This window comes from Labrys sp. LIt4, assembly GCF_017813775.1.
In the GTDB taxonomy this organism is placed as follows: Bacteria; Pseudomonadota; Alphaproteobacteria; order Rhizobiales; family Labraceae; genus Labrys; species Labrys okinawensis_A.
On the sequence record NZ_JAGIPY010000001.1, the window covers coordinates 57,061 to 113,722 of the forward strand.

At 66.6% G+C, this 56,662-nt stretch carries 52 protein-coding genes and 1 riboswitch (2 of these 53 running past the window's edge); of the genes, 34 read left to right on the plus strand and 18 right to left on the minus strand.

Annotated elements, in window-relative coordinates; genetic code table 11:
- From J8I29_RS00245 to mprF, 4 genes are all read left to right on the plus strand, one after another.
- Window positions 1-291: the end of an MltA domain-containing protein gene (locus tag J8I29_RS00245; RefSeq protein WP_209430220.1), read on the plus strand. Its footprint begins 945 nt before the window's first position; only the last 291 of its 1,236 coding nucleotides appear in the window; its start codon lies off the left edge, out of view; the stop codon is at window positions 289-291.
- On the plus strand, window positions 288-887 hold the full coding sequence (locus J8I29_RS00250; protein ID WP_209430221.1) for a Smr/MutS family protein: 600 nt from the start codon (window positions 288-290) through the stop codon (window positions 885-887). Before J8I29_RS00245 ends, J8I29_RS00250 begins: the two co-directional genes overlap by 4 nt.
- On the plus strand, window positions 884-1,246 hold the full coding sequence (locus tag J8I29_RS00255; RefSeq protein ID WP_105864290.1) for a helix-turn-helix domain-containing protein: 363 nt from the start codon (window positions 884-886) through the stop codon (window positions 1,244-1,246). The genes J8I29_RS00250 and J8I29_RS00255 overlap by 4 nt, the downstream gene beginning before the upstream one ends.
- 103 nt (window positions 1,247-1,349) lie before the next feature.
- Window positions 1,350-4,007: a bifunctional lysylphosphatidylglycerol flippase/synthetase MprF gene (mprF, locus tag J8I29_RS00260; protein ID WP_209430222.1), complete on the plus strand. Its 2,658-nt coding sequence runs from the start codon at window positions 1,350-1,352 to the stop codon at window positions 4,005-4,007.
- An 11-nt stretch (window positions 4,008-4,018) separates the two neighbouring features.
- Here the strand turns inward: mprF and J8I29_RS00265 are convergent, their stop codons facing one another.
- The 3 genes from J8I29_RS00265 to J8I29_RS00275 form a co-directional block, all read right to left on the minus strand.
- Window positions 4,019-5,152: an FAD-binding oxidoreductase gene (locus J8I29_RS00265; protein WP_209430223.1), complete on the minus strand. Its 1,134-nt coding sequence runs from the start codon at window positions 5,150-5,152 to the stop codon at window positions 4,019-4,021.
- Between the two features lie 48 nt (window positions 5,153-5,200).
- On the minus strand, window positions 5,201-6,736 hold the full coding sequence (locus J8I29_RS30235; RefSeq protein ID WP_209430224.1) for an amino acid ABC transporter permease/ATP-binding protein: 1,536 nt from the start codon (window positions 6,734-6,736) through the stop codon (window positions 5,201-5,203).
- Between the two features lie 117 nt (window positions 6,737-6,853).
- Window positions 6,854-7,645: an ABC transporter substrate-binding protein gene (locus tag J8I29_RS00275; protein WP_245196568.1), complete on the minus strand. Its 792-nt coding sequence runs from the start codon at window positions 7,643-7,645 to the stop codon at window positions 6,854-6,856.
- Between the two features lie 137 nt (window positions 7,646-7,782).
- Here J8I29_RS00275 and J8I29_RS00280 point away from each other — a divergent pair, with 137 nt between their 5' ends.
- The 13 genes from J8I29_RS00280 (at window position 7,783) to J8I29_RS00340 (ending at window position 23,341) form a co-directional block, all read left to right on the plus strand.
- Window positions 7,783-8,853 (plus strand): LacI family DNA-binding transcriptional regulator, encoded by a 1,071-nt coding sequence (locus J8I29_RS00280; protein ID WP_209430226.1) that lies wholly within the window; start codon window positions 7,783-7,785, stop codon window positions 8,851-8,853.
- Window positions 8,854-8,923: 70 nt separating this feature from the next.
- The gene (locus tag J8I29_RS00285) at window positions 8,924-10,438 is read left to right on the plus strand and encodes a 6-hydroxynicotinate reductase (protein WP_209430227.1); all 1,515 of its coding nucleotides are present in this window, start codon (window positions 8,924-8,926) and stop codon (window positions 10,436-10,438) included.
- The gene (locus J8I29_RS00290; protein ID WP_209430228.1) at window positions 10,435-11,307 is read left to right on the plus strand and encodes a UPF0280 family protein; all 873 of its coding nucleotides are present in this window, start codon (window positions 10,435-10,437) and stop codon (window positions 11,305-11,307) included. Before J8I29_RS00285 ends, J8I29_RS00290 begins: the two co-directional genes overlap by 4 nt.
- 1 nt (window position 11,308) lies before the next feature.
- On the plus strand, window positions 11,309-11,893 hold the full coding sequence (locus J8I29_RS00295; protein WP_209430229.1) for an amino acid synthesis family protein: 585 nt from the start codon (window positions 11,309-11,311) through the stop codon (window positions 11,891-11,893).
- A 44-nt stretch (window positions 11,894-11,937) separates the two neighbouring features.
- A complete protein-coding gene (locus J8I29_RS00300; protein ID WP_209430230.1) occupies window positions 11,938-12,522 on the plus strand; it encodes an amino acid synthesis family protein in 585 nt (194 codons plus the stop codon).
- Between the two features lie 357 nt (window positions 12,523-12,879).
- The gene (locus tag J8I29_RS00305; RefSeq protein ID WP_209430231.1) at window positions 12,880-14,814 is read left to right on the plus strand and encodes a caspase family protein; all 1,935 of its coding nucleotides are present in this window, start codon (window positions 12,880-12,882) and stop codon (window positions 14,812-14,814) included.
- 100 nt (window positions 14,815-14,914) lie between these two features.
- Window positions 14,915-15,589 (plus strand): outer membrane protein, encoded by a 675-nt coding sequence (locus J8I29_RS00310; RefSeq protein WP_209430232.1) that lies wholly within the window; start codon window positions 14,915-14,917, stop codon window positions 15,587-15,589.
- A gap of 48 nt (window positions 15,590-15,637) precedes the next feature.
- Window positions 15,638-16,537, plus strand: coding sequence for a hypothetical protein (locus tag J8I29_RS00315; RefSeq protein WP_209430233.1), 900 nt, complete (start codon window positions 15,638-15,640; stop codon window positions 16,535-16,537).
- A 183-nt stretch (window positions 16,538-16,720) separates the two neighbouring features.
- Window positions 16,721-17,272 (plus strand): GNAT family N-acetyltransferase, encoded by a 552-nt coding sequence (locus tag J8I29_RS00320; RefSeq protein ID WP_209430234.1) that lies wholly within the window; start codon window positions 16,721-16,723, stop codon window positions 17,270-17,272.
- Window positions 17,273-17,391: 119 nt separating this feature from the next.
- Window positions 17,392-17,832 (plus strand): MerR family DNA-binding transcriptional regulator, encoded by a 441-nt coding sequence (locus J8I29_RS00325; protein ID WP_105864303.1) that lies wholly within the window; start codon window positions 17,392-17,394, stop codon window positions 17,830-17,832.
- 18 nt (window positions 17,833-17,850) lie between these two features.
- Window positions 17,851-19,629: an acyl-CoA dehydrogenase C-terminal domain-containing protein gene (locus J8I29_RS00330; protein WP_209430235.1), complete on the plus strand. Its 1,779-nt coding sequence runs from the start codon at window positions 17,851-17,853 to the stop codon at window positions 19,627-19,629.
- A gap of 112 nt (window positions 19,630-19,741) precedes the next feature.
- Window positions 19,742-20,950, plus strand: coding sequence for an acetyl-CoA C-acetyltransferase (locus J8I29_RS00335; protein ID WP_105864305.1), 1,209 nt, complete (start codon window positions 19,742-19,744; stop codon window positions 20,948-20,950).
- A gap of 183 nt (window positions 20,951-21,133) precedes the next feature.
- On the plus strand, window positions 21,134-23,341 hold the full coding sequence (locus J8I29_RS00340; RefSeq protein ID WP_209430236.1) for an FAD-dependent oxidoreductase: 2,208 nt from the start codon (window positions 21,134-21,136) through the stop codon (window positions 23,339-23,341).
- A gap of 78 nt (window positions 23,342-23,419) precedes the next feature.
- Here J8I29_RS00340 and J8I29_RS00345 read toward each other — a convergent pair whose 3' ends face one another.
- Complete coding sequence (locus tag J8I29_RS00345; RefSeq protein ID WP_209430237.1) at window positions 23,420-24,424, minus strand: quinone-dependent dihydroorotate dehydrogenase; 1,005 nt, start codon at window positions 24,422-24,424, stop codon at window positions 23,420-23,422.
- The gene (locus tag J8I29_RS00350; protein ID WP_105864308.1) at window positions 24,421-24,780 is read right to left on the minus strand and encodes a DUF952 domain-containing protein; all 360 of its coding nucleotides are present in this window, start codon (window positions 24,778-24,780) and stop codon (window positions 24,421-24,423) included. Before J8I29_RS00350 ends, J8I29_RS00345 begins: the two co-directional genes overlap by 4 nt.
- A gap of 253 nt (window positions 24,781-25,033) precedes the next feature.
- Here J8I29_RS00350 and J8I29_RS00355 point away from each other — a divergent pair, with 253 nt between their 5' ends.
- A complete protein-coding gene (locus tag J8I29_RS00355) occupies window positions 25,034-27,268 on the plus strand; it encodes a transglycosylase domain-containing protein (protein ID WP_245196518.1) in 2,235 nt (744 codons plus the stop codon).
- A gap of 84 nt (window positions 27,269-27,352) precedes the next feature.
- Here J8I29_RS00355 and J8I29_RS00360 read toward each other — a convergent pair whose 3' ends face one another.
- Both J8I29_RS00360 and rsmI read right to left on the minus strand, forming a co-directional pair.
- Window positions 27,353-27,724: a YraN family protein gene (locus J8I29_RS00360; protein WP_209430238.1), complete on the minus strand. Its 372-nt coding sequence runs from the start codon at window positions 27,722-27,724 to the stop codon at window positions 27,353-27,355.
- Window positions 27,721-28,647 (minus strand): 16S rRNA (cytidine(1402)-2'-O)-methyltransferase, encoded by a 927-nt coding sequence (rsmI, locus tag J8I29_RS00365; protein ID WP_105864310.1) that lies wholly within the window; start codon window positions 28,645-28,647, stop codon window positions 27,721-27,723. Before rsmI ends, J8I29_RS00360 begins: the two co-directional genes overlap by 4 nt.
- 232 nt (window positions 28,648-28,879) lie before the next feature.
- Between rsmI and pncA the strand changes: the two genes are divergently transcribed.
- The 4 genes from pncA (at window position 28,880) to J8I29_RS00385 (ending at window position 31,999) form a co-directional block, all read left to right on the plus strand.
- The gene (pncA, locus tag J8I29_RS00370) at window positions 28,880-29,497 is read left to right on the plus strand and encodes a bifunctional nicotinamidase/pyrazinamidase (protein ID WP_105864311.1); all 618 of its coding nucleotides are present in this window, start codon (window positions 28,880-28,882) and stop codon (window positions 29,495-29,497) included.
- Window positions 29,498-29,614: 117 nt separating this feature from the next.
- On the plus strand, window positions 29,615-30,646 hold the full coding sequence (locus J8I29_RS00375) for a histone deacetylase family protein (protein ID WP_209430239.1): 1,032 nt from the start codon (window positions 29,615-29,617) through the stop codon (window positions 30,644-30,646).
- A complete protein-coding gene (gene aguB / locus J8I29_RS00380; RefSeq protein ID WP_209430240.1) occupies window positions 30,646-31,524 on the plus strand; it encodes an N-carbamoylputrescine amidase in 879 nt (292 codons plus the stop codon). Before J8I29_RS00375 ends, aguB begins: the two co-directional genes overlap by 1 nt.
- A gap of 88 nt (window positions 31,525-31,612) precedes the next feature.
- Window positions 31,613-31,999 (plus strand): DUF2794 domain-containing protein, encoded by a 387-nt coding sequence (locus tag J8I29_RS00385; protein WP_105864314.1) that lies wholly within the window; start codon window positions 31,613-31,615, stop codon window positions 31,997-31,999.
- A 74-nt stretch (window positions 32,000-32,073) separates the two neighbouring features.
- Here J8I29_RS00385 and speB read toward each other — a convergent pair whose 3' ends face one another.
- The 4 genes from speB to J8I29_RS00405 all read right to left on the minus strand — a co-directional run bounded on the left by speB (window position 32,074) and on the right by J8I29_RS00405 (window position 36,673).
- The gene (gene speB, locus J8I29_RS00390; RefSeq protein WP_348535961.1) at window positions 32,074-33,009 is read right to left on the minus strand and encodes an agmatinase; all 936 of its coding nucleotides are present in this window, start codon (window positions 33,007-33,009) and stop codon (window positions 32,074-32,076) included.
- A 165-nt stretch (window positions 33,010-33,174) separates the two neighbouring features.
- Entirely contained in the window at window positions 33,175-33,813 is a 639-nt protein-coding gene (locus tag J8I29_RS00395) for an urea carboxylase-associated family protein (protein WP_348535962.1), read from the minus strand.
- Between the two features lie 106 nt (window positions 33,814-33,919).
- The gene (locus J8I29_RS00400; protein WP_209430241.1) at window positions 33,920-35,959 is read right to left on the minus strand and encodes a tetratricopeptide repeat protein; all 2,040 of its coding nucleotides are present in this window, start codon (window positions 35,957-35,959) and stop codon (window positions 33,920-33,922) included.
- A 123-nt stretch (window positions 35,960-36,082) separates the two neighbouring features.
- Window positions 36,083-36,673: an arylesterase gene (locus J8I29_RS00405; RefSeq protein ID WP_209430242.1), complete on the minus strand. Its 591-nt coding sequence runs from the start codon at window positions 36,671-36,673 to the stop codon at window positions 36,083-36,085.
- Between the two features lie 72 nt (window positions 36,674-36,745).
- Here J8I29_RS00405 and J8I29_RS00410 point away from each other — a divergent pair, with 72 nt between their 5' ends.
- Together J8I29_RS00410 and J8I29_RS00415 are read left to right on the plus strand one after the other, a co-directional pair.
- Complete coding sequence (locus tag J8I29_RS00410) at window positions 36,746-37,450, plus strand: ABC transporter ATP-binding protein (protein ID WP_105864317.1); 705 nt, start codon at window positions 36,746-36,748, stop codon at window positions 37,448-37,450.
- A 230-nt stretch (window positions 37,451-37,680) separates the two neighbouring features.
- Window positions 37,681-38,583 (plus strand): lipid kinase, encoded by a 903-nt coding sequence (locus tag J8I29_RS00415; RefSeq protein WP_209430243.1) that lies wholly within the window; start codon window positions 37,681-37,683, stop codon window positions 38,581-38,583.
- Between the two features lie 34 nt (window positions 38,584-38,617).
- Here the strand turns inward: J8I29_RS00415 and J8I29_RS00420 are convergent, their stop codons facing one another.
- From J8I29_RS00420 to J8I29_RS00445, 6 genes are all read right to left on the minus strand, one after another.
- Window positions 38,618-39,280: a phosphatase PAP2 family protein gene (locus J8I29_RS00420; protein WP_105864319.1), complete on the minus strand. Its 663-nt coding sequence runs from the start codon at window positions 39,278-39,280 to the stop codon at window positions 38,618-38,620.
- 103 nt (window positions 39,281-39,383) lie between these two features.
- Window positions 39,384-39,989 carry a cob(I)yrinic acid a,c-diamide adenosyltransferase gene (cobO, locus tag J8I29_RS00425; RefSeq protein WP_209430244.1) on the minus strand — a complete coding sequence of 202 codons (606 nt, stop codon included), beginning with the start codon at window positions 39,987-39,989 and terminating at the stop codon, window positions 39,384-39,386.
- Between the two features lie 12 nt (window positions 39,990-40,001).
- Entirely contained in the window at window positions 40,002-40,508 is a 507-nt protein-coding gene (gene cobU / locus J8I29_RS00430; RefSeq protein WP_105864321.1) for a bifunctional adenosylcobinamide kinase/adenosylcobinamide-phosphate guanylyltransferase, read from the minus strand.
- Between the two features lie 222 nt (window positions 40,509-40,730).
- Window positions 40,731-42,920, minus strand: coding sequence for a xanthine dehydrogenase family protein molybdopterin-binding subunit (locus J8I29_RS00435; RefSeq protein WP_209430245.1), 2,190 nt, complete (start codon window positions 42,918-42,920; stop codon window positions 40,731-40,733).
- A 4-nt stretch (window positions 42,921-42,924) separates the two neighbouring features.
- A complete protein-coding gene (locus J8I29_RS00440; RefSeq protein WP_105864323.1) occupies window positions 42,925-43,380 on the minus strand; it encodes a (2Fe-2S)-binding protein in 456 nt (151 codons plus the stop codon).
- A gap of 393 nt (window positions 43,381-43,773) precedes the next feature.
- Window positions 43,774-44,139 carry a hypothetical protein gene (locus J8I29_RS00445; RefSeq protein WP_105864324.1) on the minus strand — a complete coding sequence of 122 codons (366 nt, stop codon included), beginning with the start codon at window positions 44,137-44,139 and terminating at the stop codon, window positions 43,774-43,776.
- Between the two features lie 95 nt (window positions 44,140-44,234).
- Window positions 44,235-44,451, plus strand: a riboswitch (cobalamin riboswitch).
- 107 nt (window positions 44,452-44,558) lie between these two features.
- On the opposite strand from J8I29_RS00445, the gene J8I29_RS00450 reads away from it, so the two are divergent.
- The 7 genes from J8I29_RS00450 (at window position 44,559) to cobJ (ending at window position 53,244) form a co-directional block, all read left to right on the plus strand.
- Window positions 44,559-44,939 (plus strand): DUF1636 domain-containing protein, encoded by a 381-nt coding sequence (locus J8I29_RS00450; RefSeq protein WP_209430246.1) that lies wholly within the window; start codon window positions 44,559-44,561, stop codon window positions 44,937-44,939.
- A complete protein-coding gene (gene cobW / locus J8I29_RS00455; RefSeq protein ID WP_209430247.1) occupies window positions 44,936-45,970 on the plus strand; it encodes a cobalamin biosynthesis protein CobW in 1,035 nt (344 codons plus the stop codon). The genes J8I29_RS00450 and cobW overlap by 4 nt, the downstream gene beginning before the upstream one ends.
- A 147-nt stretch (window positions 45,971-46,117) precedes the next feature.
- Complete coding sequence (gene cobN / locus J8I29_RS00460) at window positions 46,118-49,759, plus strand: cobaltochelatase subunit CobN (RefSeq protein WP_209430248.1); 3,642 nt, start codon at window positions 46,118-46,120, stop codon at window positions 49,757-49,759.
- Window positions 49,756-51,075 carry a precorrin-3B synthase gene (cobG, locus tag J8I29_RS00465; RefSeq protein WP_209430249.1) on the plus strand — a complete coding sequence of 440 codons (1,320 nt, stop codon included), beginning with the start codon at window positions 49,756-49,758 and terminating at the stop codon, window positions 51,073-51,075. The genes cobN and cobG overlap by 4 nt, the downstream gene beginning before the upstream one ends.
- The gene (locus J8I29_RS00470; RefSeq protein ID WP_105864328.1) at window positions 51,068-51,697 is read left to right on the plus strand and encodes a precorrin-8X methylmutase; all 630 of its coding nucleotides are present in this window, start codon (window positions 51,068-51,070) and stop codon (window positions 51,695-51,697) included. The genes cobG and J8I29_RS00470 overlap by 8 nt, the downstream gene beginning before the upstream one ends.
- Window positions 51,694-52,422, plus strand: coding sequence for a precorrin-2 C(20)-methyltransferase (locus tag J8I29_RS00475; RefSeq protein ID WP_209430250.1), 729 nt, complete (start codon window positions 51,694-51,696; stop codon window positions 52,420-52,422). The genes J8I29_RS00470 and J8I29_RS00475 overlap by 4 nt, the downstream gene beginning before the upstream one ends.
- A 72-nt stretch (window positions 52,423-52,494) precedes the next feature.
- Window positions 52,495-53,244 (plus strand): precorrin-3B C(17)-methyltransferase, encoded by a 750-nt coding sequence (cobJ, locus tag J8I29_RS00480; protein WP_209430251.1) that lies wholly within the window; start codon window positions 52,495-52,497, stop codon window positions 53,242-53,244.
- 104 nt (window positions 53,245-53,348) lie between these two features.
- On the opposite strand, the gene J8I29_RS00485 is transcribed toward cobJ, so the two are convergent.
- A complete protein-coding gene (locus tag J8I29_RS00485; RefSeq protein WP_209430252.1) occupies window positions 53,349-54,101 on the minus strand; it encodes a cobalt-precorrin-6A reductase in 753 nt (250 codons plus the stop codon).
- A 219-nt stretch (window positions 54,102-54,320) separates the two neighbouring features.
- Here J8I29_RS00485 and cbiE point away from each other — a divergent pair, with 219 nt between their 5' ends.
- The 3 genes in view from cbiE to cobM are tightly spaced (at most 1 nt apart) and all read left to right on the plus strand, a layout consistent with a single transcriptional unit that may run on beyond the window.
- A complete protein-coding gene (gene cbiE, locus J8I29_RS00490; RefSeq protein WP_209430253.1) occupies window positions 54,321-55,559 on the plus strand; it encodes a precorrin-6y C5,15-methyltransferase (decarboxylating) subunit CbiE in 1,239 nt (412 codons plus the stop codon).
- Window positions 55,556-55,945 carry a cobalamin biosynthesis protein gene (locus tag J8I29_RS00495; protein WP_105864333.1) on the plus strand — a complete coding sequence of 130 codons (390 nt, stop codon included), beginning with the start codon at window positions 55,556-55,558 and terminating at the stop codon, window positions 55,943-55,945. Before cbiE ends, J8I29_RS00495 begins: the two co-directional genes overlap by 4 nt.
- Window position 55,946: 1 nt before the next feature.
- Window positions 55,947-56,662, plus strand: the 5' portion of a protein-coding gene (cobM, locus tag J8I29_RS00500; protein ID WP_209430254.1) for a precorrin-4 C(11)-methyltransferase. Its footprint extends 46 nt past the window's final position; only the first 716 of its 762 coding nucleotides appear in the window; the start codon lies at window positions 55,947-55,949; its stop codon lies beyond the right edge, outside the window.

A 56,662-nucleotide genomic window follows, 5' to 3' on the forward strand; every position in this document is an offset into this window, starting at 1 on the left:
CTGCGTTCCATCGCCATCGATCGCAAGATCTGGCCCTATGGCCTGCCTGTTTTCGTCGAGACCGCGATTCCCGATGTCGGCGGCGGGGTGAAGCCCGAACCCATCCGCAAGCTGATGATCGCCCAGGACACGGGATCGGCCATCATCGGCCCGGCGCGGGCCGATATCTTCTTCGGATCGGGCGCCAAGGCGGGGGCGGTTGCCGGCGCGGTCCGCCACGGCGGCGGCTTCTACGTGTTATGGCCCAAGCCGCAGCCTGATACGAATGTCGCCTCCGAGGGGCGCCCATGACCCGCCGCAAGGGATTGAGCGCCGAGGACAGCGAGCTCTGGGCCTTCGTCACCCGGGAAATCACCCCGTTGAAACGCCGGCGCCGCAAGCCCGCCGTGGCCAAGGCCGCGACGAAGGCGGCGGAAACGCTGCCCGAGCCGACGGCGGCGCCCGCCAAGCCGCCGGTGAAGCCGAAATCCGCGGCCGGCCGTCCCGCCAAGCCGCCAGCCGCGCCGCCAATGCCGCCGATAGCACCCATCGACAAACGCGAGCGACGCCAGGTCGTGCGCGGCACGCGCGCCATCGACGCCAGGATCGATCTGCACGGCATGCGCCAGGCCGAGGCCCACGGGGCCTTGCGCGGCTTCCTCGCCATTGCCCAGATGCGCGGCTATTCGATGGTGCTGGTCATCACCGGCAAGGGCGGCGGCGGTGGCGGCGATATGGCGTTTTCGGGCGATGAGCGCGGGGTGTTGCGCCGCGTGGTGCCGCAATGGCTGCGCATGCCCGATCTCAGGCCGCTGATTCTCGGCTTCGAGGAGGCGCATCATGGGCATGGCGGCAGCGGCGCCCTCTATGTCCGGCTCCGCCGTATCCGGAGAATCGGCGAACGATGACCCCTTTCGGCGCCCGATTACGTGCCCTGCGCGCGGCCCGCGGCCAGAGCCTCAAGGAGATGGCGGCGGCGCTCGGCGTTTCGGCGGCCTATCTGTCGGCTCTGGAGCATGGCAAGCGCGGACAGCCGACCTGGATCCTGCTGCAGCGGATCATCAGCCATTTCAACATCATCTGGGATGAGGCCGAGGATCTGCAGCGCCTGGCCGCGTTGTCCGATCCTCGCGTCGTGGTCGACACCGCCGGCCTGTCGCCCCAGGCCACCGAACTCGCCAACCGGCTGGCCCAGGACATCGCAAAACTGCCCGAGGCGGAGGTCGAGGCGATGCTGTCGCGGTTGAAGGCGATCGATGGCGCATGAAGGCTGGATATCCAAGCGTGCCAAATCACACGCCGTGCCTCTTCACAATTCGGTCTTCCTGCGCGCATAAGGCAAGCCGTTCGAGTGGTTCGGGAGTTGGTGTGTGACGGCGAACAGGGACGAGAACAAGCCGGCCGCGAGATTGCTCGTCCTGCCGCCCGGGAACGAGAGGCTCTCCACCGTGCGGCGCCTGCTGCGGCGCGTGCCCTGGCGCTATGTCGGGCCGATCCTGTCGATCGGGCTTTTCGTCGGCGCGCTCATCGTGCTGGCCTCGATCCTGCGCGGCGTCGAGCCCGAAAAGGTGGTGGCCGCCTTCACCGCCACGCCGACATGGGCGATCGCCCTTTCGATCCTGTTCACCGCGCTCTCCTATCTCGCCCTGACCGGCTATGACGGACTGGCACTCCGCCAGATCGGCGCCAAGGACATTCCCTATTCCACCGCCGCCATCGGCTCCTTCACCTCCTATGCGATCAGCTACACGCTCGGCGTACCGCTGCTGACGGCCGGCGCCGTGCGCTACCGGGTCTATGGCGGTGCCGGCCTCTCCGCCCCCCAGATCGCCGCCCTGACGCTGGTATGCACGCTCACCTTCTGGCTCGGCATGGGCGCGGTGCTGGCGCTCGGCCTGGTGCTGGTGCCGGGATCGGTGGCGGGCGTCGACCATTTGCCGGTGTCCCTCAACATGTCGATCGGCGTCGCCATCATCGCGGTGATCCTGGGGTATGTCGGCTATGTCTCGACCGGCCGGCGCGTGGTCGCGGTCGAGGGCTGGTCGATGCCGCTGCCCGGCGGGAAAGTCACCGTCGCGCAGATCGTGCTCGGCGTGTTCGATGTCTGCGCCGGCGCCGGCGCGCTCTACATCCTGCTGCCGGACCAGGCGGCGAACGTACCCTTCTTCACCTTCATGGTGATCTATGTGCTGGCCGCTTTCCTCGGCGTGCTCAGCCATGCGCCGGGCGGCATCGGCGTATTCGAGACCACGATGCTGATCGCGCTGCCGACGATCGCCAAGGACGATCTGCTCGGCCGCATCATCCTTTATCGCGTCATCTATTATTTCGTGCCCTTCGCCCTCGCCCTGGCCATCCTGGGAGCCTATGAACTGGCGCGCCGGCGCCATGTCGTCGGCAAAATGGTCGACCAGGTCGCCGGCATCATGAAGCCGCTCGCCCCGATCCTGGTGGCGGGCGCCATGTTCCTGGCGGGCGGCGCCCTGCTGATCACCGGAGCCGTACCCGCCACCGAAGCCCGCCGCATCCTGCTTACCAATCTGGTGCCGCTGCCGGTGGTGGAGATCGCCCATATCGTCGTGTCGCTGTCGGGCGTCGCGCTGCTGTTCCTGGCGCGCGGCCTGATCCGGCGCATGGAGGCGGCCTGGCGGGCGGCGATGATCGTCCTGGTGGTCGCCACCGTCGCCACCTTGCTGCGCAGCGCCGATTGGCGCTTCATGCTGACGCTGTGCTGCGCCCTCATGGTGCTCGCCCTCAGCCGTCCGGCCTTTCCCCGCGGTGCCTGGCTATTCGGCATCGACTATTCGCCGCTCCTGCTCGGCGCCATCGCGGCCATGCTGGCGGTGACGGTGTGGATCGGTTTCTTCGCCTTCCGTTTCGTCCATTATTCGCCGGAGCTGTGGCTCACTTTCGGCTATGGCGACGAGATGTCGCGCTTCCTGCGCTCGACCAGCCTGGCGGTGGCAGCCGCCATCGTCATCGGTATCCTCAGTGCCTATTGGAAGGGCGGCATCGGCCTGGTGCCGGCCGCTTCGATCGATATTTCCGGCCTGGTCGCGCGGGTGCCTTCGGCGGAGGCCCGCCTTGCATTGCTGCCCGGGCAGATGCTGCTCGCCAACGATCAGGGCAACGCCGCCATGGTGGTCGCCCGCGCCGGGGCATCCTCGATCGCGCTCGGCGATCCGATGGGCAATCCCGCCTTGGTGCAGGACCTGCTCTGGGTCTTCGGTGAGAGGGCCGAGCAGCAAAGGCTTTGGCCGGTGATCCTCTCCGCCTCGCCGCGGATGCGGGCCGACTATCTGGAGGCCGGCCTGACGCTGACGCCGATCGGCGATCATGCCAGCCTCGATCTGGCCGGCCTGCCGGACGAGCCCTATGTCGGCGCCAACGCGATTTTCTCCTGGGCCGATATCCATGCGCTCAGCCTGGATCTGGTGCCGGCCGGCGCCACGGCCACCATCATGCCGACGCTGGAGGCCGTTTCCCGCTCCTGGCTTGCCGGCACCGGGCGAAGCGAAGGCCATTTCGTCGTCGGACGTTTTTCGCCCGGCTGGATCCGGACCAATGACTGCGCCATCCTGCGCAGGGCCGGCGAGATCGTGGGCTTTGCCGTGGTGATGCGCAGCGCCGACAATGAGGAATGGGCCGTGGATATCCTGCGCTATTTGCCGGAACTCGGCATCTCGGCACTGGATTTCATGCTGCTGCGCCTCATCCGCCTGGCAAAGGCCCGGGGGGCGAAGCGCTTCGATCTCGGCCTCACGCCCAATCCGGCGCAGGCCGGCGAAAACCTTGGCCCGGCCTGGCGTCGCGTCACGCCGCTGCTGTTCCGCTTCGGCGACCATATCCCCAATTTCGACGCGCTGCGCGGCTTCAAGGCCCGCTTCAATCCCCGCTTCGAGCCGCGCTATCTTGCCTGTACGGCTGGCTTTGCCCTGCCGCACATCCTGCAGGACGTCACCACCCTGATCGAGAAGGGCGGCCATGGCGAGGTCCGAGCCGGCAAGGCATCGCCGGCCCGCAGCTGACGCGATGCGCGTCAGGCCGCCTTGGCGAAGCGCTGGGCGCGGAAGGGGGCGAGCAGGGGGTGAGGGGAGCCATCGGCGATCTCGCCGGCCAGGAGCTCTCCCGCGATGAGCCCGAGCGTCGCGCCGCTGTGGCTGAAGGCGACGTGGTAGCCGGGAATGCCCTCGATGGCCCCGAAGACCGGATCGCCGTCGCCCGGAATGGGCTTGGGACCGGCGCCGTAGCCGTCGAGTTCCAGCGTCGGGTTGCCCTCCAGCACTCGGGAGGCTTCTTCCAGAAGGCCGCGAATGGTGGATTGCCGGATTTCGAAACTGCCGTCGTCGCCTATCAGGATTTCTTCCTCCGACCAGGCGGAGTCGAGCACGAGCGCGCCGCCCGGCGTGGGGCGAACCGCGACGCGCGGTGTGTTCAGCACGGCGCGCAGCCTGGTTGCGACCGGCTTGGTGCGGACGAGGAGTGCGATCGGGGTGGCGTCGGCGATGAACCGCCCTTCTCTGGCGACGAGGGCGGGAACGTCGGCGCCGGTCGCGACCAGCACCGCATCGGCCTCGAACAGGCGCCCGTCGGCGGTCGACACACCGCTGGCGCGTCCGGCCGTGAGCCTTACGCTGGCCTTGCCCGCATCGGTGACCAGGGTGCCGCCTTTTTCGATGAATTCAGCCAGCATCACCTCGATCACCGACGGCAGGTCGACCCAGCCTTCGCCCGGATTGAAGATCGCACCCTGGGGCGTGATCGCCCGCTGATCGACGCCGGGTGTCACCTCGGCAACCTCTTCGGGGGAAAGGAGGAGGGCGTCATATCCCAGGGCCCGCTCGTGTAAGAAGACGGAGCGGATCTCGTTGGTCGCATCGTCGGCATCCCAGGTCAGGCCGCCGTCGAAACGCAGCCAGGCCGCCTCGGGATGGCGTGCCGCCAGGGTGCGGTAGCGATCGATGCCGATCATGCGCAATTGGTGATAGGCCGCCGAGCGTCGCCGTGACGAATTGAGCCAGGCCAGAGACCGCCCCGAGGCGCCGCTGGCCGGCCGGCTCTCGGTCACCAGGGTTGTGGCGATGCCGAGGCGGACGAGATGGGTGGCGGTCGAGACGCCGAAGATGCCGCCGCCGACGACGATGGCGCGGGATGTGGACGATACTGCTGTCATGGCTCGGGCTTTCAGGGCAGGAATGGATTGGGGCGAGGGTCGTGGCCGTCACAGCATTTCCGACAGGAAGCGCTGCAGGCGGGGGCTTTGGGGATTGTCGAAGATGGCATCCGGGGGACCGGCCTCGACGACCCGCCCCTCGTCCATGAACACCACCTGGTCGGCGACCCGGCGGGCGAAATTCATCTCATGCGTGACCACGACCATGGTCATGCCGCTCTTGCCGAGCCGCGCCATGAGATTGAGTACGCCTTTCACCAGCTCCGGGTCGAGGGCACTGGTGACTTCGTCGAACAGCATCAGTTCAGGCTTGAGGGCCAGCGCCCTGGCGATCGCCACGCGCTGCTGCTGTCCGCCCGACAGGTCGATCGGCCGATGGTTCATCCGGGTTGCCAGGCCCACTTCGGCGAGGCGTTCCTCGGCGATACGGCGGGATTCGGCCGTCGACAGCCCCTGAACCTCGCGCAGGGCGAGTTCGACATTGCCGATCGCCGTATGGTCGGGAAACAGATTGAACTGCTGGAATACCATGCCGACACGGCGACGGAGCAGGTCCGGCTTCATGCCCAGCACGCTCTGCCCGTCCAGGCGAATATCGCCCGAGACGGGCTCGGCCAGGCGGTTGAGGCAGCGCAGCAACGTCGACTTGCCGGACCCCGAGGGACCGATAACGCAGGTGATCGTGCCGGCTTCGGCCTGCAGGCTCACTCCTCTCAGGACCTTGAAATCGCCATAAGCCATGTCGAGGCCGACGATGTCGAGGCGAGCGCCCCGGATCGCCATCGGCAGACCGGCTTCCTTCCCCTCGTCCGAAGGGTTGCCGGCGGCCGTTTCGTCAAGCTCGCGCACCTCCTCCAGCCCGCTGGTGACCGTACTGACCCTGCGACCGGTACGCAGGCGCCCGTCGATCGCGTTGACGACATGCGTCAGCGGCACGGTGATGACGAGGTAGAAGATACCGGCCAGCATCAGGGGCGAGAGATTGCCCGACACCACCGCCTGGTCCTGGCCCACGCGGAACAGTTCCCGCTCCGATGCCAGCAATCCGAGAAAGTAGACCAGGCTCGAATCCTTGATGTTGCCGATGAACTGGTTGACCAGAGCCGGCAGCACGCGGCGTACGCCCTGGGGAATCACGATGAGGCGCATGCCTTTGGGATAGGTCATGCCGAGGGCGCGGCAGGCTTCGAGCTGGCCGCGCTCAACGCTCTGGATGCCCGCCCGGAAGATTTCACCGATATAGGCGCCGGCGATCAGGCTCAGCGCCAGGATGCCGAGCGGATAGGGCGAGGGACCGAAGATCTGGCGGCCTATGCCGGCAAAGCCCTGGCCGATCAGCAGGATGGTGACGATGGCCGGCAGGCCGCGGAAGACATCGGTGTAGATGCGGGCGGGCAGGCGGATCCAGGCAGCGCGGGAGATGCCCATCACGGCCAGCACCATGCCGATCACGATGCCCAGCAATGTCGAGGCGACGGCCAGGATCAGGGTGTTCTTCAAGCCCACCATCAGCATGTTGGGCAGTACTTCCGCCATGGAGTCCCAATCGAAGAAACTCCGCTGGAGGATATCGAACCAGCTCATTGGATGGTCTTTCGTGGCAAACTGAAGCCTTTTGCGATCGGGGCGAGCGCAGGCTCGACGCGGCCTCTCCCCGACGGGGACGACCGCGCCACATGCCGCGTCTCACTCGAGCTGACGTTACTTGGGCAGATATTGCTCGGGCATCGGCGATCCCGGGAACCATTTGGCGTAGAGCGTTTTCCAGGTGCCATCCTGCATGGCCTCATGCAGTGCCTTGTTGAGGGCCTGGCGAAGGGCGTCGTTTCCCTTCTTGACGACGAAACCGGCCGGAGCATCGAAGGAGGGGATGTTGATCGCCAGCTTCAGGTCCTTGAAGCGCTCTCCATATTGCTTGGCCGCTTCGTAATCGAGGAAATGGGCATCGACCGTGCCGCTGTTGAGGGCGGAGATGGCCGAGTTGTTGTCCGGAAAGTTGACGATGTCCGATTTGGTGAAGTGGGTCTTCGCGTAGGTTTCCTGCAGCGTGCCCTGCACGGCGCCCACGCGCTTGCCGGCGAGATCGTCGGCGCTCTTGATTCCCGCCTGCGAGGTCAGCACCGTCAGGTAGCCGGCCAGGTAGCCATCGGAAAAGTCGACGGTTTTCTTGCGCGCCTCGGTGGTGCCGATCGCTGCGACGGCCACGTCGAAGCGGCCATTGGCGACCGAGGGCAGGAGGGCCGAGAAATCCTGCCCGGTGAATGTCACATGGTCCTTGTCGAAGCCCAGCCTGCGCGCGACGTCACGGAACAGTTCGATGTCGAAGCCGCTGAATTCGCCATTGGCATCCGTGAAGGTATAGGGCTTGGCATCCCCCATGCTGCCGACGCTGATCATACCGGCATCGATGAGATTGTAGGGATTGCTGCTTGCCGCGGCGGGTCCGCTGCCGCCCGTCAGCCATGCCAGTGCGCCGAGCGCGGTGGCGGCCATCACGTCACGCCGATTGGGATTCTTCATTTCTTTCCCCTGAATTTTTTATTGAGACCGGTCTCTTAGCACCAGAGACCGGTCTCTTCAAATCAAAACTTCGCATTGACGCGGCTTCGGCAAAAGCGATAGTGGCGGGCATGGACAAGCAAAATCCCACCCGCCGACCCGTGACCGTTGCCGATGTGGCGCGATCAGCCCAGGTATCGAAGGCAACGGCGGCCCGGGCTTTGGGTGGCTACGGCGCTGTGCGCCCGGATCTGAAGGAACGGATCCTGGAGGCCGCGCGGCGGCTCGACTATCGGCCGAACGAACTCGCACGCACCATGGCGACCGGTCGTTCGGGCACGATCGGGGTGATCGTCGGCGATATCGAGAACCCCTTTTTCGGGCTGGCCGTGCGCGGAATCAGTGATGTTGCGGCCCAGGCGGGCTTCGATGTCATCCTCTCCAATTCCGGTGAGACGCTCGCCGCGGAAAAAGCCTCCACCGAAGTCTTTCTCTCCAAGCGGGTCGATGGGCTGATCGTTGCGCCAGCCACCCGCCATGACGGCAGCCATCTGCAGGATGTCCTCGCCCGCGGTTGTCCCCTGGTGCTGCTCGACCGGGACGTGCCGGGGCTGCCGGTGGACGTGGCGCTCGTCGACGACCACAAGGCGGCGCGGGAGGCGACGCAATTGCTGCTCGCAGCGGGGCATCGCCGGCTCGCCTACATCAGCGCCACGGCTGCAGCCGATGCGCATTATAGCGGCCCCGACCAGATTCCTCTGACGACCGTGCTCAACCGCATCGCCGGCTTCCTGGAAGCATCGGATAGCGCGGGCCTAGCCGCGACGGAGCGGCAGATACGCCTGGACGCGGCCACCACGGTCCGCTCGCAGGCGATACTTCTGGACCTGTTGCGGGCTCCCGGCCGTCCCACCGCCCTGCTGGCATCCGACAGCAAGATCGCACTCGAAGTGTTCAGGGCCGCCCGCACCCTGGGGCTTCACATCCCCGGCGACCTGTCGTTGGTGAGCTTCGACGATGCCGATTGGACGAGCGCGGTCTCCCCGCTGGTGAGCGTAGTGTCCCAGCCCTCCTACGAACTTGGGGCCGCCGCGGCCCGGATGCTGGCGGCGCGCATCATGGGCGATAAAGCGCCACCACGCAGGCAACTCCTCGACACGATCCTGATCCGGCGTGAATCGGTGGCGCCGCCCCGGCCTTGACAAAAGGGAACGCCAGGCCGAATATCGTTAGTATACAAACGATTTTGACCCGCCTTCGGGGGCTCGCTTCATGCCGTCCTACAGTGAGTTTTCTGCCCATAGCGAGTTCGAGGCGCCGGCTCCTGTGGTTTCGGCTGACGGCAAGATCCGCTGCGATGCCTGCCCCGTAATGTGCTACATCAAGCCGGGCATGGCGGGAGCCTGCGATCGCTATGCCAACGACAACGGCACGCTGGTCAGGGTCGATCCGCATATCCTCCTGGAGCGTACGGTGTCCGAGGGCGGCGACCTCGTGCCCTTTGGCGGGCCCAAGGGGTGGGATGGTTCCCTGGTGCCGAATCCGGAGAAATTCGTCACCGCCATCGGCGCGGGCACCACCTATCCCGACTACAAGCCGGCCCCCTTCATCGTCTCGTCCGAGGTCGACGGCGTCGACATGGTCACAGTGGTGACCGAGGGCATCTTCTCCTATTGCGGCGTCAAGGTGAAGATCGACACCGATCGCTTCGTCGGCCCCGAGCAGAGCACGGTGCGGGTGAACGGGGAGGCGGTCGGCCACGTCACCACCGGTGAATATGGCTCGCAGATGCTGTCGCTGGGCGGCGTCCACCACCTCACCGGCGGCTCGAAGAAGGAGGGCCGCGTCACCTGTGACGCCTTGCTCGATCTGTGCAACCGCAAGCCGGTCGAGATGACCGTGGATGGCGGCGCCACACTGGTGATCGAAGCCGGCAAGGCGCCGGTCGTCAACGGGCAGCTCGAACAGCGCATGCGGGTGGGCTGCGGCTCGGCCACCATCGGCATCTTCGCGCGGCAATGGCTCGGCAAGGCCGACGAGGTGGTGGTGGTGGACGACCACATCACCGGCGTGCTGTCCGAGCACCAGGCCGGCAAGCTGCTCGACATCCCCGATACCGGTATCAAGCTCAAGGGGCGGCGCTCCACCCCCGGGCGCTATTTCCAGGTAGCCGAGCCGGGCACTGGCTGGGGCGGCACCAATATCGACGATCCGCTCTCCATTCTCGGCCCGTTCGACCCCAAGACGGCCTGGCCGGGCCTGCGCCTGTTGATGGTGAGCACCACCGGCGAGCACCACGGCTATTACGAGCTCGACGAGGCGCTGCAGCCGGTGCAGCGGGATCTGCCTGCGTCTTTGGTCGAGTCTGTGGAGCGCATCGCCGAGAACTGCGAGCCGGCGCTCGCCACCGTGCTGTTCATCGGCGGCGCCGGCGGGTCGCTGCGGGCCGGTGTCACCGAAAATCCGGTGCGGCTGACGCGCTCGGTCAAGGATGCCCTGACCTATGTCACCTGCGGCGGCGCGCCGGTCTATGTCTGGCCCGGCGGCGGCATCACCTTCATGGTCGACGTCACCCGTCTGCCGGACAATGCCTTCGGCTATGTTCCGACGCCGGCTCTGGTGGCGCCGATCGAATTTACCCTGCGGCTCGACGATTACGCGGCGATGGGCGGCCATATGGGCCATGTCAGGCCGCTCTCCAGCCTGCGCGAAGGGGTCGATCTCGCCCAACGCGCAGACAATCCCTGGCCTTTTGCGCCCCATGCGGCCCGGAGATCGCACGGATGAGGGCCGGGCCGCAGGCGGCGTTTCTCGCTGATGGCAGGCGCCTGCACCTGCAGCATGGGCCCATCGACCTCATCATCGAGGCGCAGGCCGAGGCCAAGGCCGTGCAGGCGGCCTATGGCGCGGCGATCCAGCATTTCGACGGACTGCTCGAGACGCTGTGCGCGGAACTCCCGATGCTGCGGGCGCCCCACACGGCAGCCTGCGTTCCCGCACGGGGCGTGGTCGCACGGCGCATGCAGGACGCGGTCGCGCCCCATGCCGGCAGCCATTTCATCACGCCGATGGCCGCGGTAGCCGGCGCCGTGGCGGACGAGATTCTGGCTGCGATGCGCGCAGCGGCGCCGCTTCGCCGCGCCTTCGTCAACAATGGCGGCGACATTGCCCTGCATCTGGCCGAGGGCGAGGACTACGCCATCGGCCTGGTCGACCGCCCCGACAGGCCTGATATGTTCGCCCGCAGCCATATCAGGGCAGGCGAGGGGATCGGCGGCATCGCCACCTCCGGCTGGCGCGGGCGCAGCTTTTCGCTCGGTATCGCCGATGCCGTCACCGTGCTGGCCGCGGATGCCGCGGCGGCGGATGCGGCAGCCACCATCATCGCCAATGCCGTCGACATCCCCGGCCATCCCGCCATCAGGCGTGTTCCGGCTTCCGCCCTGCAGCCCGACAGCGATCTCGGCGAGCGCCCGGTGACGCGTGCCGTCGGGCCTCTCGCGGATGAGGACATCGCCATGGCCCTGCGGGCGGGGGAAGCCCGGGCACGCAGCCTCGTCGACGGCGGGCTGATCCGCGCCGCCGCCCTCCATCTTGCCGGCGTCACCGCGCTGGTGTCGACTGCCAACACTTTGCTGCAACCGAAAGCCGCCTGACATGCCCGAGATCGTCCTGCGCAAGCGCGCCGTCATCGTCGAAGAGATTTTCCATGAAGGCGGCCCTGTCAGCACCGTGCCGCTGAAGCGCGGCGCCATTCTGAGCGTGATCCACAATCCTTTTGCGGGTCGCTATGTCGAGGAGATCGCCCCCTTCATGGAGGAGCTCAAGCCGCTCGGCGTGGAAATGGCCGGCGCCCTGCTGGCGGCGCTCGGCGGCAAGGCCGCGGACGTCGAGGGTTATGGCAAGGGCGCCATCGTCGGCGCCGCGGGCGAGCTCGAGCATGGCGCGCTCTGGCATGTGCCCGGCGGCTACGCCATGCGCGAGATCCTCGGGGACGCCAAGGCGATCGTGCCGTCGGCCAAGAAGCTCGGCGGCCCCGGCACCAGGCTCGACGTGCCCGTCACCCATATCAACGCCTCCTATGTGCGCAGCCATTTCGACGCCATGGAAGTGGGCCTTGCCGATGGGCCCAAGGCGGACGAGCTCCTGCTGGTCCTGGTGATGACCACGGGCGCGCGCATCCATGCCCGCGTCGGCGGCCTCGCGGCCAAGGACGTCAAGGGCCTGGACGGGCTGCGGTAAGCCGTCGCGACCTGCACGATCCAATCTGGAAAGGAAACGCCGCCATGCCCGCCAGCATCCGCAAGCTCGTCACCTTTGTCGAGGAAACCAGGCGCGAGATGGACCGCCCCATCGACCCGCCGACCAGGCGGGCGGCGGCGATCGCGGTGATCGCCAATCCCTTCGCCGGGCGCTATGTCGAGGATCTCACGCCGCTGATGGAGGTCGGCGAGGAGCTCGGGGCCTTGCTCACGCAGCGCGCGGTCGAGGCCCTCGGCATCGACGGGCCTGATGCCGAGAGCTATGGCAAGGCCGCGGCCGTGGGCGAGAATGGCGAGCTCGAACATGCCGCCGCCATTCTGCATCCCAGGATGGGCACGCCGGTGCGCAAGGTGCTCGGCAAGGGCGCGGCCCTGATCCCGTCCGCCAAGAAGCGTTGCGCCCTCGGCGGTGTGATCGACGTGCCGCTCGGCCACAAGGATGCCGCCTATGTGCGCAGCCATTTCGATGCCATGGAAGTGCGCGTGCCCGACGCGCCGCGCGCCGACGAGATCCTGGTCGCCATCGTCGTCACCGACAGCGGACGTCCCCTGCCGCGCGTCGGCGGCTTGACCAAGGCCGAGATCAAGGGCGAGGACGGTTTGCGCTGAGGGATCGGCAAGCGACACGGCTGAGACCGCGGACGTCCCGTCCATAGGCGCTAACTTTGCAGGCTGAACGCTCGAAAGGCGGAGTGTCGATCTTCAGATCGACATCTTCCTTCCGTGACATTTTTCTTGCAAATGTTTCATTTGCAAGAATGTCGATCTGAAGATCGACACTCCAATCCTGCCCATTCTCTGCAAAGTTAGCGCCTATGGACGGGACGTCCGCGGTCCCAGTTGCGGTGTTTCCCAAGCCTGCACGATGGCCTTGACGCCGCTTTGCCCGATCTGTTCCCTGGGGCATTGCCGATGACCCGGCTTCGGTCGACGGTCCGGCGCAAGCAGTGACAGGGAACTTCGACGATGCGGTTTTCTCTTCGGCCCGTGCTCGCCGGTCTCGCGCTTGCCTTGGTCTGCTGCACGGCCCTGTCGGCGCCGGCTCTGGCGGACAAGCGCGTCGCCCTGGTGATCGGCAATTCGGCCTATCGCAATACGGTGCCGCTGCCCAATCCCCGCAACGATGCCGCCGACGTCGCCCAGGCCCTGAAGGCGGTCGGCTTCACGGTGGTCGAAGGCTACGACCTCGACAAGCGCGGCATGGACGATGCCTTCAGGCGCTTCGCCAACGAGGCCGATGGCGCCGATGCGGCGCTGTTCTACTATGGCGGCCACGGCTTCCAGTTCCAGGGCTCGAACTATCTGATGCCCGTCGACGCCAAGCTGACCGGGGTCGGCGACGTCAATTACGAGATGGCGCGGGTCGATGACATCCTGTCCGACCTGCAGCGCGCCAATGGTGTGCGCATCGTCATGCTCGATGCCTGCCGCGACAATCCGCTCGCCCAGCAACTTTTGTCCAAGGCCAGCCCGACCCGCTCGATCGGCATCAGCCGCGGCCTCGCCCGCATCCAGCAGACGGCCGGCAGCGTGATCGCCTATTCCACCCAGCCCGGTGCCGTCGCCGCCGATGGCGGCGGTCGCAACAGCCCGTTTGCCGCGGCATTCCTGGGGGAGGTCGGCAAGCCGGGCGTCGAGATCGGCGCTCTGTTCCGCCGGGTCGCCGCCAATGTCTACAAGGCCACCAATGAGCGCCAGCTGCCCGAGGTGACCTTCTCGCTGCTCGGTGATTTCTATTTCTCGGGCGGGGCGGCGGCCGCCACCCCGGCGCCATCTCTAGCGCCCACGCCCGCGCTGCAGACGCCGATGCCGGCGCCGCTGGACGCCGCTGCCCGCGCCGCGGTGGAGGGGTGCGACAAGATGGCGGCCTCGCCGCAGGACATGGATCGCCCCTCTGGCGTGCCCGGTGTCGAGTTCAACCGTATCCAGCCCCGACTGGCCGTCGAGGCCTGCCGGGCGGCACTGGCGGCCGCTCCCGAGGATCGGCGCATACAGTTTCAGCTGGCGCGGGCGCTCGATGTCGCCGGCAGCGATGCCGAAGCGCGGGACCTGCTGACCAAGGCTGCCGCCGCGGGCTCGGTCTCCGCGATGTCGGACCTGGCGCTGATGCTGGAGACGGGGGAGGGCGGGCCGGTCGATCTGCCGCGCGCCGTGGCCCTGTTCGACCAGGCCGCCGCGGCCGGCAATATCTCGGCGATGCGAAATATCGCCATCGAGTTCGAGAACGGTACCGGCCGTCCGCGCGATGCCGTGCAGGCGGCGCAATGGTACCGGAAGGCCGCCGACACCGGCGACCCGCAGGCGATGGGCTTCCTGGCCGTGCTCTATCTGCAGGGCACGGGCGTGCCCAAGAATGCCGGAGAGGCTCGGCAATGGATCGACAAGCTGGTCGAGACCGAGCACACCCAGACCATGCTGCGGGTCGGCTATGTGCTGCTCGGCCAGACCGGCGCGGTGAAGGATTTCGCCACGGCCCGCAAGCTGTTCCAGCGCGCCGCCGAACTGGGCGATGGGGATGGCAACGTCATGCTCGGGAACATGGCGGCCAACGGCATCGGCGGGCCGCGCGATTTCGGCAGGGCCGTGGACTTCTTCGAGAGAGCCGCGGCGATCGGCAACCTCAATGCCAAGGCCAGCCTGATACCTTTCCTGATGGCGGGCGCAGGCGGCATCAAGCGCGATCCCGGCAAGGCGGCCGATTACGGCCTGGAAGCGTTGCGGGGCGGCTCGCCGGTGGCTCGAGGCCTCCTGATCGACAAGGCCGCGACCTCGCTCACGCCGCAGCTGAAAAAGGCCGTCGAACAGCGGCTGGCCAAGGCCGGCCTGCTCGATCGCGCGCCGGACGGCAGCTACGGAGCCGACACGCTGGCGGCGCTGCAAGCCTTCGTGCTGGCGAAATAAGCCTCTCCGCCGGCGGATAGGGCCCTGTTTCTGACGATACAGGCAGGAATCGCAGGTTATGCCATCAACGGGACAGTCAATCCCCAACAGGAACTGTCCCATGCGTCTGCGTCTTGCCCTAGCCGCCCTCCTGGCGAGCGCCTCCCCGGTCCTGGCCGCCGACCTCGGCTACACCACCGCCGAGCCGGTCGCGCCGGTCGTGCCCTATAGCTGGACCGGCTTCTATGTCGGTGCCCATGCCGGGGCCGTCTTCGGCAATGCCAAGATCAGTGCTGACACCGGCGGCTATCGTCAGAATTTCAACAGCACCGGTTTCATCGGCGGCCTGCATGCCGGCTACAACTACCAGTTCGAGAACAATCTGGTGATCGGCCTGGAAGGCGACATCGACTATACCTCCCTGTCGAAGACGCATCATAGCGTCGCGGGCGCCGTCCCCTACAGCGTCCGCTTCAAGAGCGACTGGCAGGGCTCGATCCGCGGGCGGGTCGGCTATGCCTTCGACCGCTTCCTGCCTTATCTGACCGCCGGTGTCGCCTTCGCCAACCAGAAATACGACGTCAACGCCCCCGGCCTCGGCGCCTATTCGGCCAGCACCACCCGGACTGGCTGGACCGTCGGCGCCGGTCTCGAATATGCCCTCAACGAGAACTGGTCGGTGCGCGGCGAGGTGCGCTACAGCGATTTCGGCAAATGGCGGATCCGGGCGGCCAATCCGGGCAAGGTCCGTTTCCGCGAAACCACGGCGCTGCTCGGCGTGAGCTACAAATTCTGAGGAAAGGATGCGAGGCGGGTGACGATCGTGGCGTGATCCCACCAGCGGTTGCCTGCCAATCTGGTGTTCAGCCCGCGGGGCAAGTTCCTCGCCGTCAGTTCCTTCGGCCAGATCTCGGTCCTGAATGGGCTTGACGGTACCAGGCTGTTCGACCTGCCGCGCAAGGACGGAGCCTATATGATGGATTTCAGTCCCGATGAGAGCCGCCTGCTGCTGGCAGGCGACAGTTCCGGCTTTCTGACGGTCATCGACGTCGGCACGGGAAAGCCTGTAATCCGGATCAAGGAAAGCACGCTCGCCCCTGGCTTCGGCAAGGTCAATCCTTTGAAAGTGGCCTCCGCCGTGTTCGGCGGCAACGATGCGATCTGCCTCAAGCTCCAGACCAGCCTGATCCGGGACCCGAAGGCAGCCGGCGAGAATGTGGTGGCGATCTTCGACCTGCGCGAGAACCGTACCACCCATCTGCGCCCGGTCGATGCGTCGGTCGACCGCGTGCTATGCGACCCCAACCGCAAATATCTGGTCGGCGCCTCTGCCATCGGTTCGGGCGACGTGCTGATGGTAATCTGGGATCTCGCCCGCGATAGGATGACCGAAGTCAAGGCGCCCGGGGAGAATGTCGTCGGGCTCGATCCGGGCGGGCGGTATGTCCGGGCTCAAGACCTGAGCGGGGGCAAGGGCGGTGTCTTGTACGAACTCGCCACCGGCAGGGAGGTGCATCTTGCCACCATTCCCGATGGTCTCTCGGCCTTCGGCCCCCTGGTCTACAGCATGTCGGGCAGCGTGGTGGGCACGGACACCGCGCCGAATCCCTGGCGCGACTGGCCGAACGAGCGCCTGTTCGGACCAGCCCTCGTCGACAAGGCCTTGTCTGAATTGAGCCCCGTACAGCGCGAGGAGGTCGCGCGCGACCGCGTCACCTTTGTCGAGGTCGCTACGGCACCGTGATGCAGCCTCGGTTACGGCCTTGCTCGCCATGAAGCTTATTTGCTCTAACTCGCTGTCGGACGTGTCTTTGCGATTCTTGGCGATTCCGCCAAACCGCAAAACCCTCTAAGGCAGGGGGAGTGGAATTCTAGTGAGCCGGGCGAGCAGGGTGGCTGTCGCGGCGGCGGTGGTTGGAGCATGCCGATGGCGGCGAACGTGATGGGGAACATCGACCAAGCCCTGCTGGGACCTACACTCGAGACGGCCAGGCTCGTGCTGCGCCCGCCGAGAGCGGCGGATTTCGAGCCATGGGCTGCGATGATGGCGGATCCGCAGGCGGCGCGCTATGTCGGCGGTGTGATGGAGCGGGCCCCGGCGTGGCGAGCGATGACGTTGATGACCGGCGCCTGGATCACGCGTGGCTTCAGCAATTTCTCGGTGTTCGAGAAGGCGACCGGCCGATGGGTCGGCCGTGTCGGCCCCTGGCAGCCCGAAGGCTGGCCAGGCACTGAAATCGGCTGGGCTCTGGATCGCTCTTATTGGGGCAAAGGCTATGCCACGGAGGCCGCGGCGCGTTGCGTCACCTGGGTTTATGAGGAACTGGGGTGGCAGGAGATCGTCCATGTGATCCATCCCGACAACGAAGCCTCCATCGCTGTCGCCAGAAGGCTCGGCTCGGAGCGGCGGGGAGCGACCGAGCTGCCGCCGCCCTACAACGGCGCTCTCTACGAACTCTATGGACAGCGGCGCGGATAGAGGTGCCGGGCACGGGCGGGGCAAGCCTCGACCTTGAGATTTCACATTTTTGCGATCCAGTATTGACGTTAACGTAAACTGAATGTATCTCCTCACCATCTGCAAGGCGGAGGTGTCCGATGTCACTGAGCGAGATGGCATTCGCCGAGGAAGCAACCGACCCGCGCAAGGGTGGACAGCGCAAGGAGCAGTTCACCATTCATGAGCTGGTCACCGAGTTCGAGGTGACCTCGCGTACCCTGCGTTTCTATGAAGAGAAGGGCCTGCTGATCCCCACCAGGCGGGGCCAGGAGCGCATCTATTCCCGTCGCGACCGTGCGCGCCTCAAGCTCGTCCTGATGGGCAAGAGCGTGGGCTTCTCGCTGGAGGAGGTCAAGTCGATGCTCGACCTCTACGATCTCGGCGACGGCCAGGCCACGCAGTTGCGCGTCGCCCTCGAGCGGTTCGAGGAGAAGCTTGCCGAGCTCGACCGTCGCCGCCGCGACATCGACCACGCCTATGCCGAGCTGAGCCATGCGCGCGACATCGTGCGCGGCCGTCTCGCCCGCCAGCAGAAATAATTCAACAGGAGCAGACCGATGCCCAGCTACAAGGCTCCCGTGGAGGACGTGATGTTCCTCCTCAACGACGTGCTCGACATCAACAAATACAACAATCTTCCGGGCTTCGAGGACGTCTCGCCGGAGACCGTCGGCGCCATTCTCGGCGAAGGCGCCAAGATGTGCGAGGAACTGCTGCAACCCCTCAATGCCAGCGGCGACCGTGAAGGCTGCATCCGGTCCGACGATGGCACGGTGACGACGCCGGATGGTTTCAAGCCGGCTTATCAGGCCTATCGCGAAGGCGGCTGGGTCGGGCTGCCGGCACCGGCTGAATATGGCGGCGCCGGCCTGCCGGCCGTGCTCAATTCGGTGATGCAGGAATTCGTTTCCGGCGCCAATCTCGCCTTCGGCATGTATCCGGGGCTCACCCAGGGCGCCATCGCCGCCCTGCTCGAGCATGGCAGCGACGCCCAGAAGCAGACCTATCTGCCCAAGATGGTGGCCGGCGAATGGACCGGCACCATGAACCTCACCGAACCCCATTGCGGCACGGATCTGGGTCTGATCCGCACCAAGGCGGTACCCGTCGGCGACGGCTCCTACAAAATCTCCGGTACCAAGATCTTCATTTCGGCCGGCGAGCACGACCTTGCCGACAACATCGTGCATCTGGTGCTGGCCCGCATCGAGGGCGCCCCGGCCGGCACCAAGGGCATCTCGCTGTTCGTCTGCCCGAAATATCTGGTCAATGCCGACGGCTCCCTCGGTGCCCGCAACAAGGTCTCCTGCGGCAAGATCGAGGAGAAGATGGGCATTCACGCCAATTCGACCTGCGTGATGAACTATGAGGAGGCGATCGGCTACCTCGTCGGCACCGAGAACAAGGGCCTCGCCGCCATGTTCGTGATGATGAACGAGGCGCGGCTGGCTGTCGGCATGCAGGGCCTGGCGCTCGGCGAAGTCGCCACCCAGAACGCGGCTGCCTATGCCCGCGATCGCCTGCAGGGCCGGGCGCTCACCGGCGCCAAGGAGGCCGATAAGGCGGCCGATCCCATCATCGTGCATCCCGATGTCCGGCGCACCCTGATGACAGCCCGCGCCCTCAACGAAGGCGGCCGCGCTCTGGCGCTCGCCACCGCGCTGCAGGCCGACATCCACCGCCGTTCGCCCGATGCCGCGGCCCGCCAGGCCGCCGACGACCGGCTCGGCCTGATGACGCCGATCGTCAAGGCCATCCTGACTGAAAATGGCCTGCAGAACGCGATCAATAGCCAGCAAATGTTCGGCGGTCATGGCTATATCGCCGAGGTTGGCGTCGAGCAGTTCGTCCGTGACGCCCGCATCACCCTGATCTATGAAGGCGCGAACGGCATCCAGGCGCTCGATCTCGTCGGCCGCAAGCTGCCGCGTGACGGCGGCCGTGCCATGATGTCCTATCTCGGGGAATTGAACGGCTTCCTCAAGGCCCATGAGGCGGACGAGGCCCTCAAGCCCTATATTGCTCCCTTGAAGGCTTCGGCCGGCCATCTGCAGCAGGCCACGATGTGGCTGATGCAGAATGCCCTGGCCAAGCCGGACAATGCCGGCGCGGCCTCGACCGATTATCTGCATCTCTTCGGCCTGGTGGCGCTCGGCTATATGTGGGCGCAGATGGCGAAGGCGGCCCTGGCGAAGGGAGAGAGCGATTTTGCCAAGAACAAGCTGACGACGGCGAAGTTCTTTGCCGACAGGCTGCTGCCGGAAACCGGGCTGCGCCTGGCCCGCGTGACGGCCGGCGCCGGCGACGTGATGGCACTGCCGGCCGAGGCGTTCTGATCGGGGCGCGGATATCTATACGACATGCCTTCATGTCGCGATGTCCGCTCTTCCTATTGAGCACTATATTTCCAAGAGCGGACTGGAAGTCCGCGCTCCCGGGGAGGACCCAATGAGCGAAGCCTTCATCTACGATGCCGTGCGCACGCCGCGCGGTAAGGGCAAGGCCGATGGCGCCCTGCACGAGGTCACCAGCCTGTCGCTGGCAAGCCAGACGCTGCGGGCCGTGGCCACACGCAACGGGCTGCCGGAGAACGCGGTGGAGGACGTGATCCTCGGCTGCGTCGATCCGATCGGCGAGGCCGGCGGCGACATCGCCCGCATCGCTGCGCTGCATGCCGGTCTCGGCGAGAAGGTGCCGGGCGTGCAGATCAACCGCTTCTGCGCCTCGGGCCTGGATGCGGTGAATCTTGCGGCCGGCCAGATCGCCGGCCGGCAGAAGGACCTCGTCGTCGCCGGCGGCGTGGAGAGCATGTCGCGCATCGGCATGATGGCCTCGGGCGGCGCCTGGGCGCTCGACCCCTCCAGCGCAGTGCCGACCTGGTTCATGCCCCAGGGCATTTCCGCCGACCTGATCGCCACCAAATACGGTTTCTCGCGTGACGACGTCGACGCCTATGCGGTGGAATCGCAGCGGCGTACCGCCCAGGCCTGGAACGAGGGGCGCTTCGCCAAGTCGGTCATTGCCGTCAAGGACATCAACGGCCTGACCATCCTCGACAAGGACGAGCATATGCGCCCGTCCACCACCATGCAGTCCCTGGCCGCCCTCAACGCTTCCTTCGTGCAGATGGGCGAGATGGGCGGCTTCGATGCGGTCGCGGTGCAGGCGCATCCGGAAGTCGAGAAGGTCAGCCACGTCCATCATGCCGGCAACTCCTCCGGCATCGTCGATGGCGCTTCGGCCGTGCTGATCGGTTCGGCCGAGGCCGGCCGACGTTTCGGCCTCAAGCCGCGGGCCCGCCTCAAGGCGGCCGCCTCTATCGGTTCGGATACCGCGCTGATGCTGACCGGCCCCGTCGACGTCACCGAGCTGCTGCTGCGCAAGGCCGGCATGAGCAAGGCGGACATCGACCTCTTCGAGATCAACGAGGCCTTCTCCTCGGTGGTGTTGCGCTACATGCAGGCCTTCGATCTCGATCCCGCCAAGGTCAACCCCTGCGGCGGCGCGATTGCCATGGGCCATCCGCTGGGAGCCACCGGCGCGATGATCCTGGGCACCGCCCTCGACGAACTCGAGCGCACCGGCAAGTCGACCGCCCTGATCACGCTGTGCGTTGCCGCCGGCATGGGCGCCGCCACCATCATCGAGAGGGTGTGACCTCTTTTCCTTCTCCCCTTGCGGGAGAAGGTGCCCCTGAAAGGGGCGGATGAGGGGTCTCGCGGCCGTTCATCCGGAATCGAATGAGCCTTCGAAACCTTGAGAGGTTTCGTCCACCCCTCATCCGGCGCTGCGCGCCACCTTCTCTCGCAAGGGGAGAAGGAAATTGGCTGGAGCCATCTCATGAACCTCACCAATTTCCACTTCGATGTCGACAGTGACGGTATCGCCCTCGCCACCTGGGACATGCCCGGCCGCTCGATGAACGTCATCACCGTGGAGGTGATGGAGGAACTCGGCCAAATTCTCGAGCGCGTCACCTCCGATGCCGCCATCAAGGGCTGCGTCATCGCCTCGGGCAAGGAGGCCTTTTCCGGCGGCGCCGATCTCACCATGCTCGAAGGCATGGGCCAGCGCTATGCCAAGGCGCGGGCCGAGCTTGGCGAAGACAAGGCGATGGAGAGCTTCTTCGCCGAGAGCCGCTTCCTCTCCCAGCTCTATCGCCGCATCGAAACCGGCGGCAAGCCTTTCGCCGCCGCGATCAACGGCATCTGCCTGGGCGGCGCTTTCGAGCTGACTCTGGCCTGCCACTATCGCATCGGCGCCTCCGACAATGACAAGGCCCGTGTCGGCCTGCCCGAAGTCAAGGTCGGCCTGTTCCCCGGCGCCGGCGGCACCACCCGCGTGTCCCGCCTGATGAAGCCGGACCAGGCCCTGCAGATGCTGCTCAAGGGCGATCAGCTGCGCATCGGTCAGGCTCAGAAGATGGGCCTCCTCCATGCCGTCGCCCCGCGCGAGGAACTGGTGGCCAAGGCCAAGGAATGGATCAAGACCGGCGGCTCGCCCGTGGCGCCCTGGGACGTGGAAGGTTTCCGCCTGCCTGCGGGCCCGGTCTATTCCAAGGCCGGCATGATGGTGTTCCCGCCGGCCAATGCCCTCTATCGCCGCGAGACCTACGACAATTATCCGGCGGCCCGCGCCATCCTGCAGACGGTCTATGAGGGCCTGCAGCTGCCCTTCGACCGGGCGCTCACGGTGGAATCGCGCTATTTCGCCCATGTGCTGCGCTCGACCGAAGCGCGTTCGATGATCCGCACGCTGTTCGTCTCCATGCAAGAGCTCAACAAGGGCGCGCGCCGTCCGGCCCTGCCGCCGTCCAACCTCAAGCGCATCGGCGTGGTCGGTGCCGGCTTCATGGGCGCGGGCATCGCCTATGTCTCGGCGCTGGCCGGGCTCGAGGTGGTGCTGGTCGACCGCGACCAGGAAGCCGCCGACAAGGGCAAGGCCCATTCCGACGGCCTGATCACCGGCCAGATCAAGAAGGGCCGCGCCTCGATGGCGGACAAGGAAGCCCTGCTCGGCCGTATCACCGCCACGGCCGATTTCGCTGCGCTTGCCGGCGTCGACCTCATCGTCGAGGCCGTGTTCGAGGACCGCGCCGTCAAGGCCGAAGTGATCAGGAAGATCGAGGCGGTGATCGGCGAGGACACCGTCTTCGCCTCGAACACCTCCACGCTGCCGATCACGTCGCTGGCCGAGAATTCCGCCCGCCCCGAGCAGTTCATCGGCGTGCACTTCTTCTCGCCGGTCGACAAGATGCTGCTCGTCGAGGTGATCAAGGGCGCAAAGACCGGCGACAAGGCCATCGCCGTCGCGCTCGATTTCGTGCGGGCCATCCGGAAGACGCCGATTCTGGTCAATGACGGCCGCGGCTTCTTCGCCAATCGCTGCGTGCTCAACTATATCCGCGAAGGCCATCTGATGCTGGGCGAGGGCGTGCCGCCGGCGATGATCGAGAATGTCGCCCGCGCCGCCGGCATGCCGGTCGGGCCGCTCTCGCTCAATGACGAGGTCGCCATCGACCTGGCCTGGAAGATCCTGCAGGCCACCAAGAAGGATCTCGGCGAGGCCGCCATCGATCCGGCGCAGGAGAAGCTGCTCGACGCCCTGCTCAACCAGCATGGCCGCCTCGGCCGCAAGAACGGCAAGGGCTTCTACGACTATCCGGACGGCGCCTCCAAGCGGCTGTGGCCGGGCCTGTCGGATCTGCAGGCGGTGAAGCTCGATCCCGACACCATCGACAAGGAGACGCTGAAGCACCGTTTCCTCGTGGTCCAGGCGCTGGAAGCGGCCCGCACCGTGGAGGACGGCATCATCACCGACATGCGCGAGGCGGATGTCGGCTCGATCCTCGGCTTCGGCTTCGCGCCCTTCACCGGGGGTGCCCTGTCCTATATCGACGGCATGGGCTCGAAGGCCTTCGTGGCGCTGTGCGACAAGCTCACGGCCGCCTATGGCCCACGCTTTGCGCCCAACAAGCTGCTGCGCGACATGGCCGCCAAGGACGAGCGCTTCTATCAGCGCTTCAAGCCGGAGAAGAAGGCGGCGTAGGATCGAAACGGAGTGTCGACCTCCAGGTCGACATTCCATGCGGCTCGGCGGTGTCGACCTGAAGGTCGACACTCCATTTTACCGCAGCCCTTTCTTGATCTGCTTGATCAGGCCGGGGCCCTTGTAGACCAGGCTGGAATAGAGCTGCACCAACGTGGCGCCGGCATCCAGCTTGGCCTTGGCGGTCTGAGCCGAATGGATGCCGCCGACCCCGACCAGCGGGAAGCGGCCGCCGACGCGTCGGGCGGTTTCGGCCAGCACCTGGGTGGAGAGCTCGAACAGGGGCGCGCCCGAGAGGCCGCCCGCCTCCTTGGCCGTCTCGCGCTCCTTCAGCGTCTCGGGCCTGGAGATCGTGGTGTTGGAGACGATCATGCCGTCGAGCTTGTGGGCGAGCGCGCGGTCGACGATGTCGTCGAGCTCGAACATGGTGATGTCGGGCGCGATCTTGAGAAGCAGCGGGCGGCGCGGCCCGATGAGCGCCGCCGTATCCCGTGCCTCCACCGCGCGGCCCAGCAATTCGTCGAGCGCCTCGCGCTTCTGCAGATTGCGCAGGCCCGGCGTGTTGGGCGAGGAAATGTTGAGGGTGAAATAGGAGGCGACGGGGGCGAAGACGATGATGCCGGCGGCATAGTCGGCGGCCTTGTCCTCGCTGTCCTTGTTGGCACCGACATTGACGCCGAGAATGCCGCGGCCCTTGCGGGCCTTGAGCCGGGCCAGCACGGCGGCGTGGCCCTGATTGTTGAAGCCGAAGCGGTTGATCACGCCCTCATCCGCCGGCAGACGGAACAAACGGGGGCGGGGATTGCCCTCCTGGGGGCGCGGGGTGACGCTGCCGATCTCCACGAAGCCGAAGCCGAGCTTGAACAGGGGATCGACCACCTCGGCATTCTTGTCGAAGCCGGCGGCCACGCCGACCGGATTGGGGAAATCGAGCCCGAAGGCCTTCACCCCGAGCGAGGCCGGATCGGGGAGGGCGGGAGGGATCGGCAGGCTGCGCAGCGCGGAGAGGGTGGCCTCATGCGCCTCCTCGGGGTCCATACGGAACAGGCGGGGACGGATGAGGGCGAAGGCTGCACCGATCATGGCTGCTCGCTCGAGAGAAATTCGAGCGGGAAGACATGTCGGCCATCCAAGCCGAGCGGCAGCGGCGCGGTCCACTCGACCAGGTCGAGGGGCAGGGCGCCATAGAGATGGGGGAAGAGGGCGCCGCCGCGCGAGACTTCCCATTTGAGGGCTTCGCCGAGCCTGTCGGCCTCGACGGCGGCAAGGATGAGATCGTCCTGTCCGGCGAAATGCCGGGCCGCCGTCTCCCGTACGGTATCGGCCGAGGAGAAGTGGATGTAGCCATCCTGGATATCGATGGGGGCGCCGTCGAAACGCCCGGCAGCCTCGGCGTTGCGCCATTGCTGCGCCGTCAGGATCTTGAAGATGAGCGCCATATGTCCTCCAGCCTTTCGCCGCACGTCCTCTACAGGGCCTGAAGACTTTACGAAAGGGCCTGCCGCAGGGCGCCTGCACGGATTTTCCATCGGATACAGGGCTTCGAGGCTTGAATACGCCACGACAATGACGGATTGACGCCTTGTTCATGCCTTTCCCTGAGTGGAAAGCAAATGTCGCAAGCTGCGGTAGCCCTTGCTTAACCCGGCGCTGATATGACTGATCTGATTGTAATGATTTTGGAAGGCTGGGATGGCGCAGGGCCAACGGCGCATGGTTGAGCGGGTAGAACCCCGTTTCGAGCCCGAAAAGGGCGAGGAAGCCGATCAGGGCGATGGTTTCCGCCTGACCCGGGAAGACCGCCCCGCGCCCGTACCGCTGGAGTTGCGCGAGCGCTCGCCGTCCCGCGCCAAGAGCGCGCGCTCGAGCAAGGGCTGGAGCCTGTTCGGCGGATCCTCCTCGCGTGGCGGCGGTTCCAGCCGCCGTGGCGGGGGCGGCGGCAGTTCGGGGGGCGGGCGCAAGCCCAAGCGCCGGCGCTCCATGCTCTATCGCCTGACCTACTGGTCCTTCCTGCTGTGCATGTGGGGCCTGCTCGGCGTCGGTGGCGTGGTGGCCTGGTATGCCGCCAACCTGCCGCCGATCCAGAATCTGGAAGTGCCGCCGCGCCCGCCCAATGTGAAGATCGTTTCGGCCGACGGCACCGTCATCGCCAATCAGGGCGAAATGGGCGGAGCCGCCATCTCGATCAAGGACCTGCCGAAATATGTGCCGCAGGCCTTCGTGGCCATCGAGGACCGGCGCTTCTACTCGCATTACGGCGTCGATCCGCAGGGCCTTGCCCGCGCCGGCTATGTCTATCTCACCACGCACCGCCTGACCCAGGGCGGCTCGACGCTGACGCAGCAGCTCGCCAAGAACGTCTTCCTGACCCCCGAGCGCAGCCTGCGCCGCAAGATCCAGGAAGCCATTCTGGCCGTCTATCTCGAGCGCAAATTCTCCAAGAACCAGATCCTGGAGATGTATATCAACCGCGTCTATTTCGGCGCGGGCGCCTATGGCATCGAGGCGGCGGCGCAGCGCTATTTCCGCAAGCCTGCCAAGGAACTCACCATTGCCGAGGCCGCGACCCTGGCCGGCCTGGTCAAGGCGCCGTCTTCGCTCGACCCGACCAAGAATCCCAAGGGCGCCCGTGACCGTGCCCAGCTCGTGCTCGACGCCATGGTCGATACCGGCGCGATCACCGCGCAGGACGAGAAGACGGCTCTGGCCACGCCTGTCAAGGTTTCCAAATTCGCCGCCCGCTCGTCCGGCAACTATCCGGCCGACTGGATCTCCAACCAGCTCAGCGACCTCACCGGGCCGCTCGACACCGATGTGGTGGTGGAGACCACCATCGATGCCAAGCTGCAGAATCTCGCCGAACAGTCCCTGCGCCAGGGCCTCGACAAGTCCGGCGGCAAGCTGCGCGTGAGCCAGGGCGCCCTGGTGGCGATGGATCCCGATGGCGCGGTCCGGGCCATGGTGGGCGGGCGCTCCTATGCCGAGAGCCAGTTCAACCGGGCGATCTCAGCCTATCGGCAGCCCGGCTCCACCTTCAAGCCGTTCGTCTATCTCGCCGCGCTGATGAACGGGGCCACCCCCGATACCATTCGTGACGACGCCCCGATCACCCTGGCGGGCTGGAGCCCGAAGGACTTCTCGCGCGAATATCGCGGCCCGGTGTCGCTGACCACGGCGCTCGCTTTGTCGCTCAACACAGTGGCGGTGCGCCTGTGCGCCGAAGTGGGTCCGAAGGCGGTGGTGGCGGTGGCCCACAGCCTCGGCATCAATTCCAATCTCGACCCTAATCCCTCCATCGCGCTCGGCACCTCGGAAGTCACGCCGCTGGAGATCACCTCGGCCTATGCCACCTTCGCCAATGGCGGGCGCATGGTGATCCCCTATGTGGTCAAGAGCATCAAGACCGAGAAGGGCAAGGTGCTGTTCCAGCGCCAGGCTCCCGGCAATCAGCGCGTCATCGAGGACGACAAGGTCGGCATGATGAACGCCATGATGAGCCAGACGCTGACGGTCGGCACGGCCCGTAAATATGGCCTGCCGGGCTGGCAATCGGCCGGCAAGAGCGGCACCAGCCAGAATTATCGCGATGCCTGGTTCATCGGCTATACCAGCCACATGGTGACCGCCGTCTGGCTCGGCAATGACGACGGTACCTCCACTTCCAAGATGACCGGCGGCAGCCTGCCGGCCCAGATCTGGAACGAGTTCATGCGTGGTGCCCATAAGGGCCTGCCGCCGGCGCCGCTGCCCGGCCGGCCCTGGGTGCGCGAGGCGCCGCCGCCCGAGGACGTCATCGCGGCGCAGCCGCAATTCGACGGCGCGCCGGAAGACCAGCCCGTGGCTGTCGAGCCGGTGATGACCGCCAACGCGCCGCGCAACACCGGGCGGCCGATCGCGGACTGGCTGAACCGGGTGCTGGGACGGTAAGTTTTGGGGGGCGGGTCTTCGGACCCGCCTTCTTTGCCTTCAGGTGCTGTGTTTCAAGCGGGTCTGAAGACCCGCCCCCCCAAATCACCCCAGATCCATCTCGAACCAGTTGGGCTGATGGCGCGGCCAGTGCCAGGGCGTCACAAAGACCGCGTCGAAACGCTGGGTCAGCGCCGCATGATCGGGATGGCGGGCCAGCCAGGCCCGGGCCGCCGTGGCGATGCGCCGCTGCTGGCCGGGCGTGATTGCTTCCAACGCCACGGCGACTTCGGCGCGAGCCTTGACTTCGACGAAGACCAGCGTGCCGCCGCGGCGGGCGATCAGGTCGATCTCGCCGCCCGGCACCTTGAAGCGGCGGGCGAGCAGGCGATAGCCCTTCAGGCGCAGCAGCCAGCCGGCCCGTGTCTCGGCGTTGAGGCCGGCGCGGAAAGCGGCCTGGCGTTCGAGCTTGCTCAAGAGGCCCTGCTGCGGCGCTCCGAGGCCATCTCGACGGCGCGGGCATAGACGTCGCGCTTGGGCAGGCCGAGGCGGGCCGAGACCGCGGCGGCGGCATCCTTGACCGAAAGCGTCTCGAGCGCGGCGGCCAGAGACGCCTCGATGTCGTCGGCGCTGGCCTTCTCCTCGACCGGCGGTCCCACCACCACCACGATCTCGCCCTTCGGCTCGTCGGCAATGGCGAAATCGGTCGCCAGCGAGACCAGCGTGCCGCGATAGACCGTCTCATAGGCCTTGGTGAGTTCGCGAGCCACCGTGGCGGCCCGGTCGCCGAGCGCCGTCGCCATGGCGGCGAGGCTGTCGGCGAGGCGCGGGCCGCTTTCGTAGAAGATCAGCGTGGCGGGGATGGTCTTGAGCTCGGCGAGCCGGTTGGCGCGTGCGCCATCCTTGTTGGGCAGGAAGCCCTCGAAGAAGAAGCGGTCGGTCGGCAGGCCGGCGACGGCCAGGGCCGCCAGCGCGGCGGACGGGCCGGGCGCGGCGAAGACGGGAATGTCGGCCTCGATGGCCTCGCGTACCAGCTTGAAGCCGGGATCGGAGACCATGGGCGTGCCGGCGTCCGAGACCAGGGCCACGCCCTGGCCGCTGGTCAGCCGCTCCAGGATCTGGGGCCGCACGCGGGGCGCATTGTGGTCGTTATAGGCCAGGAGCTGGGCGCTGATGCCATAATGGTTGGTGAGGCGGCTGGTGACGCGCGTATCCTCGCAGACGATGAGATCGGCGGCGGCCAGCGTGGTCAGCGCCCGCAGCGTAATGTCCTGGAGATTGCCGATGGGCGTCGCCACCACATGGAGACCCGGCTGCAAGGAGGGGGCGGTCAGCCGCTGGCCATGCAGCAGGTAGCTGTGTTCGACGCCGACGATGGAGGGAGAGAAATCTGGACGCATGGGGTCCTGCCTTTGCCGGCCGCGAGTCGCAATCCGCAGCCTGTTCTCCTGTGTAGCCCCCTCAGATCCAAAGGCAAGTTGATCTTCCGGCCCGCGTGATGAAGATAGAGGCATCTTGGAGCAAAGCGCGTTTTGGTGAAGACGCCGCTTTGCTCCAACTTTTGGTTCGACGCGTCTTTGCGATTTGAAGTGCTTTCCGTCAAATCGCAAAGACGCTGTGGGGGAGGATTTCATGAAGCCCGGTCCGAACGACGTCCTCCTGGTGATCGACGTACAGAACGATTTCTGTCCGGGGGGGGCATTGGCCGTGCCCGACGGCGATTCGGTGGTACCCGACATCAATCGGCTGGCGGGGGATTTCGCCCATTGCGTGCTGACGCAGGACTGGCACCCGCCCGGCCATTCCTCCTTCGCTTCCAGCCATCCGGGCAAGGCGCCTTTTTCGACCGTGCGCATGCCCTATGGCGAGCAGACCCTGTGGCCCGACCATTGCCTCCAGGGCAGCCGGGGCGCCGAGTTCCATCCCGGCCTGGCCTTGCCCGGGGCGCAGATGATCATCCGGAAGGGCTACAATCCTGCCATCGACAGCTATTCGGCCTTCTTCGAGAACGACCGCAAGACCCCGACCGGCCTCTCGGGCTATCTGAGGGAGCGCGGCCTCAAGCGGTTGTTCTGCGTCGGCCTCGCCACCGATTTCTGTGTGCGTTATTCCGCCGAGGACGCCAGACGCCTGGGATTCGAGACCATCGTCGTGCTCGATGCCTGCCGGGGCATCGACCTCGACGGCTCCGTCGCGGCGGCAATTGCCGCCATGCGGGAGGCGGGCGCGGAACTGGTGGAGCGGGTTTGAACAAGGGCCTGGCGCGCCCTTTTCCGCGGGCGCTCCAATGAAAGCCTCCATGGTGCCCCTTGCCACCACTCTTCGTTTGTGATCACAATTCCAGCAGTCACCACTGGAATCCGTCTGATGAAATCCGTCTATTCCGAGCGCCACAAAGGCCATGCCGGCAATGTCGAACTGGTGGCGGGCGCCATCGTGCCGGCCTTCGAGATGCCTTCGCGCGCCGAGTTCATCCGCGCCCGTATCGACGAGGTCGGGCTCGGTCCTGTGTTGTCGCCGCAGGCCCATACGCTCGATGCCGCCCTGCGCGTGCACAAGCCTGATTTCATCGATTTCCTCGGGCGGGCCTACCCGATGTGGAAGGCGGCCGGGCGGGAGGGCACGGCGATGCCCTTCACCTGGCCGACGCGCGGCCTGAGGGGCGACAGGCCACCGGAATCGATCGAGGCGCTGCTCGGCTATTATTCCTTCGATGCCGGCGCAACTCTCGTGGAGGGCAGCTGGGACGCGATCAAATCCTCCTACGAGGTGGCGCTGACGGCCGCCGGGCTGGTGAAGGGTGGCGAGAAGTCGGCCTTCGCGCTCTGCCGTCCGCCCGGCCATCATGCCGGCTCCGGCTTCATGGGCGGCTATTGTTTCATCAACAATGCGGCCGTGGCGGCGCAATGGTTCCTCGACAACGGCGCCCGCAAGGTCGCCATCCTCGACGTCGACTACCATCACGGCAACGGCACGCAGGAAATCTTCTACGAGCGCGACGACGTGCTGGTGCTCAATCTGCACGGCGACCCCGCCAACGAATATCCCTTCTTCCTCGGCTTTGCCGACGAAAAGGGGACCGGCAAGGGCGAGGGCTTCAACGTCAATTATCCGATGCCGGCAGGCACGACCTTCGAGGTCTGGGGGGCGGCGCTGGACGATGCCTGCGCCAAGGCGGCGGCCTACAGACCCGATGTGCTGCTGGTCTCGCTCGGGGTCGACACCTTCGAGAAGGATCCGATCAGCGCCTTCAAGCTGAAGACCGAGCACTATCCGCTCATCGGCGCGCGCATCGCCAAGCTCGGCCTGCCGACGCTCTTCGTGATGGAAGGCGGCTATGCCGTGGCCGAGATCGCCGTGAATGCGGTCGGCGTCCTCACCGGCTTCGAGGACGCGTGATGGCCAAAACGACATTCGGCGTGGTGCAGTTCGCCTGCACCGACAGCGTAGACCACAACCTGGCCACGGCGACGCGCCTGGTGCGCGAGGCTGCCGGGGCCGGCGCCCAGGTCGTGCTGGTGCAGGAACTGTTCGAGGACCTCTATTTCTGCCAGGAGGAGAAGGCCGAGCATTTCGCCAAGGCGCGCACGCTGGACCAGGAGCACCCCACCCTCAAGGCCATGCGCGCCCTGGCTGCCGAGCTCGGCGTGGTTCTGCCGGTCAGCCTGTTCGAACGTGCCAACCAGGCCTATTACAACAGCCTCGTCATGGTCGACGCCGATGGCGGCGTCCTCGGCCTCTACCGCAAATCCCATATTCCGGACGGGCCCGGCTATGAGGAGAAGTTCTATTTCCGGCCCGGCGATACCGGTTTCAGGGTCTGGCCGACCCGCTTCGGCACCATCGGCGTCGGCATCTGCTGGGACCAGTGGTTTCCCGAAGCGGCCCGGTCCATGGCCCTGATGGGCGCGGATGCGCTGCTCTATCCCACCGCGATCGGCTCGGAGCCCGCCACCGGCTTCGACTCGATGGAGCATTGGCGCACGGTGATGCGCGGCCACGCCGGCGCCAACATCATGCCGGTGATGGCGGCCAACCGCATCGGCGTCGAGCGCTTCGGCGAGAGCGAGCTGACGTTCTACGGCTCCTCCTTCATTGCCGGCCAGCACGGGGAGCTGGTGGCGGAGGCGGGGCGATCGGGCGAGGCGGTGCTGACGGCAAGCTTCGATCTCGAGGCGATTCGCGCCGAGCGCGCCGCCTGGGGATTGTTCCGCGATCGCCGGCCCGAGCTTTACGGCCGTCTGTCCACGGGAGACGGCAGTCTTCCCCTGCGATGACCGTTGCGTGTGGCGATAAAACTTGAACGTGAAGCGGATCGGCGCAATCATGACAGTGTGACGACAGACCGTTTACACAGGAGGCGTCATGACGGAGGCCGATCCGCCGGGATCGCTGTTTTCGCGAGGCGAAAGCGCGAATGTCGCGCAACTTCCCGCTTCGCGCCGCCCCGATCCACCAGCCATCGCCTTCGACCGGCATGAACTGCGCCAGATCATGAATCTCTATGGCCGCATGGTCTCCCATGGCGAATGGCGCGACTATGCCATCGATTTCCTGCGCGACAAGGCTGTGTTCTCCATCTTCCGGCGCGCGTCCGAGATGCCGCTCTACCGCATCGTCAAGGATCCTTCGCTGGCCCAGCGCCAGGGGGCCTATAGCGTGCTGGCGCCGACCGGCATGATCCTCAAGCGCGGCCATGATCTTGCCCGCGTGCTGCAGGCCATCGACAAGCCGGTACGCCTGGTGGTGTGACGAGGCTGTCATCCCGCACGCGCTGCGGCACTGCGTGCTGCAGCGCGTGCGGGATGACAGCGAACCAGCCCTGCCTACCCTCCCGCCATCACGCAGAGCAGTTCGAACATCAGCGTCGCGCCGGTCAGGGCGGTGAGGCCCGAGGGGTCGAGCGGCGGGGAGACTTCCACCAGGTCCGCGCCGATCAGATGCGCGCCGCCCATCAGGCGGATCATCGCCTGGGCTTCGCGCGAGGACATCCCGCCGATCTCCGGCGTGCCCGTGCCGGGCGCGAAAGAGGGATCGAGCGCATCGATGTCGAAGGAGAGATAGGTGGGCTTGTCGCCGATGATGGCGCGGGCTTCGGCCATGACGTCGGCCACGCCGCGGGCCATGAACTCCTCGATGAAGATGATGCGGACGCCGGCGGTGCGGGCGAAGTCGTAATTTGCCGCATCGGAGATGGCGCCGCGGATGCCGATCTGGATCATGCGCCTGGGATCGACCAGCCCTTCCTCGATGGCGCGGCGGAAGGGCGTGCCGTGGTTGTAGCGGCTGCCGAAGAAGCTGTCATAGGTGTCGGAATGAGCATCGAACTGGACGAGGCCGACGGGCGCCTGCTTCGCCAGGGCGCGCAGGATGGGCAGGGTGGTGAGATGATCGCCGCCCGCCGTCAGCGGGCGGGCGCCGGCGGCCCGGATCTCGGCATAGAAGGCCTCGATGCTCTCCAGGCTCGCCATCAAATCGAGCGGATTGATGGGGGCGTCGCCGCAATCGCCGGCCCGTATCCGGTCGAAGGGCGAGAGGCCGGTGACGTGATGCACGCGCCGCACCAGGCTCGACTGGTTGCGGATCTCCCGGGGGCCGTGCCGCGCGCCGGTGCGATTGGTGGCGCCGCCGTCGAAGGGAATGCCGACCAGGGCGATGTCGACCTCCTCCGGCCGCGCCATGGGCAGGCGCATGAAGGTCGAAGGGCCGGCGAAGCGCGGCACGAGCCCTGAATCGAGCGGCTGGAAGGGATGGTTGCTCACTTTTGTGGTTCCTGTCCGGGGAGCCCGGGGCTCCAATCTGAAGGGTGTTCGAAGGGGATCCAGGAATTCCAAGCGAAATCCTTTCGGCCCTGGATCCCTTCCCGTCGCCAATGGCGGCGCCGGGGACGACAGAGCACTGGGCTCTCAGGGAAAGCCTGGAGCCGATCAGGCGATGGTGTAATGCGCATCCTGGGGAATGCAGTCGGCGCCGTTCACCGGGACCAGGTCCTGGGGGCAGGCGGAGAACACGACGATCAGGTCCATCTCGGCCCTGAGGCGGACATGGGAGCCGGGCGTCGACACCGGTGGCTGGAAGGAGACGCTGCCATCGGCGCCGACCGGTATGTTCATGAACAGGTTGAGCGGGCTCGGCGTCTCCGCTCCGGTCACGCCGAGTGATGCCAAGGCCTGCGCGAGATTGTCGGTGCAGCTGTCGTGATGGCCGACATGGCCGAGCTGCTCGTAGCGGTAGCGGTCGCAGGCGGCGATCAGCGTGTCGTGGATGCCGCCGGAAGTGTCCTCGGTCAGGGTAAGCATGGGGCGCCGGCGATTGCTGCGCAGAGTATCGCCGACCCGCGGATTGACGCGCAGCATAGCGCCGCGGCTGTGCTCCATCGACATGAACTCGCTGGGATCCTCCGCGTTGAAGGCCCAGCTGTCGACCACCTGGCTGCCATGGGTGTTGATGACCGTCACCGTCTGCCCGGCCTTCACCCGCTCCGCTACGCCCTTGCGCGCCGGAATGAGGCGCAATTCGCCTTTCGTCCGCTCCTCGATGCCCATCGACCAAGACCTTTCCCGCAAGACCTTTCCCGAACGTCCTCGCCACCCCCTGCCGCGAAGCGAGAGGCGCCATCGTCCGTAAGGTCTATAGCAATTTTCGGACAGGTTCAGCGCCGTCCTGGGCGTGTCATCGTGCCTCGGCCCCTTTTGGTTTGCGGCTCTTCTTACGGTCGAGCTGCCTTTGCGCGTCCGCACGCCAGCGCAGGGCCTTCTCGTCGCCGGGTTTCAACCGCAGGCTGTCGTCATAATTGCGGATGGCGAGATCGTACCAGCCCTTGGCGGCCAAAACCGCACCGCGATCGCGATAGTAACTGGCGGTATCGGGATCCAGGGCGATAGCCCGGTCGTAATCCTTGAGCGCGCGATCATACAGGCGCTTGTTGCTATAGGCCGCGGCGCGGCCGGCAAAAGCGAGGGCACTGTCCGATTCAAGATCGATCGCTCGGTCGAGATCCTGGATGGCGCGGTCATATTGACCCAAATCGTTAAAGGCGGCGCCACGATTGAGATAGGCCTTGGGCTCGTCCGGCGCCAGCACGATGGCTCGGTCGAGATCCTGGAGCGCGTGGTCGAGCTCGCCAAGCCTGACATAGACGGCAGCACGATTAATCAGGGCGCTCGCGTCGTCAGGCTTGCGCTGCAACAGGCGGTCGAGATCGGTTATGGCACGATCGTAATGACCGCTCTCGAAATTCGCGATGCTGCGCCCCTCCAAGATCTCAGCATCGGCCGGATTGAGCCGAAAAGCATCGTCGTAGTCTTGAATGGCTCGGTCGTACTGCTTCATGGTCACCAAAACTGTGCCGCGGTCTCGGTAAAAGTTCGCGTGCGCTTGCAGGGCGATCGCCCGGTCATAGTCCTGGAGCGCGCGGTCATTGTCCTCCAATAGCCTGTAGGCCGAGGCACGATTGTAGAAGGCTATGGCATCGTCCGGCTTCAGCCGGATGGCCTCGTCGAGATCCTGGATGGCGCGGGTGACCTGGCCTGCTTTGACATAGGCCGCGCCGCGATTGAGGTAGGCATCGGCAGAGTCCGGCTTGAGGCTGACGGCTTGGTTGAGATCTTGAAGGGCCCGATCGTAGTACTTCTTGGCGATATAGGTCATGCCGCGGATGATCAGGGTGGCGGCATCGTCCGGCGACAGGAGAAGGACTTTGTTCAGGTCCTCCAAGGCGCGGTCGGGGTTCCCCCGTTCTGAATAGATCCAGCCCCGCCCTCGAAGAGCATCGAGATTATTCGGGTCGAGGCGAATGGCCTGGTCGAAATCCTGGATCGCACGATCGAACTGGCCGAGATTGCCAAAGGCTGAGCCACGGTTAGTGAAGTTGTTCGCCTCATCGGGCTTGAGCCTGATGGCCCGATCAAGATCGGAGATGGCACGCTCATACTGACCGGCTTTTACCAGGACCGAGCCGCGATTGCCCAGGATCAGAGCGTCGTTCGGGATGAGCTGGTCAGCCTCGTTGAAATCCTTGATGGCCTGTTCGTACTGGCGCTTGCCAAGATAACTGACGCCGCGGGTGGTATAGGAATTGGCGTTGTCGGGTTGGTGGCGGATAACCTGGTCTAGATCCGCGATAGCCAGATCGTAATGCTCCAGCCTCGTGTGGGCGAGGCCGCGATAGAAGCGGGTATAGTCGTTATCGGGTGCCTGCCGCAGCGCTTCATCGAGATTGACGATGGCGCGGCCATAGTCGCCTTTGAGCACCAGCGCGGCGCCGCGACCTCCAAGCGCCTTGCCGTCGCCCGGCTCGAGACGCAGGGCCCGGTCGAAATCCTCGAGAGCTCGATCAGGCTCGTTCCTATGCAGGAAAACCTTGCCTCGGTACGTCAAGGCCTCCGCATCCTGCGGATTCAAGCCGATTGCCTGGTCGAAATCCAGGATCGCTTGTTCATATTGATCCCTGTCGTTATGGGCAGCGCCGCGGCGGCGGTAAGCTTCGGCCAGGCGGGAGCCGGTCTCGCTCTTGGAAGCGATCACGGCCGTGCAGGCCTGCACGACCAGATCCGCCGCAGCTTTGGGATCATAACAGTGCTGCGCCGCGTCGTCGGCCAGGACCTTGCCCGGTATCACACCCGCAGCGATCGCCATCAAGCCGGCGAGGAGGATGCGTTTCGAGGCGATAGCTGCCGCCAGCCGCCGACCACCGTTGGAAAGACTGGTCATCTCGCTCCCATCCATGGAGGGGCAGCGAGTTTGCCATGGGCGAGGCGGGATACGAGTAACGTTCGAAACAACCTTCAGTTTGGCACTTACCCAGCCACGCCTTCGGAGCCGTACGACGATCGTTCAGCGCAATTTCCTGACGAACTCAGCCACCACCGGCGTCAGCTTGGTGACGATCGCATCGACGCCGGCGGCGGTCGGATGCATACCGTCGGGCTGGTTGAGGCCGGGCGTGCCGGCGACCCCGTCGAGGAAGAAGGGATAGAGTTCCGCCCCATATTGCCTAGCGAGATCGGGATAGATCGCGTCGAACGTCTTCTGGTAGTCGGCGCCGAGATTGGGCGCGGCTCGCATGCCCATCAGCAGGACCGGGATCTTGCGCTCCTTGAGCCGCTCCAGGATGGCGGCGAGATTGGACCGGGCGAGCTTGGGATCGAGCCCGCGCAGCATGTCGTTGGCGCCGAGTTCGAGCAGCACCGCCTTGGTGCCGTCGGGCACCGACCAGTCGAGCCGGGCAAGGCCGCCATCGGTGGTGTCGCCGGAGACGCCGGCATTGTCGATCGCCACTTCGAGGCCGAGCCTGGCGAGGGCCGCCTGCAGCTTGGCGGGATAGGCGTCCCTGGCTTCCAGCCCGAGGCCTGCGGTGAGGCTGTCGCCCAGGGCCACCAGCCGCAGCGGCTCGGCCGCAGCCGAGGCGGCCGCAAGGGGGGTCATGACAAGCAATGTGAGAATTGCCACAATCGATGCATAGACACGGGTCACGATCACGAAAACCTTTCAGGCAGGATGCGAATGAACGAAGCGATCGATCTGGCCGACGTCCATCTCAGCCTCGGCACCGGCGCGGCGCGCGTTCACATTCTCAAGGGCGTTACGCTGAAAATAAGGCAGGGGGAAGCGGTCGGCCTCGTCGGCCCCTCCGGTTCGGGCAAATCCACCCTGCTGATGACGCTGGGCGGCCTGGAGCGGCCCGATAGCGGCAGCATCCGCATCGCCGGGCAGGATCTCGGCGTCCTCGACGAGGATGGTCTCGCCAAGTTTCGCGGGCGGCATATCGGCGTGGTCTTCCAGTCCTTCCATCTCATCCCCACCATGACGGCGCTCGAAAACGTCGCCGTGCCGCTGGAACTGGCCGGGCGGCGCGATGCCTTCGTCCGGGCGGAGGCCGAATTGGAGGCGGTGGGCCTCGGTGCACGCCAAGCCCATTATCCCGCCCAGCTCTCGGGCGGCGAGCAGCAGCGCGTGGCGCTGGCGCGCGCCCTGGCGCCCGAGCCGGCCATCCTGATCGCCGACGAGCCGACCGGCAATCTCGATGAGGGCACGGGTGCGGGTATCGTCGAGCTGATGTTCCGTTTGAAGCGCGAGCGCGGTGCCACCCTCGTGCTGGTGACGCATGATCTCGGCCTCGCCGCCCGCTGCGACCGCATGATTCGCATCCGTTCCGGCCATATCGAGGCGGACGAGGCAACGAAGGTGGAAGCGGCGGAGTAAGGCGCGGGAGCTGGTGTACCGATCTCCTCAGCTCCATCCCTTGATGGAGCGGGATCGGCATGTCGGAAACGTCTCTTATATCGGAGGGGCCGATGCCGATCTGGAGATCGGCACACCATGTTTCCCCCGTGACCTTGCGGGGACGATGGCCATGGAATGAACCAGATTGCCCGTTAGGTCGCTCTTTTTTACGGGTCTCGCGCTCCGCGCGAGGGAGATTGGGGCAGGGTATGGTTGATTCACAGCAGGGCAGGCGCGCCCTCTTCATCGTCAATCCCAACGCGCGCAATGGCGGCAAGGGCACCGATGCGATCCGCAAGGTGCTGGAAACCGGCGGCATCCATCTCATCGAAGCGAGCCCGGAAGGGAATGAGAAGATCGCCGACGTGATTTTGCGCCGCCGGGACGAATGCGACCTCGTCATCGTCGGCGGTGGTGACGGCAGTCTCAACGCCGCCGCTCGGGGGCTGATGGAAACGGGCCTGCCGCTCGGCGTGTTGCCGCTCGGTACCGCCAATGATTTCGCCCGCACCGTCGAGATCCCGGCCGATCCCCTGAAGGCCGCCGAGCTCATCGTAACCGGGCAGCCCAGGCCGATGGATCTCGGCGAGGTCAATGGCCAGCTTTATTTCAACGTGGCCAGCATCGGCTTCAGCGCGGACCTTGCCGCCGAACTCTCCGAGAACGCCAAGAAGATGTTCGGCAAGCTCGGCTACGGCATCGTGGCCGCCCGGCTGCTGGCGCGCTCGCAGCTCTTCACCGCCTATCTCGACCATGATGGCACCACCGAGAAGATCAAGACCCTGCAGGTCTCGGTCGGCAACGGCAAATATTACGGTGGCGGCATGACCGTGGAGCAGACCGCCACGGCCGATGACGGCAAGCTCGATTTCTACAGCCTGGAAGTCGACCATTGGTGGCGCCTGCTCAAGCTGCTGCCGAGCCTGCGCAAGGGCACCCATGGCCAGTGGGACGACGTGAGGGCTTTCGGCACCACCGAACTGGTGATCCGCACCAACCGGCCACGCCCGGTCAACACCGACGGCGAACTCACCACCTGGACGCCGGCGCATTTCAAGCTCAGGCGCCATGCCATCGAAGTCTATGCGCCGCCGGTGAAAGGCGGGAAATAGGAAAGGCGGAACGGAGCTGCCCCCACCCCCATGGTCAATAGCCCCACAGGCGCTGCGCCAGGAGCGAGCAGAACAGCGCCCAGCCGGCCCCGATCACCCAGCCGGCGATCACGTCGGTGGGCCAGTGCACGCCGAGATAGATGCGGCTCACGCCGACGGCGAAGGTCAGCAGCGTGCACACCACCATGATGTAGATCGACAGGGCCCGCACGCGGAAGCTGCGGGCCAGCATGATGCCGAGGGTGAAATAGACGGTGGCGGACATGAAGGAATGGCCGCTGGGAAAGCTCGACGTATAGACCCGGGCGCCATGGGTCACCAGGTCCGGCCGCGGCCGGTCAAAGCCGTATTTCAGGAGCGAGCTCATCAGGATGCCGCTGCCGATGGCGAGGATGACGAAGACGGCGCTGCGCGGCGATCCCGAAAGGGCGAGAAAACCCGCCACGACCAGGGTGGTCAGCGTCAGCACGCCGACGCCGCCGAGGCCGGTCAAATCGCGCATCATTTCCTCGAGCCAGCCCGGCCCGAGCGGATCGGTGAGATCGGCGGGATTACGCATCATCAGAAGGATGGCGCGATCGAAGGCCTCCGTGCCGCCCTGCGTGACCAGGCCGGCCAGTACGGCGAAGATCAGGGCCGCGCCGGCGACGCAGAGGATGGCGACCAGCGCCGAACGCTCGGGATGGGGTTGGATCATGAGGGCTGAGGGACTCTGCTGACGATGCAATGCTGGACCGGGCTGTCATCCCCTTCCCAAGGCCTTCGGCCTTGCCGGGGATGACAAGCACCGTCTCCAATCATCAAAATTCGATGCCGTGCTGGGCCTTCACGCCGGCGGCGAAGTGATGCTTCACCAGCGTCATCTCGGTCACCAGGTCGGCGGCTTCGATCATCTCCGGCTTGGCGTTCCGGCCGGTGACGACGACATGCAGGTCCGGCCGGCGCGCCTTCAGGGTTTCCACCACCTCGGTGAGGTCGAGATAGTCGTAGCGCAGGGCGATGTTGATCTCGTCGAGCACCAGAAGGCGGATGGCGGGATCCGCCAGCATGGCCTTGGCCGCTTCCCAGGCCCGCCCGGCGGCAGCGACGTCGCGCTCGCGGTCCTGGGTCTCCCAGGTGAAGCCCTCGCCCATGCTCTTCCAGGTCACCAGGTCGTCGAAGCGCTCCAGCGCCTTGCGTTCGCCGGTCGACCAGGCCCCCTTGATGAACTGCACCACGCCGATGCGCCAGCCATGGCCGAGCGCGCGCATGATCAGGCCGAAGGCGGCTGTGGACTTGCCCTTGCCGGGGCCGGTATTGACGATCAGGAGGCCTTTTTCGGTGATGGTCTTGGAAGCGACTTCGGCATCCTGCACGGCCTTGCGCTTTTCCATCTTCGCCTTGTGGCGGGCAGCATCGTCGGTCATGTCAGCTTCCAATTACTTCACTACCATCGGCAGGCCTGCGACCATGAAGATCACCCGGTCGGCGATGTCAGCGATCCGTTGATTGAGCCGGCCCTGCTCGTCCCGGAAGGCCCGGCCGAGGGCGTTGTCCGGCACGATGGAGAGGCCCACCTCGTTGGTCACCATCACCACCGGGCCGGATACGGCCTCGAGCGCTTCCTGCAGCGCGAGAAAGGCGGATTTGAGGTCATGGCCGCCCAGCATGAGATTGGTGAGCCAGAGCGTCAGGCAGTCGACGAGCACGGGCCCCCGTGTTGCCGCGAGAGCTTCCGGCAAGGCGAGAGGCGCATCGACCGTATGCCAGTTGGCGTCGCGCCGGGCCTGGTGCTCGCCGATGCGCTCACGCATCTCGTCGTCGAAGGCCTGCGCGGTGGCGATATAGGTCCAGGGGGCGGGATGGGCCGATATCAGGCTCTCCGCATGCCGGCTCTTGCCGGAACGCGCACCGCCGAGGACCAGAGTGAGTCGGGCAGAGGACATGGCGCCTTCCTGCCGGGTCTCGGGCAGGAAGGCAAGGGGAGCGCGGACTTACAAAGTTCACGGGCGATAATTCAAGGGTTGAGCGAGACGGTCGTGTTGGAGATGAGGCTCGGCGCGCGAGTCTCCTAGCTCCCGTAAGAACGGAGCGAAGGGGGGCTGGCGTCGCACTTCTCGCTTAAACCGAGCGCCTATGGACTTTTAAAGTCCGCGCTCTGAACAACCTCACACCGGCCCCCATTTGAGGTCGGTGTTCTTGACCGGCAGGCTGCGGATGCGCTTGCCGGTGGCGGCGAAGATCGCGTTGCAGACAGCCGGAGCGATCGGCGGCGTGCCGGGCTCGCCGATGCCGCCCCATTTCTTGCCGCCGCTGAGCACGAGATGGGTCTCGATCGGCGGTGTATCGGCCAGGCGGGCGACCTGATAGTCGTCGAAATTGCCCTGCACCACCGCGCCCTTTTCGATGGTGATCTCGCCGAACAGCGCGGCAGACAGGCCATAGACCACCGCGCTCTCGATCTGCATCTCCACGGTGAGCGGATTGACGACATGGCCGCAATCGACGGCCGCCACCACGCGCTGGACCTTCACCTCGCCCTCGGGGCTGACGGCGAGCTCCACCACTTCGCCGACGATGGTGCCGAAGGATTCGTGGATGGCGATGCCGCGCCCCCGGCCCCTGGGCAGCGGCTTGCCCCAGTCGCTCTTCTCGGCCAGCGTATCGAGTACGGCGAGAAAATCCGGCTTTCCCTCGAGCAGCTTGCGCCTGAAGCGAAAGGGATCCTGGCCGGCGGCCAGCGCCATTTCATCGATGAAGCTCTCCAGGGCGAAGGCATTCTGGGACGAGCCGACCGAGCGCCAGAACATCACCGGCACATGGGTGTTCTTGAGGATGCAGTCGATCTGGGCCGCGCCGGTGCGGTAGGGCATGTTGGCGAGGCCCTCGACGGCTGAGGGTTCGACGCCGTTCTCCACCTTGCCCCAGCCGAGCGAGCGCTGGATGGAGCCGACGGCGGTGCGGACATGGATCGCTGCCGGCAGGCCGTCCTCGCCGAGGGATGCCTGGAAGCGGATGGCAGCCTGGGGGCGATAGCGGTCGTGGCGCATATCCTCCTCGCGCGTCCACACCAGCTTGACCGGCTTGCCCACCGCCTTCGACACCGTCACTGCCTGCACGAGCTCGTCGTTGACGGCGCGCCGGCCGAAGCCGCCGCCGAGAAAACAGTTGTGGATTTCCACCGCGGAGGGCGCGACGCCTGCCGCCTTGGCGGCGAGCTGGAGCGCCATGTCGGGGTTCTGCGTGCCCATCCAGACCTCGACCTTGCCGTCATGGACATGGGCGGTGCAATTGAGCGGCTCCATCGGCGCATGGGCCAGATGCGGCGCCTGATAGAGGGCCTCCACACGCTTGCCGCCGGCAAGGGCGGCGTCGATGTCGCCCTCCTTGCGCGCCGTGACGGCGGGGCCGTCGAGGGCGGCGACATAGTCGGCATCGAAGCGCTTGCTGTCCGTGTCGGCGGCCGAGCCCTCGTCCCATGTCACGGGCAAGGCGAGCGCCGCTTCCTTGGCGCGCCAGAACCGGTCCGCCACCACGGCGAGGCCGCCCTCGATCGGCACCACGGCCAGGATGCCGCGCCGGCCCTTGATGGCGGCCTCGTCATAGGATTTCACGCGGCCGCCAAAGACGGGGCAGGTGACCACGGCGGCATAGACCATATCAGGCAGGCGGATATCGATGCCGAATTTCGCCGCCCCCGTCAGCTTGGGCGGCGTATCCAGGCGCGCCAGCGGCTTGCCGATCAGCGTGAACTGCTCGGGCGTCTTGATCGTCGGCTCCCTGGCCAGTGCGACCTTGGCGGCCTCGCCGGCCAGTTCCCCGAAGCGCAAGCTGCGGTTGCTCGCCTTGTGCAGCACCTTGCCGGCATCGACGCTGCAGCTTTCGGCGGGCACCTGCCAGCGCGCGGCGGCGGCCTGCACCAGCCTTTCGCGGGCATTGGCGCCGGCGGCCTGCAGGAATTCGCGCGAGCGGCGCACGGCGCCGGAGCCGCCGGTGCCCATACGCTTGTAGACGGTGTTCTCGCGCAAATTCCGGCTGGCCGAGGCGTATTCGGGCCTCACCTTTGCCCAGTCGCAGCCGAGTTCCTCGGCAACGATCATCGGCAGGGCCGTGAAGATGCCCTCGCCCATTTCCGATTGCGCCACCCGGATGATCACGGTGTCGTCGGGCTCGATCAGGATCCAGGCATTGATCTCGCCGTCAGTGGCCGTGCCGGCCCAGGGCTGGTCGGCAATGGTCAGAGCCTGCGCGGCATCGGGGATGAAGCCGCCGATCATCAGGCCGCCGGCGGCCGAGAGGCCGATGGCCAGGAAGCTGCGCCGGCTCAGGGCGGTCGAGGAGCGGTCGATCGCGTTCATGGCCTCACCCCTTCATCAGTTCGGCGGCGCGATGGATCGCCGCGCGAATGCGCGGATAGGTGCCGCAGCGGCAGATATTGGTGATGCCATTGTCGATATCGGCGTCGGTCGGGGCGGGCGTGTCCTTCAGGAAGGCGACGGCAGCCATGATCTGGCCCGACTGGCAATAGCCGCATTGCGGCACGTCCTCGGCCAGCCAGGCCTGCTGGACCGGATGCTTGCCATCCGCCGACAGGCCCTCGATCGTGGTGATGGTGGCGCCGTCGACGTCACCGACCTGAGTCTGGCAGGAACGGATGGCGGCACCATTCACGTGGACGGTGCAGGCGCCGCATTGGGCGATGCCGCAGCCGAACTTGGTGCCGGTGAGGCCGAGTTCATCGCGCAGGACCCAGAGCAGAGGGGTTTCCGGCTCGATGTCGAGCTGGTGGGCGGTCGAATTGACGGTGATGGCAACCATGGGCGAGCCTTCCAGCGGCTGATGCCGGGCAGAAGATCCGGGCCCATCGGCGTCGGCCTTCTGGTGGGCGATTGCGGGAAGGCCAAATTGTGGCGGCAATCATGGCGCCGGGGTGACAGGTAACGCAGACGTGAGAGTTTGTGCAGTCGGGAAGCGATCGAGAAACACCGTCGTCGAGAGTGACCAAAATGAGCGGATCATGAAGATGCGGACGAAGACCACAGTCGTCGCTACAACTGCGCTGACGTTTCCTCCGCCATTGCGAGCGCAGCGAAGCAATCCAGTTTTGGTAAAGCGCGTCGCTCATGGCTCCTGGATTGCTTCGCTGCGCTCGCAATGACGCAAGCCCAATGTCCCTGCCAAATCACGACCATAGTGTCAGCTGGCCGCGGCCTATTGCTTGAACCAGATCTTGCTGTAGCCGAGCGCGTCGCCGGCGATGGCGACCAGGACGCCGATCGAGACGAGAATGAGGCCGATCATGAAGAGGCGCACGATGCGGCGATAGACCGGCACCTCCAGTGATTTGACCGAGAGCATGCCGGCCAGCGCCCAGACCTGGAAGACGATGCCGCCACCGATGAAAGCGACGGCTGCGAGGTCCTCCGGGATCCAGCTTCCCGGCTGGGAGGCCCAGTTGTTGAGGAAGCCGAGCGAGAAGGCGAGCACCACGCCGATGGCCGTCACCGAACCGCCGCGGAAGATGACGTCGATCTTTTGCGGCTCCGGCACTGTCGGCGGCGACTTCTCTTCAAGCATGGCGATCTCATTCGTGCGGCGGCGTTGTCGCCCTTTATGCCGGATTTTGCGCGCGCTTTGGAAGCGGGAACATTGACAAGCCCGCCCGCGCGCGCCTTATGTCAGCCACGATCGGTCTCTCGTTAAGAGAGAAGAGGGAATGCGGTGCGGAAGAAGAGGGGCCGGTCCAGGCTGCCTTGGATGCCAAAGCCGCGGCTGCCCCCGCAACTGTAAGCGGCAAGCGTCCCGCCATGAAGCCACTGGGCAACCGGGAAGGCGGCGGGAGGCGATGAGCCGCGAGCCAGGAGACCTGCCGGTCGCACTGTTGTCACCGGTCCGGGCGGGGCGCCTCGGAGGCCGGTTCCGTCTTCCCGGACGACCGCCGGCTCTGCCGTCGGTCCCGCGCCCTCCATCCGCTCCGGCGGCGATGAACAGGGCCGATGCCACAAACACCTCTCCCAGTCCGGCTGCTCGTTTGCGTGACCTGCAGGCGCGAGGGCGATGATCCCGAGGCGCCGCGCCAGGGTGCCCGGCTGCGCGATGCACTCGCCGGCAGGCTGCCCGAAGGCGTCGAGCTGCAGCCGGTCGAGTGCCTGGGCAATTGCAAGCGTTCCTGCACGGTGGCTTTGTTGGCGCCCGGTACCTGGACCTATGTCTTCGGCGATCTCACCGCCGAGAGCGGCCCCGACATCCTCACCGGGATCGATCTCCTGGCCCATTCCCGCGATGGCCTGATGCCCTGGCGCGGCCGTCCCGACGTCTTCAAGCGCAGCATGATCGCGCGCATCCCACCCTTATCAACCCTCAAGGACGCCGAATGAACGCGCATACGAAAGTTCCCTGCACCATCGTCACCGGCTTTCTCGGAGCCGGCAAGACCACGCTGATCCGCAACCTGCTGGCCACCGCCAATGGCCGCAGGCTGGCGCTGATCGTCAACGAATTCGGCGATGTCGGCGTCGATGGCGACATCCTGAAGTCCTGCGGCATCGAGAGCTGCCCGGAAGATGCGATCGTCGAGCTCGCCAATGGCTGTATCTGCTGCACCGTGGCCGACGATTTCGTGCCGGCGCTGGAGACGCTCCTGGCGCGCCCGAATGCGCCCGAGCACATCGTCATCGAGACCTCAGGCCTGGCTCTGCCCAAGCCGCTGGTCAAGGCCTTCAACTGGCCGGCGATCCGCTCGCGCGTCACCGTGGACGGCGTCATCGCCGTGGTCGACGGCGCGGCGGTTGCGGCCGGCCGCTTCGCCGACGATCCGGAAGAGCTGAAGCGCCAGGCCGAGGGCGATGCTTCCCTCGACCACGACAACCCGCTCGAGGAGGTCTATGAGGACCAACTCCTCTGCGCCGACCTGGTCGTGCTCAACAAGGCCGATCTCCTCTCCGCCGGCGAGGCCGACGGCGTGGAGGAGGACATCGAGAAGACCGTGCCGCGCGCCGTCAAGGTGGTGCGCACCTCCGAGGGCCGCATCGATGCGGCCGTGCTGCTCGGGCTCGGGGCCGCGGCCGAGAACGATCTGGAGGCGCGTCCCTCCCATCACGACCACGAGGCCGAGCACGACCATGACGATTTCGACACCTTCGTCGTCGACCTGCCGGCCATCCGCGACGCCGATGCCTTGGTACGCAAGCTGAAGGCTGCGGCCGAGGAGCATGACATCCTGCGCATCAAGGGCTTCGTCGCTGTCGACGGCAAGCCGATGCGCCTGCTGGTCCAGGGCGTCGGCGCCCGCTTCTCGCAACATTTCGACCGCGCCTGGGCGCCGGAGGAAACCCGTTCGAGCCGCCTCGTCATCATCGGCGAGAAGGGCATCGACCAGGCCGGCATCCGCAAGACGCTGGAGGGGTAAAGCGAAGATGAGATATACCTCGACGCCTGCCTGTTCGTCATGCCCGGGCTTGACCCGGGCATCCGGCTCCGACGCGAGCTGGTTTGCCGGGTCAAGCCCGGCAATGACAAGGTGGCGGGCGTTGTTCTTCGGTCCGGAACCATCCTGATGCATCTGCTGCCGGCCGATACGCGTTCGCTCGATGCCAGCGAGGCCGCCGTCGATCTCGGCCAGGCGCCGGGCGCGATCGTGTTCGCCTCGCTGACCGACAGCGACCTCGCTCTGGCCGCCGCGTCCGGCCTCGACGATCTGCGCCTGGCGCCGCTGCAGAAGCTGCGCCATCCGATGTCGACGGATCTCTACATCGATCAGACCGCCCGCCATGCCAGGGCGATCGTGGTGCGCCTGCTCGGCGGCCTCGATTATTGGCGCTATGGCGCGGAGGAACTGGCGGCGACGGCGCGAACCCATGGCATCGCGCTCGCCTTGATCCCCGGCGACGCCAGGCCGGACGGGCGCCTGTCCCAGCTCTCCACCGTGCCGCAGGAGGCCCTGGACAAGCTCTCGCTCTATTGGCGCGAAGGCGGCCCCCGGAATGCCCGGGCCTCGCTGCTCTACGCCGCCAGGCTGGGCGGCCTCGATCTCGGCGAGCCGGAAGAGCTGGTCGCCGTGCCGAAATATGGAACCTTCCTGGGGCCGCAGGCGTCTTCGCCCGCTCTTTACCCTCCCCTCGATGGGGAGGGTCGAGGCGAAGCCTCGGGGTGGGGTGGGGAGTTGTCGTCCTTGCAGGTCGAGCCGCCACCCCACCCCGGACCTACGGTCCGACCCTCCCCATCGAGGGGAGGGTATGGGCGCGCCGTCATCGTCTTCTACCGCTCCATCCTGCTCTCGGCCGACACCGCCCCGATCGAGGCCCTGGCGCGGGCACTCGGTGCCGAGGGTCTCGCCGTGTCGGCCTTCTATGTCGGTTCGCTCAAGGATGGCGAAACCGCCGAATGGGTGCGCCGGCAGCTTGAGGCGCTCAAGCCGGCGGTGATCCTCAATGCCACTGCCTTCTCGGCCCTGGACGATGACGGCGCCTCGCCGCTCGACGTGGCCGGCTGCCCGGTCCTGCAGGTGATCACCTCCTCCTCGGCCGAAGAGGCCTGGGAGGCGTCGACCCGCGGGCTGTCGGCCAGCGACCTTGCCATGCATGTCGCGCTGCCGGAGCTCGACGGCCGCCTTTCGGCCGGCGTGATCTCCTTCAAGGCCGAACGCGAGGAGGGGGCCTTCACCCGCCTCGCCCATGCCCCGCATGACGGGCGCATCGCCGCCGTGGCCGCCAAGGCCGCTGCCTGGGCAAAGCTGGCTGCCAAGGCCCGGGCGGAGCGCAGGCTCGGCCTGATTCTCTCGAACTATCCAGGCGCCGAGGGCCGTCTCGCCCATGCCGTCGGCCTCGATGCGCCCGCCTCGGCCGTGGCGATCCTGGAGCAGCTGCGGGACGAGGGCTATGCGGTCGGAGACCAGCCGAAAAGCGGTGCCGATCTGCTGGAGCTGTTGGACCAATCTTCGTCGCTCCATCAGGAGATGGAACGGAACCGGCATGCCGCGGGAGAAGATATCGGCTCTTACCCTCCCCTCGATGGGGAGGGTCGACGCGTAGCGTCGGGGTGGGGTGGCCACCTCGACCGCCGTGATTCCCACCCCACCCCGGACCTGCGGTCCGACCCTCCCCATCGAGAGGAGGGTAAAGAGCTTTCTCTCCCGCTCTCCGCTTATTCCAGCTGGCTCGACACCCTGCCCGCCGCCCTCCGCGACAGGCTCGCGGTCCAGTGGGGCGACCCATCGGCCGATCCCCTCTGCAACGACGGTGCCTTCCATTTCGCGGGGCATGTCTGCGGCAACGTCGCGGTGGCGGTGCAGCCCGACCGCGGTTCGGCCCTCGACCGCAAGGGCGACCATCATTCGCCCGATCTGCCGCCCCGCCATGCCTATCTCGCCTTCTATCTGTGGCTGCGCCAGGTTTTCGGCATCGACGCGATGATCCATCTGGGCACGCATGGCACGCTCGAATGGCTGCCCGGCAAGGCCGCCGCCCTCTCCGCCCAATGCTTTCCGGAGCTGGCCGCCGGTGCCGTGCCGGTGCTCTATCCCTTTATCGTCAACAATCCAGGCGAGGCGGCGCAGGCCAAGCGCCGGCTCGGCGCCGTCACCATCGGTCATCTCACCCCGCCCCTGCGGGAAGCCGGCCTTTCCGGCGCCGCCATCGAGGTCGAGCGCCTGATCGACGAATATGCCAGCGCCGACGGCCTTGACCAGCGTCGCATGGCCTATCTCAGGCGCGAGATCATCGAGCGGGCGATGGTTTCAGGTCTCACCGCCGAATGCGGCATCGCGCCGGGCTTGGACGAGGACGAGACGCTGGCGCGCCTCGACGCCTTCCTGTGCGACGTCAAGGAGTTGCAGATTCGCGACGGGCTGCATGTCTTCGGGCGGCGGCCGGAAGAGAGCGCCCACCTCCTCGATGTCCTGGCCGCCTCCTGCGGCGAGGAGGAGCGGCCGGTTTTGGCCGCGCGTCTCGACAGCTGCGGCGACAGCGAGATGGCCAGCCTTCTCGCCGGCCTCGACGGACGCTTCGTGCGGCCCGGCCCTGCCGGGGCACCGACGCGTGGGCGCGCCGACGTGCTGCCGACCGGGCGAAACCTCACCACCCTCGATCCGCGCGCGGTTCCAACACGTGCAGCCTACGCGATTGGATCGCGTGCGGCAGATGCCGTGATCCAGCGTTATCTGCAGGATCACGGCGATTACCCCAAAAATATCGTGCTCGACCTCTGGGGTTCGGCCACCATGCGCACCGGCGGCGACGATCTCGCCCAAGCCTTGGCACTGCTGGGCGTCAGGCCGGTCTGGGACAACGGGTCCAACCGTGTCTCCGGCTTCGAGATCCTGCCACAGGCCCGGCTCGACCGGCCGCGCGTCGATGTGACCCTGCGCATCTCCGGACTGTTCCGAGACGTGTTCGCCCAGCAGATCACGCTGTTCGACGAAGCCGTCAGGGCTGTGGCAGCCCTCAACGAAAGCGCCGAATGGAACCCGCTCGCCGCCGCGGCGAAGGCGAGCGGCGAGCGTCCGTTGCGCATCTTCGGCGCGGCGCCGTCGGCCTATGGCGCAGGCATCACCGATCGCATTGCGCGCGGAGCCTGGGATGTCAGGGCCGATCTCGGCCGCGATTATCTCGCAGCCAGCAGCCATGCCTATGGCGCCGGCATCGAGGGCGATGCCGTGCCGGCCATTTTCGCCGAGCGGGTAGCCTCCGCCGATGCCCATGTCCACGGCCAGGACCACCGCGAGATCGACATTCTCGATGACGTCACCTTCGCCGCCCATCAGGGCGGCTTTGCCGCCGCGCTGGAGGCGCTCGGGGCCAAGGCCGCACTCTATCACGCCGATCTTTCCGACCCGGACAAGCCCCGCCTGCGCAGCCTCGGCGAGGAGGTCGGCCGTCTCGTGCATGGCCGGGCCGCCAGCCGGCGCTGGATCGACGGCATGATGGTCCATGGCTATGCCGGCGCCGCCGAGATGGCCAATGCCATGGATTGCCTGTTCGCCTTTTCGGCGACGGCCGGCATCGTCACCAATGCCGCCTTCGATCGCATGCACGAAGCCTATGTCGAGGACGAGGAGGTCGCGGCCTTCCTCGCTTCAGCCAATCCGGCAGCGGGGCGGGCGATCCGGGCGAGGCTGGCGGAGGCGATCCGTCGGGGCCTGTGGCAGCCGCGCCGCAATTCGGCGAGCCGCCTGCTCGATGAAACGGGGAGAGCGGCGTGAGCGGATCGTCGGGCCAGATCAAGGGCTGGTGCCCAGGGGCACTCAGGCCGATGCGTTCCGGGGACGGGCTGATCGTGCGCGTGCGCCTGACTGGCGGGGATCTCATCCCGGACCGCGCGGCCGCGCTGGCCGAGGCGGCCCGGCGCTTCGGCAACGGCCTTGTCGACCTGACCTCCCGTGCCAATCTGCAGATGCGCGGTGTCAGCGACGACACCCTGCAACCGCTGCTCGACCGGCTTGCCGAGCTCTCCCTGCTCGATGCCAGTGCCGCCGCCGAACAGGTCCGCAACGTGATCGCGAGCCCGCTCGCGGGGCTCGATCCGAGCGCGCCGATCGACATACAGCCTTTGATCCGGGCGCTGGAGCTGAGGCTGATTGGAAACGAGCGTTTCCATTTTCTGCCGGCCAAGTTCGGTTTCCTGCTCGATGGCGGCGGCGTGCTGCCGCTCGACGGCGTCGAGGCCGATATTGCGCTGAGGGCCGAGGTCGATGGGCATTTCCGCCTGGAAGCCGGCGGGGAGACCCTCGGATGGGTGAGGGCGGAGGAGGCCCTGGAGGCTGCACTTGGTGTCGCCGAACGCTTCCTCGCCCTGCGCCAGCCCGACGAGCGCCGCATGCGCGATCTGGTAGGGCGGATTCCTTTACCCTCCCCTCAATGGGGAGGGTCGACGCGTAGCGGCGGGGTGGGGTGGGAAGCGGAGGACGTGGGGGTTCCCACCCCACCCCGGCCTTTGGCCGACCCTCCCCCTCCAGGGGAGGGTAAAGACCAGAGCCGCCTCGCAGGCTCCCACCCCGCCGGCTTCTTCACCGCCGCGGCGCCTTTTGGGCGGCTCGACGCCGGCCAGCTCGAGGGCCTCGCTGCCATCGCGGCGCGGCATGGCGCGACTCTGCGCCTGACGCCCTGGCGCTCCATCCTGCTGGCGCCGCTTGCCGTCGACGTGACGACGCAAGTGTCGTCCCTCGGCCTCGTCGTAGATCCCGGCGACCCGCGTCTTGCCATTGCCGCTTGCCCCGGCAGCCCTTCTTGTCTATCCGGCGAAGCGCCGGCGCAGGCCGACGCCGCAAGGCTGGCGCCGGTGCTGGCCGGCTTCGTCGAAAGGGGAGCGAGCGTGCATGTCTCGGGCTGCGCCAAGGGCTGCGCGCGCCGCGCGCCAGCTTCCATCACGCTGGTGGGGCAGGGGGGACGCTACGGCATCGCCTTCGACGCCGACAGTAAGGCGCCGGCCGAGACGGAGCCGATGTCTTTGGGCGAATTGATGGCGTTTTTAACCAAGCGCCTGACTGAGAACAGTTTCAAGAGCAGTGACCATGTCTGAACGCGACTATATCCGTGACGGTGCCGAGATCTATCGCCGCTCCTTCGCGATGATCCGTGCCGAAAGCGACCTGTCGCGCTTCTCGGCCCTCGAGGCCCCCGTCGTCGTGCGCATCATCCATGCCTGCGGCATGGTCGAGGTCGCCGCCGATGTCGAGATGTCCGCTGACCTGGTGGCGAGCGCGCGCGCCGCGCTCAGGGCCGGCGCGCCCTTGCTGTGCGATTCGAAGATGGTCGCCAATGGCGTGACCCGTGCCCGCCTGCCGGCCGACAATGACGTGATCTGCACGCTGGACGATCCACGCACGCCCGAGCTCGCCCGCGAGATCGGCAACACCCGTACCGCCGCCGCCATGGAGCTCTGGCGCGAGCGCCTCGGCGGCGCCGTGGTCGCCATCGGCAATGCGCCCACCGCGCTCTACCATCTCATGGACATGATCGACAAAGGCGCTCCCAGGCCCGCCGCCATTCTCGGCATTCCCGTCGGCTTCGTCGGCGCCGCCGAATCCAAGGACGAGCTCAAGGCCTGGGGCAAGGTACCCTGGCTGATCGTGCGTGGCCGCAAGGGCGGCAGCGCCATGACTGCGGCGGCCATCAACGCGCTGGCGAGCGAAATCGAATGAGCGCCGGTCGTCTCTATGGCGTCGGCGTCGGCCCCGGCGATCCCGAACTGATGACCCTGAAGGCGGCGCGGCTCATCCGCTCGGCGCCCGTCGTCGCCTATTTCTGCAAGCAGGGGCAGCGCGGCCATGGCCGCACCATCATCGACGGCTTTCTGGCCGAGGATGTCATCGAGGAAAAGCTGGCCTATCCGATGACGACCGAAGTGCCCGCCGCCGATCCCGCCTATCATTCGGCGCTCGGCGGCTTCTATGACGAATCGGCGCGGCGGCTGGCCGGCCACCTCGATGCCGGCCGCGACGTCGTGGTGGTGTCGGAAGGCGATCCCTTCTTCTACGGTTCCTTCATGCCGATCTTCCATCGCTTGGCCTCCTCCTACGAGACCGAGGTGGTCGCCGGCGTCTCGGGCATGGCAGGCTGCTGGACACGGGCCCGCACTCCCATCACCTATGGCGACGACATCCTCACCGTGCTGCCGGCGACGCTGGACGCGGCAGCGCTCAAGCGCCATCTCGAACTCGCCGACGCGGCGGTGATCATGAAACTCGGCCGGCATTTTCCAAAAGTGCGAGCCGTGCTGGAAGAGCTGGGCCTCGCCGCCCGCACCGTCTATGTCGAGCGCGGCACCATGGCCGGCGAGAAGATCATGAGGCTGCCGCCGGCCGATTTCACCGGCGCGCCCTATTTCGCCATGCTGCTGGTGCCCGGCCAAGGACGGCTGCTGTGAGGAGGGCGCGTGACGGATCTCATACCCTCCCCCTCCAGAGGAGGGTGAGGTAATGCGCTTGGGAGAAATCTCATGACCGGCCGCGTCATGATCATCGGCCTCGGGCCGGGGCCGGCGAAATGGGTTACGCCGGAAGCCAGTGCGCTGCTGGCCGAGGCGACCGACATCATCGGCTACGGCCCCTATGTCGACCGCGTGCCGCCGAGCCCGGCAAAACGCCACGCCAGCGACAACCGAGTCGAGGTCGACCGCGCCCGCCATGCCCTCGAACTCGCCTCCGGCGGCGCGCGTGTCGCCGTGGTTTCGGGCGGGGACCCCGGCGTCTTCGCCATGGCGGCGGCGGTTTTCGAGGCAGTCGAGGCGGGCGATCCAGCCTGGCGCGATCTCGATATCACGGTGGTTCCCGGCGTCACCGCCGTCCTGGCCGCGGCCGCGCGGCTCGGCGCACCGCTCGGGCATGATTTCTGCGTGATCTCGCTGTCCGACAATCTCAAGCCTTGGTCCATCATCGAGAAGCGGCTGGTCGCGGCGGTCGAGGGCGATTTCGTGCTCGCCTTCTACAACCCGGCTTCCAAGGCCCGGCCGGACCAGATCGGCAGGGCCTTCGACGTGCTGCGCCGCCATGCGGGCGAGCGCATCGTGGTGCTTGCCAAGGCCGTGGGTCGGCCGGACGAGGAGATCATCGTGACGAGCCTGTCGGCGGTGAAACCCGAAGAGGTCGACATGCGCACGCTGGTGCTGATCGGCTCCTCCCAGACCCGGTCGATCGAGCGCAGCAAGGCCGAGCCCTGGATCTATTCACCCCGCCGGTGGGACACGTGAGACACGGGACGGCAATTTGGAGGGTCGATCTTCAGATCGACCGTCTTGGAAGTGCCGTGTTCGAGGGAGAGCGAAGCGGGTCGATCTGGAGATCGACCTTCCTTTTATCCCTGCCTCTCGATCCAAGCCAAGGCCTCCGGCGCCGTCGCCACTGTCTCCACCTCGGCGTTCTCCGGCCGGCGCAGCAGGATGACCGGCAGGCCGAGACGGCGTGCGGCGGCGATCTTGCCATAAGTGGCGCTGCCGCCGGAATTCTTGGTGACCAGGATGTCGATGGCCTCTTCGCGCATGAGACGGATTTCGTCTGCCTCCGCGAAGGGACCGCGGGCAAGGATCAGCTTGGCCCGCGGCGGCAGCTCCTCCGGCGGGTCGACCGAGCGGACCAGGTAGAAATGCTGGGGCGCGGCCAGGAAGGCGGGCAGTTCGAGACGGCCGGTGGTCAGGAAGACGCGACGCGGCGTGGTGCCGAGCCTTTGCATCGCGGCCTCGGCGTCCGGCACCTCGCTCCAGCGATCGCCGCTCTCGGCCTGCCAGGCCGGACGCCGCAGGGCCAGCAGCGGCACGCCCATGCGCCGGGCGGCCACCACGGCATTGGCCGACATCCGTTCGGCGAAGGGATGGGTGGCATCGACGAGTGCGGTGACCGCATGCTCGTCGAGGAAAGCGCAAAGACCCTCGACGCCGCCGAAGCCGCCGATGCGATGGGCGATCGGAGGCGGGGTGGGATTGATCGTCCGCCCGGCAAGGGACACCATGGCCCGAATGTCGGGGCGCGCGGCCAGCAGCTTCGCCAGGGCCGAAGCCTCGGTGGTGCCGCCGAGCAGCAGGACGAGGGGGCGCGAATGGGTACGGGTCACTTAAGCGTCATTCAAGTTGGTTCGACCTTTGTCATTGCCGGGCTTGACCTCATAAGACCTTGTTTGTCGGAGATGAGTGCCGATCTTCAGATCGACATCTTTTTTCGGTGTTTTCAAGAATGTCGATCTGAAGATCGGCACTCCGAGCTACGGCCGCTTCACCCGGCTATGGGTGAACTGCATTAGGATGGGAATGCATTGTCGTCTCTTGAGGGTCGGATGAGCCCTATCAACCACTCGGATCGCTGGCTGTCCATCGTCGGCATCGGCGAAGACGGCATGGCCGGCCTGTCGCCGCTGGCCGCCGCCGTGGTCGGCAGGGCCGAACTGCTGGTCGGGGGCGCCAGGCACCTGGCCATGGTGCCGGAAGGAGCGGCCGAAAGGCTCGTCTGGCCGAGTCCGCTGACCGAGGCCATCGACCCGATCAAGGCGGCACGCGGGCGCCGCGTCGTGGTGCTGGCGTCCGGGGATCCGTTTCTGTGGGGTGTCGGCGCCACGCTGGCGCGCTTCATTCCGCCCGCGGAGATGGCCTGCCATCCCGCGCCGTCATCCTTCTCCCTGGCGGCCGCGCGGCTCGGCTGGGCGCAGCAGGATTGCGCCCTGATCTCGCTGCATGGCAGGCCGTTCGAGACGCTGGTGGCGCATATCCAGCCCGATGCCCGCATCCTTGCCCTGACCTGGGACGGCCGCACGGCCGCCAAGGCGGCCGCCCGCCTCACCGAGCTTGGTTTCGGCCCGTCCCGCCTGACCGTGCTGGAGCGCCTGGGCGGAAGCGGCGAGCGGATCCGCTCCGCCCGGGCCGATGCCTTCGATCTCGATGGCATCGATCCGCTCAACGTCCTGGCCATCGAGGTGGTCGCCGGCCACGGTGCCCGGCCGCTGCCGCTCGCCGGCGGCCTGCCCGACGAATTCTTCGAGCATGACGGCCAGCTCACCAAACGGGAGATCCGTGCCGTTACCTTGTCGGCCCTGGCCCCGCTCAGGGGGCAATTGCTCTGGGATATCGGCCTCGGGGCGGGGTCGGTCGCCATCGAATGGCTGCTGCGCCATCCGTCCAATCGTGCCATCGGCATCGAGGAGAATGCCGACAGGGCGACGCGTGCGCTGGTCAACGCCGTCAATCTCGGCGTACCGCATCTGCGCCTGGTCTCAGGTGCGGCGCCGGCCGCCCTGGCGGGGCTCGAGCCCCCCGACGCCGTCTTCATCGGCGGCGGCACGGGCGACGATGGCGTGTTCGAGGCGGCCTGGACGGCCCTGCGCCCCGGCGGGCGCCTCGTCGCCAATGCCGTCACGCTGGAGAGCGAGCAGGCGCTCGCCCGGCGTTTTGCCCAGTATGGCGGCGATCTGATCCGCCTCAGCGTGGAGCGGCTGGTGCCCGTCGGCAGCATGCATGGCTGGCGCCCGGCGATGCCGGTGACGCAATGGAGCGTGGTCAAGCCAGGAAATCCTGGACCATGAAGCCGTTCGTTGCCGCCGGCCTCGGCTGCCGCAAGGGCTGCAGGGCCGAGGAAATCGCAGCGCTCGTCCGGCTGGCCCTGCAGGAGGCAGGCTTCGAGCTCGCCGCCCTTTCGGGGCTGTTCGCGCCGGCCTTCAAGCAGGGCGAGGCGGGGCTGGCTGAGGCGGCTACCAGCCTCGGCGTGCCGCTGGTGCTGATCCCCCAAGCCGCGCTGGAAGCAGCCGAGCCGCGGGTGCTGACCCGCTCGGAGCGCGTGGTCGCGCTGACCGGCCTCGGCAGCGTGGCCGAGACGGCGGCACTCGCCGGCGCCGGCCCGCAATCCATCCTCAAGCGGGCGCGCATCGCCAGTGCGAACGCCACCTGCGCCATTGCCGTCAACGAGGCCTGACATGACCGTTCACTTCATCGGCGCCGGTCCCGGTGCGCCCGACCTCATCACCGTCAGGGGCCGCGATCTCGTGGCCCGCTGTCCGGTCTGCCTCTATGCCGGCTCGCTGGTGCCGCCTGAGATCATCGCGCTGGCGCCCGCGGATGCGCGCGTGGTCGATACCGCGCCGCTGACGCTGGACCTGATCATGGCGGAGATCGAACGGGCGCATGAAAAGGGCCTCGATGTCGCCAGACTGCATTCGGGGGATCTGTCGATCTGGAGCGCGCTGGGCGAGCAGACGCGCCGCCTGCGCGCCCTCGGCATTCCCTACACCATCACCCCGGGCGTGCCTTCCTTTGCTGCGGCGGCTGCCGTACTCGGCAAGGAACTGACCTTGCCGGAAGTGGCGCAATCCGTGGTGCTGACGCGCACCTCGGGCCGGGCCTCGGCCATGCCGAAAAGCGAGACGCTGGAGGCTTTCTCGCAGACAGGCGCGACGCTGGCGGTGCATCTTTCCATCCATGCGCTGGCCCGCGTGGTGGCCGAAACCATGCCGCATTACGGCAGCGCCTGCCCGGTTGCGGTGGTCTTCCGGGCAAGCTGGCCCGATGAGCGCGCCGTCACCGGCACGCTCCGCGATATCGAGGAGAAGATTGCGGCCGAGCCGATGGAGCGCACCGCCTTGATCCTGATCGGGCCTACGCTGGCCACCGAGGATTTTCGCGAGAGCGCGCT

Coding starts and splice junctions, on each gene's coding strand:
- J8I29_RS00250 (WP_209430221.1), top strand. CDS start 288: ATGACCCGCCGCAAGGGATTGAGCGCCGAGGACAGCGAGCTCTGGGCC.
- J8I29_RS00255 (WP_105864290.1), top strand. CDS start 884: ATGACCCCTTTCGGCGCCCGATTACGTGCCCTGCGCGCGGCCCGCGGC.
- J8I29_RS00265 (WP_209430223.1), bottom strand. CDS start 5,152: ATGACAGCAGTATCGTCCACATCCCGCGCCATCGTCGTCGGCGGCGGC.
- J8I29_RS30235 (WP_209430224.1), bottom strand. CDS start 6,736: ATGAGCTGGTTCGATATCCTCCAGCGGAGTTTCTTCGATTGGGACTCC.
- J8I29_RS00275 (WP_245196568.1), bottom strand. CDS start 7,645: ATGGCCGCCACCGCGCTCGGCGCACTGGCATGGCTGACGGGCGGCAGC.
- J8I29_RS00280 (WP_209430226.1), top strand. CDS start 7,783: ATGGACAAGCAAAATCCCACCCGCCGACCCGTGACCGTTGCCGATGTG.
- J8I29_RS00285 (WP_209430227.1), top strand. CDS start 8,924: ATGCCGTCCTACAGTGAGTTTTCTGCCCATAGCGAGTTCGAGGCGCCG.
- J8I29_RS00290 (WP_209430228.1), top strand. CDS start 10,435: ATGAGGGCCGGGCCGCAGGCGGCGTTTCTCGCTGATGGCAGGCGCCTG.
- J8I29_RS00295 (WP_209430229.1), top strand. CDS start 11,309: ATGCCCGAGATCGTCCTGCGCAAGCGCGCCGTCATCGTCGAAGAGATT.
- J8I29_RS00300 (WP_209430230.1), top strand. CDS start 11,938: ATGCCCGCCAGCATCCGCAAGCTCGTCACCTTTGTCGAGGAAACCAGG.
- J8I29_RS00305 (WP_209430231.1), top strand. CDS start 12,880: ATGCGGTTTTCTCTTCGGCCCGTGCTCGCCGGTCTCGCGCTTGCCTTG.
- J8I29_RS00310 (WP_209430232.1), top strand. CDS start 14,915: ATGCGTCTGCGTCTTGCCCTAGCCGCCCTCCTGGCGAGCGCCTCCCCG.
- J8I29_RS00320 (WP_209430234.1), top strand. CDS start 16,721: ATGGCGGCGAACGTGATGGGGAACATCGACCAAGCCCTGCTGGGACCT.
- J8I29_RS00325 (WP_105864303.1), top strand. CDS start 17,392: ATGTCACTGAGCGAGATGGCATTCGCCGAGGAAGCAACCGACCCGCGC.
- J8I29_RS00330 (WP_209430235.1), top strand. CDS start 17,851: ATGCCCAGCTACAAGGCTCCCGTGGAGGACGTGATGTTCCTCCTCAAC.
- J8I29_RS00335 (WP_105864305.1), top strand. CDS start 19,742: ATGAGCGAAGCCTTCATCTACGATGCCGTGCGCACGCCGCGCGGTAAG.
- J8I29_RS00340 (WP_209430236.1), top strand. CDS start 21,134: ATGAACCTCACCAATTTCCACTTCGATGTCGACAGTGACGGTATCGCC.
- J8I29_RS00345 (WP_209430237.1), bottom strand. CDS start 24,424: ATGATCGGTGCAGCCTTCGCCCTCATCCGTCCCCGCCTGTTCCGTATG.
- J8I29_RS00350 (WP_105864308.1), bottom strand. CDS start 24,780: ATGGCGCTCATCTTCAAGATCCTGACGGCGCAGCAATGGCGCAACGCC.
- J8I29_RS00355 (WP_245196518.1), top strand. CDS start 25,034: ATGGCGCAGGGCCAACGGCGCATGGTTGAGCGGGTAGAACCCCGTTTC.
- rsmI (WP_105864310.1), bottom strand. CDS start 28,647: ATGCGTCCAGATTTCTCTCCCTCCATCGTCGGCGTCGAACACAGCTAC.
- pncA (WP_105864311.1), top strand. CDS start 28,880: ATGAAGCCCGGTCCGAACGACGTCCTCCTGGTGATCGACGTACAGAAC.
- J8I29_RS00375 (WP_209430239.1), top strand. CDS start 29,615: ATGAAATCCGTCTATTCCGAGCGCCACAAAGGCCATGCCGGCAATGTC.
- aguB (WP_209430240.1), top strand. CDS start 30,646: ATGGCCAAAACGACATTCGGCGTGGTGCAGTTCGCCTGCACCGACAGC.
- J8I29_RS00385 (WP_105864314.1), top strand. CDS start 31,613: ATGACGGAGGCCGATCCGCCGGGATCGCTGTTTTCGCGAGGCGAAAGC.
- J8I29_RS00400 (WP_209430241.1), bottom strand. CDS start 35,959: ATGACCAGTCTTTCCAACGGTGGTCGGCGGCTGGCGGCAGCTATCGCC.
- J8I29_RS00405 (WP_209430242.1), bottom strand. CDS start 36,673: ATGACCCCCCTTGCGGCCGCCTCGGCTGCGGCCGAGCCGCTGCGGCTG.
- J8I29_RS00410 (WP_105864317.1), top strand. CDS start 36,746: ATGCGAATGAACGAAGCGATCGATCTGGCCGACGTCCATCTCAGCCTC.
- J8I29_RS00415 (WP_209430243.1), top strand. CDS start 37,681: ATGGTTGATTCACAGCAGGGCAGGCGCGCCCTCTTCATCGTCAATCCC.
- J8I29_RS00420 (WP_105864319.1), bottom strand. CDS start 39,280: ATGATCCAACCCCATCCCGAGCGTTCGGCGCTGGTCGCCATCCTCTGC.
- cobO (WP_209430244.1), bottom strand. CDS start 39,989: ATGACCGACGATGCTGCCCGCCACAAGGCGAAGATGGAAAAGCGCAAG.
- cobU (WP_105864321.1), bottom strand. CDS start 40,508: ATGTCCTCTGCCCGACTCACTCTGGTCCTCGGCGGTGCGCGTTCCGGC.
- J8I29_RS00435 (WP_209430245.1), bottom strand. CDS start 42,920: ATGAACGCGATCGACCGCTCCTCGACCGCCCTGAGCCGGCGCAGCTTC.
- J8I29_RS00440 (WP_105864323.1), bottom strand. CDS start 43,380: ATGGTTGCCATCACCGTCAATTCGACCGCCCACCAGCTCGACATCGAG.
- J8I29_RS00445 (WP_105864324.1), bottom strand. CDS start 44,139: ATGCTTGAAGAGAAGTCGCCGCCGACAGTGCCGGAGCCGCAAAAGATC.
- J8I29_RS00450 (WP_209430246.1), top strand. CDS start 44,559: ATGCCACAAACACCTCTCCCAGTCCGGCTGCTCGTTTGCGTGACCTGC.
- cobW (WP_209430247.1), top strand. CDS start 44,936: ATGAACGCGCATACGAAAGTTCCCTGCACCATCGTCACCGGCTTTCTC.
- cobN (WP_209430248.1), top strand. CDS start 46,118: ATGCATCTGCTGCCGGCCGATACGCGTTCGCTCGATGCCAGCGAGGCC.
- J8I29_RS00470 (WP_105864328.1), top strand. CDS start 51,068: ATGTCTGAACGCGACTATATCCGTGACGGTGCCGAGATCTATCGCCGC.
- J8I29_RS00475 (WP_209430250.1), top strand. CDS start 51,694: ATGAGCGCCGGTCGTCTCTATGGCGTCGGCGTCGGCCCCGGCGATCCC.
- cobJ (WP_209430251.1), top strand. CDS start 52,495: ATGACCGGCCGCGTCATGATCATCGGCCTCGGGCCGGGGCCGGCGAAA.
- cbiE (WP_209430253.1), top strand. CDS start 54,321: ATGAGCCCTATCAACCACTCGGATCGCTGGCTGTCCATCGTCGGCATC.
- J8I29_RS00495 (WP_105864333.1), top strand. CDS start 55,556: ATGAAGCCGTTCGTTGCCGCCGGCCTCGGCTGCCGCAAGGGCTGCAGG.